Source organism: Actinoplanes sp. NPDC049668, assembly GCF_044465445.1.
In the GTDB taxonomy this organism is placed as follows: Bacteria; Actinomycetota; Actinomycetes; order Mycobacteriales; family Micromonosporaceae; genus Actinoplanes.
Window position 1 is genome coordinate 233,267 of the sequence record NZ_JBITLR010000001.1, and the last position, 55,906, is coordinate 289,172.

At 72.8% G+C, this 55,906-nt stretch carries 54 protein-coding genes (1 of these 54 only partly in view); 15 read left to right on the top strand and 39 right to left on the bottom strand.

The annotated features are described in order from the left end of the window. Positions 1–221: 221 nt before the first annotated feature. Entirely contained in the window at positions 222–881 is a 660-nt protein-coding gene (locus tag ACIBSW_RS01090) for an HAD-IA family hydrolase (protein ID WP_354719389.1), read from the top strand. A gap of 236 nt (positions 882–1,117) precedes the next feature. Here the strand turns inward: ACIBSW_RS01090 and ACIBSW_RS01095 are convergent, their stop codons facing one another. Continuing rightward, a complete protein-coding gene (locus tag ACIBSW_RS01095) occupies positions 1,118–1,660 on the bottom strand; it encodes a GNAT family N-acetyltransferase (RefSeq protein ID WP_354719391.1) in 543 nt (180 codons plus the stop codon). A 398-nt stretch (positions 1,661–2,058) separates the two neighbouring features. Then, the gene (locus ACIBSW_RS01100; RefSeq protein WP_354719393.1) at positions 2,059–2,988 is read right to left on the bottom strand and encodes an LLM class F420-dependent oxidoreductase; all 930 of its coding nucleotides are present in this window, start codon (positions 2,986–2,988) and stop codon (positions 2,059–2,061) included. Between the two features lie 83 nt (positions 2,989–3,071). Between ACIBSW_RS01100 and ACIBSW_RS01105 the strand changes: the two genes are divergently transcribed. Then, positions 3,072–3,857: an SAM-dependent chlorinase/fluorinase gene (locus ACIBSW_RS01105; RefSeq protein ID WP_354719395.1), complete on the top strand. Its 786-nt coding sequence runs from the start codon at positions 3,072–3,074 to the stop codon at positions 3,855–3,857. 23 nt (positions 3,858–3,880) lie between these two features. Here the strand turns inward: ACIBSW_RS01105 and ACIBSW_RS01110 are convergent, their stop codons facing one another. Next, on the bottom strand, positions 3,881–4,618 hold the full coding sequence (locus ACIBSW_RS01110; RefSeq protein ID WP_354719397.1) for an N-acetyltransferase: 738 nt from the start codon (positions 4,616–4,618) through the stop codon (positions 3,881–3,883). 35 nt (positions 4,619–4,653) lie between these two features. Between ACIBSW_RS01110 and ACIBSW_RS01115 the strand changes: the two genes are divergently transcribed. Beyond that, positions 4,654–5,442, top strand: coding sequence for a DNA-formamidopyrimidine glycosylase family protein (locus tag ACIBSW_RS01115; RefSeq protein ID WP_354719399.1), 789 nt, complete (start codon positions 4,654–4,656; stop codon positions 5,440–5,442). Here the strand turns inward: ACIBSW_RS01115 and ACIBSW_RS01120 are convergent. The 6 genes from ACIBSW_RS01120 to rimO form a co-directional block, all read right to left on the bottom strand. Continuing rightward, positions 5,402–6,175 carry a hypothetical protein gene (locus ACIBSW_RS01120; protein WP_354719401.1) on the bottom strand — a complete coding sequence of 258 codons (774 nt, stop codon included), beginning with the start codon at positions 6,173–6,175 and terminating at the stop codon, positions 5,402–5,404. The genes ACIBSW_RS01115 and ACIBSW_RS01120 overlap by 41 nt on opposite strands. Before the next feature lie 29 nt (positions 6,176–6,204). After that, a complete protein-coding gene (locus ACIBSW_RS01125) occupies positions 6,205–7,071 on the bottom strand; it encodes a PspA/IM30 family protein (RefSeq protein ID WP_354719403.1) in 867 nt (288 codons plus the stop codon). 218 nt (positions 7,072–7,289) lie between these two features. Further along, positions 7,290–7,706: a helix-turn-helix transcriptional regulator gene (locus ACIBSW_RS01130; protein ID WP_354719404.1), complete on the bottom strand. Its 417-nt coding sequence runs from the start codon at positions 7,704–7,706 to the stop codon at positions 7,290–7,292. A 132-nt stretch (positions 7,707–7,838) separates the two neighbouring features. Next, positions 7,839–8,333, bottom strand: coding sequence for a CinA family protein (locus ACIBSW_RS01135; RefSeq protein WP_354719406.1), 495 nt, complete (start codon positions 8,331–8,333; stop codon positions 7,839–7,841). Between the two features lie 5 nt (positions 8,334–8,338). Continuing rightward, a complete protein-coding gene (pgsA, locus tag ACIBSW_RS01140) occupies positions 8,339–8,935 on the bottom strand; it encodes a CDP-diacylglycerol--glycerol-3-phosphate 3-phosphatidyltransferase (protein ID WP_354719408.1) in 597 nt (198 codons plus the stop codon). Next, positions 8,932–10,386 (bottom strand): 30S ribosomal protein S12 methylthiotransferase RimO, encoded by a 1,455-nt coding sequence (gene rimO / locus ACIBSW_RS01145; protein ID WP_354719409.1) that lies wholly within the window; start codon positions 10,384–10,386, stop codon positions 8,932–8,934. The genes pgsA and rimO overlap by 4 nt, the downstream gene beginning before the upstream one ends. A gap of 139 nt (positions 10,387–10,525) precedes the next feature. Between rimO and ACIBSW_RS01150 the strand changes: the two genes are divergently transcribed. Next, positions 10,526–11,707: a hypothetical protein gene (locus ACIBSW_RS01150; RefSeq protein WP_354719411.1), complete on the top strand. Its 1,182-nt coding sequence runs from the start codon at positions 10,526–10,528 to the stop codon at positions 11,705–11,707. Here the strand turns inward: ACIBSW_RS01150 and ACIBSW_RS01155 are convergent. Next, positions 11,658–14,195 carry a DNA translocase FtsK 4TM domain-containing protein gene (locus ACIBSW_RS01155; protein ID WP_354719413.1) on the bottom strand — a complete coding sequence of 846 codons (2,538 nt, stop codon included), beginning with the start codon at positions 14,193–14,195 and terminating at the stop codon, positions 11,658–11,660. The genes ACIBSW_RS01150 and ACIBSW_RS01155 overlap by 50 nt on opposite strands. Before the next feature lie 88 nt (positions 14,196–14,283). On the opposite strand from ACIBSW_RS01155, the gene ACIBSW_RS01160 reads away from it, so the two are divergent. Then, positions 14,284–14,709 carry a YbjN domain-containing protein gene (locus tag ACIBSW_RS01160; RefSeq protein WP_354719415.1) on the top strand — a complete coding sequence of 142 codons (426 nt, stop codon included), beginning with the start codon at positions 14,284–14,286 and terminating at the stop codon, positions 14,707–14,709. Here ACIBSW_RS01160 and ACIBSW_RS01165 read toward each other — a convergent pair. The 6 genes from ACIBSW_RS01165 to ACIBSW_RS01190 all read right to left on the bottom strand — a co-directional run bounded on the left by ACIBSW_RS01165 (position 14,671) and on the right by ACIBSW_RS01190 (position 20,962). Continuing rightward, entirely contained in the window at positions 14,671–15,039 is a 369-nt protein-coding gene (locus ACIBSW_RS01165) for a DUF2784 domain-containing protein (RefSeq protein ID WP_354719416.1), read from the bottom strand. The genes ACIBSW_RS01160 and ACIBSW_RS01165 overlap by 39 nt on opposite strands. A 75-nt stretch (positions 15,040–15,114) precedes the next feature. Further along, positions 15,115–16,440 carry a S1 family peptidase gene (locus ACIBSW_RS01170; RefSeq protein ID WP_354719418.1) on the bottom strand — a complete coding sequence of 442 codons (1,326 nt, stop codon included), beginning with the start codon at positions 16,438–16,440 and terminating at the stop codon, positions 15,115–15,117. Between the two features lie 113 nt (positions 16,441–16,553). Next, the gene (locus tag ACIBSW_RS01175) at positions 16,554–18,242 is read right to left on the bottom strand and encodes a ribonuclease J (protein ID WP_354719419.1); all 1,689 of its coding nucleotides are present in this window, start codon (positions 18,240–18,242) and stop codon (positions 16,554–16,556) included. Positions 18,243–18,255: 13 nt separating this feature from the next. After that, on the bottom strand, positions 18,256–19,161 hold the full coding sequence (gene dapA, locus ACIBSW_RS01180) for a 4-hydroxy-tetrahydrodipicolinate synthase (RefSeq protein WP_354719420.1): 906 nt from the start codon (positions 19,159–19,161) through the stop codon (positions 18,256–18,258). A 62-nt stretch (positions 19,162–19,223) separates the two neighbouring features. Then, positions 19,224–19,724 (bottom strand): DUF2752 domain-containing protein, encoded by a 501-nt coding sequence (locus ACIBSW_RS01185; RefSeq protein WP_354719422.1) that lies wholly within the window; start codon positions 19,722–19,724, stop codon positions 19,224–19,226. A gap of 5 nt (positions 19,725–19,729) precedes the next feature. Continuing rightward, positions 19,730–20,962, bottom strand: coding sequence for a DNA glycosylase AlkZ-like family protein (locus ACIBSW_RS01190; protein ID WP_354719424.1), 1,233 nt, complete (start codon positions 20,960–20,962; stop codon positions 19,730–19,732). Between the two features lie 55 nt (positions 20,963–21,017). On the opposite strand from ACIBSW_RS01190, the gene ACIBSW_RS01195 reads away from it, so the two are divergent. Further along, positions 21,018–21,596: a GNAT family N-acetyltransferase gene (locus tag ACIBSW_RS01195; RefSeq protein WP_354719425.1), complete on the top strand. Its 579-nt coding sequence runs from the start codon at positions 21,018–21,020 to the stop codon at positions 21,594–21,596. A gap of 2 nt (positions 21,597–21,598) precedes the next feature. Then, positions 21,599–23,590 carry a glycogen debranching N-terminal domain-containing protein gene (locus ACIBSW_RS01200; protein ID WP_354719427.1) on the top strand — a complete coding sequence of 664 codons (1,992 nt, stop codon included), beginning with the start codon at positions 21,599–21,601 and terminating at the stop codon, positions 23,588–23,590. A gap of 11 nt (positions 23,591–23,601) precedes the next feature. Here ACIBSW_RS01200 and dapB read toward each other — a convergent pair whose 3' ends face one another. From dapB to ACIBSW_RS01230, 6 genes are all read right to left on the bottom strand, one after another. Continuing rightward, positions 23,602–24,306 carry a 4-hydroxy-tetrahydrodipicolinate reductase gene (dapB, locus tag ACIBSW_RS01205; protein ID WP_404799245.1) on the bottom strand — a complete coding sequence of 235 codons (705 nt, stop codon included), beginning with the start codon at positions 24,304–24,306 and terminating at the stop codon, positions 23,602–23,604. 61 nt (positions 24,307–24,367) lie between these two features. Continuing rightward, a complete protein-coding gene (locus ACIBSW_RS01210) occupies positions 24,368–25,276 on the bottom strand; it encodes a phosphatase PAP2 family protein (protein ID WP_354719562.1) in 909 nt (302 codons plus the stop codon). A gap of 86 nt (positions 25,277–25,362) precedes the next feature. Next, positions 25,363–26,700, bottom strand: coding sequence for a pitrilysin family protein (locus tag ACIBSW_RS01215; protein ID WP_354719430.1), 1,338 nt, complete (start codon positions 26,698–26,700; stop codon positions 25,363–25,365). Between the two features lie 7 nt (positions 26,701–26,707). Next, positions 26,708–29,023 carry a polyribonucleotide nucleotidyltransferase gene (locus ACIBSW_RS01220; RefSeq protein ID WP_354719432.1) on the bottom strand — a complete coding sequence of 772 codons (2,316 nt, stop codon included), beginning with the start codon at positions 29,021–29,023 and terminating at the stop codon, positions 26,708–26,710. Positions 29,024–29,215: 192 nt separating this feature from the next. After that, a complete protein-coding gene (gene rpsO, locus ACIBSW_RS01225; protein ID WP_184990233.1) occupies positions 29,216–29,485 on the bottom strand; it encodes a 30S ribosomal protein S15 in 270 nt (89 codons plus the stop codon). Positions 29,486–29,619: 134 nt separating this feature from the next. Then, a complete protein-coding gene (locus ACIBSW_RS01230; protein ID WP_354719564.1) occupies positions 29,620–30,564 on the bottom strand; it encodes a bifunctional riboflavin kinase/FAD synthetase in 945 nt (314 codons plus the stop codon). Positions 30,565–30,646: 82 nt separating this feature from the next. On the opposite strand from ACIBSW_RS01230, the gene ACIBSW_RS01235 reads away from it, so the two are divergent. Together ACIBSW_RS01235 and ACIBSW_RS01240 are read left to right on the top strand one after the other, a co-directional pair. Then, positions 30,647–33,301: a response regulator gene (locus tag ACIBSW_RS01235; RefSeq protein ID WP_354719434.1), complete on the top strand. Its 2,655-nt coding sequence runs from the start codon at positions 30,647–30,649 to the stop codon at positions 33,299–33,301. Further along, positions 33,298–33,708: a response regulator gene (locus tag ACIBSW_RS01240; RefSeq protein WP_354719436.1), complete on the top strand. Its 411-nt coding sequence runs from the start codon at positions 33,298–33,300 to the stop codon at positions 33,706–33,708. Before ACIBSW_RS01235 ends, ACIBSW_RS01240 begins: the two co-directional genes overlap by 4 nt. Before the next feature lie 6 nt (positions 33,709–33,714). Here ACIBSW_RS01240 and truB read toward each other — a convergent pair whose 3' ends face one another. Continuing rightward, positions 33,715–34,596, bottom strand: coding sequence for a tRNA pseudouridine(55) synthase TruB (truB, locus tag ACIBSW_RS01245; RefSeq protein WP_354719565.1), 882 nt, complete (start codon positions 34,594–34,596; stop codon positions 33,715–33,717). Positions 34,597–34,629: 33 nt separating this feature from the next. Then, entirely contained in the window at positions 34,630–35,025 is a 396-nt protein-coding gene (locus tag ACIBSW_RS01250; protein ID WP_354719438.1) for a hypothetical protein, read from the bottom strand. A 53-nt stretch (positions 35,026–35,078) separates the two neighbouring features. Here ACIBSW_RS01250 and ACIBSW_RS01255 point away from each other — a divergent pair, with 53 nt between their 5' ends. Beyond that, positions 35,079–35,525 carry a MarR family winged helix-turn-helix transcriptional regulator gene (locus tag ACIBSW_RS01255; protein ID WP_354719439.1) on the top strand — a complete coding sequence of 149 codons (447 nt, stop codon included), beginning with the start codon at positions 35,079–35,081 and terminating at the stop codon, positions 35,523–35,525. A 50-nt stretch (positions 35,526–35,575) separates the two neighbouring features. Here the strand turns inward: ACIBSW_RS01255 and ACIBSW_RS01260 are convergent, their stop codons facing one another. The 9 genes from ACIBSW_RS01260 to rimP form a co-directional block, all read right to left on the bottom strand. Beyond that, positions 35,576–36,895, bottom strand: coding sequence for an MATE family efflux transporter (locus tag ACIBSW_RS01260; protein WP_354719441.1), 1,320 nt, complete (start codon positions 36,893–36,895; stop codon positions 35,576–35,578). 448 nt (positions 36,896–37,343) lie between these two features. Further along, positions 37,344–38,375 carry a bifunctional oligoribonuclease/PAP phosphatase NrnA gene (locus ACIBSW_RS01265; protein WP_354719443.1) on the bottom strand — a complete coding sequence of 344 codons (1,032 nt, stop codon included), beginning with the start codon at positions 38,373–38,375 and terminating at the stop codon, positions 37,344–37,346. After that, positions 38,372–38,839 (bottom strand): 30S ribosome-binding factor RbfA, encoded by a 468-nt coding sequence (gene rbfA, locus ACIBSW_RS01270; RefSeq protein WP_354719445.1) that lies wholly within the window; start codon positions 38,837–38,839, stop codon positions 38,372–38,374. Before rbfA ends, ACIBSW_RS01265 begins: the two co-directional genes overlap by 4 nt. A 126-nt stretch (positions 38,840–38,965) precedes the next feature. Beyond that, positions 38,966–39,259, bottom strand: coding sequence for a DUF503 domain-containing protein (locus ACIBSW_RS01275; RefSeq protein WP_354719446.1), 294 nt, complete (start codon positions 39,257–39,259; stop codon positions 38,966–38,968). Positions 39,260–39,292: 33 nt separating this feature from the next. Beyond that, positions 39,293–40,318: an SAM-dependent methyltransferase gene (locus tag ACIBSW_RS01280; RefSeq protein ID WP_354719448.1), complete on the bottom strand. Its 1,026-nt coding sequence runs from the start codon at positions 40,316–40,318 to the stop codon at positions 39,293–39,295. 61 nt (positions 40,319–40,379) lie between these two features. Beyond that, positions 40,380–43,463, bottom strand: a complete 3,084-nt coding sequence (infB, locus tag ACIBSW_RS01285; RefSeq protein ID WP_354719450.1) for a translation initiation factor IF-2 — start codon at positions 43,461–43,463, stop codon at positions 40,380–40,382. 91 nt (positions 43,464–43,554) lie between these two features. After that, complete coding sequence (locus ACIBSW_RS01290; protein WP_354719452.1) at positions 43,555–43,956, bottom strand: YlxR family protein; 402 nt, start codon at positions 43,954–43,956, stop codon at positions 43,555–43,557. Continuing rightward, complete coding sequence (gene nusA / locus ACIBSW_RS01295) at positions 43,934–44,950, bottom strand: transcription termination factor NusA (RefSeq protein WP_354719454.1); 1,017 nt, start codon at positions 44,948–44,950, stop codon at positions 43,934–43,936. Before nusA ends, ACIBSW_RS01290 begins: the two co-directional genes overlap by 23 nt. After that, entirely contained in the window at positions 44,947–45,621 is a 675-nt protein-coding gene (gene rimP, locus ACIBSW_RS01300) for a ribosome maturation factor RimP (protein ID WP_354719456.1), read from the bottom strand. The genes nusA and rimP overlap by 4 nt, the downstream gene beginning before the upstream one ends. A 232-nt stretch (positions 45,622–45,853) precedes the next feature. Here rimP and ACIBSW_RS01305 point away from each other — a divergent pair, with 232 nt between their 5' ends. Genes ACIBSW_RS01305 through ACIBSW_RS01315 form a run of 3 tightly spaced genes read left to right on the top strand, consistent with a single transcriptional unit; the run spans position 45,854 to position 47,470 of the window. Beyond that, complete coding sequence (locus ACIBSW_RS01305) at positions 45,854–46,300, top strand: hypothetical protein (RefSeq protein WP_354719567.1); 447 nt, start codon at positions 45,854–45,856, stop codon at positions 46,298–46,300. Next, a complete protein-coding gene (locus tag ACIBSW_RS01310) occupies positions 46,297–46,719 on the top strand; it encodes a DUF4439 domain-containing protein (RefSeq protein WP_354719458.1) in 423 nt (140 codons plus the stop codon). The genes ACIBSW_RS01305 and ACIBSW_RS01310 overlap by 4 nt, the downstream gene beginning before the upstream one ends. Before the next feature lie 40 nt (positions 46,720–46,759). Beyond that, positions 46,760–47,470 (top strand): nucleotidyltransferase domain-containing protein, encoded by a 711-nt coding sequence (locus ACIBSW_RS01315; RefSeq protein WP_354719459.1) that lies wholly within the window; start codon positions 46,760–46,762, stop codon positions 47,468–47,470. Between the two features lie 13 nt (positions 47,471–47,483). Here ACIBSW_RS01315 and ACIBSW_RS01320 read toward each other — a convergent pair whose 3' ends face one another. Both ACIBSW_RS01320 and map read right to left on the bottom strand, forming a co-directional pair. Beyond that, the gene (locus ACIBSW_RS01320; protein WP_354719461.1) at positions 47,484–48,176 is read right to left on the bottom strand and encodes a VIT1/CCC1 transporter family protein; all 693 of its coding nucleotides are present in this window, start codon (positions 48,174–48,176) and stop codon (positions 47,484–47,486) included. Beyond that, on the bottom strand, positions 48,173–49,030 hold the full coding sequence (gene map, locus ACIBSW_RS01325; RefSeq protein WP_354719463.1) for a type I methionyl aminopeptidase: 858 nt from the start codon (positions 49,028–49,030) through the stop codon (positions 48,173–48,175). Before map ends, ACIBSW_RS01320 begins: the two co-directional genes overlap by 4 nt. A 117-nt stretch (positions 49,031–49,147) precedes the next feature. Between map and ACIBSW_RS01330 the strand changes: the two genes are divergently transcribed. Further along, on the top strand, positions 49,148–49,465 hold the full coding sequence (locus tag ACIBSW_RS01330) for an STAS domain-containing protein (RefSeq protein ID WP_354719465.1): 318 nt from the start codon (positions 49,148–49,150) through the stop codon (positions 49,463–49,465). Positions 49,466–49,474: 9 nt separating this feature from the next. Here ACIBSW_RS01330 and ACIBSW_RS01335 read toward each other — a convergent pair whose 3' ends face one another. After that, positions 49,475–53,116 (bottom strand): SpoIIE family protein phosphatase, encoded by a 3,642-nt coding sequence (locus ACIBSW_RS01335; protein ID WP_354719467.1) that lies wholly within the window; start codon positions 53,114–53,116, stop codon positions 49,475–49,477. Positions 53,117–53,202: 86 nt separating this feature from the next. Here ACIBSW_RS01335 and ACIBSW_RS01340 point away from each other — a divergent pair, with 86 nt between their 5' ends. After that, on the top strand, positions 53,203–53,775 hold the full coding sequence (locus tag ACIBSW_RS01340; RefSeq protein WP_354719469.1) for an HD domain-containing protein: 573 nt from the start codon (positions 53,203–53,205) through the stop codon (positions 53,773–53,775). 11 nt (positions 53,776–53,786) lie between these two features. On the opposite strand, the gene ACIBSW_RS01345 is transcribed toward ACIBSW_RS01340, so the two are convergent. The 3 genes from ACIBSW_RS01345 to ACIBSW_RS01355 form a co-directional block, all read right to left on the bottom strand. Continuing rightward, positions 53,787–54,548 carry a gamma-glutamyl-gamma-aminobutyrate hydrolase family protein gene (locus ACIBSW_RS01345; protein WP_354719471.1) on the bottom strand — a complete coding sequence of 254 codons (762 nt, stop codon included), beginning with the start codon at positions 54,546–54,548 and terminating at the stop codon, positions 53,787–53,789. Positions 54,549–54,607: 59 nt separating this feature from the next. Further along, positions 54,608–55,294, bottom strand: a complete 687-nt coding sequence (locus ACIBSW_RS01350; RefSeq protein WP_354719473.1) for a gamma-glutamyl-gamma-aminobutyrate hydrolase family protein — start codon at positions 55,292–55,294, stop codon at positions 54,608–54,610. Positions 55,295–55,546: 252 nt separating this feature from the next. After that, positions 55,547–55,906, bottom strand: the end of a protein-coding gene (locus ACIBSW_RS01355; RefSeq protein WP_354719474.1) for a 3-oxoacyl-ACP reductase. Its footprint extends 405 nt past the window's final position; the window shows 360 of its 765 coding nt (coding positions 406–765); its start codon lies off the right edge, out of view — the gene reads right to left on this strand; it ends in the stop codon at positions 55,547–55,549.

Below are 55,906 nucleotides of genomic sequence, written 5' to 3' on the forward strand. Positions count from 1 at the left end.
CCGCGGTGCGTAGCGGGCCGTGGGGCGTAGCGGGCCGTGGGGCGTGGCGGGCCGCGGTGCGTGGCTGTCCTCTACGCGTGGCGATCCGTGGTGCGTGGCGGTGGCGGCTTGAGGTCCGGGGTGGGGGCTGCCGGGTCGGGTTTGGTGGGGGCGGGGCCGTGTGGGTCGCTGTGCGCCGGGTGGGCGGTCGTTGGCGCGGGGGCGCACGGGATACTGCCCGCGTGGCGATCAAGGCGTTGATCTTTGACTTTGACGGCTTGCTGATGGACACGGAGAGCACGCTGCTGGAGAGCTGGCGTTGGGAGTGGCGGCGCCATGGGCTCGAGCTTGACCCGGCCGGCTTCTTCGCCGACCACGGTGGCGACGCGAACGAGCCGCGTTATGCGGCGCTTGCCGCGGCGGTCGGGGGCGTCTACGACCGTGGGGCCAGTCATGCGCTGCGGATGGCGTACCGGGCGGAATTGAATGCGGCGCTCGGGCCGGCGCCGGGCATCGTCGGGTGGTTGGACCGGGCCGGGGAGCTGGGGCTGCGGCTGGCGGTGTCGAGCAGTTCTCCGATCACCCACGTGGGTCCGATGTTGGATCAGGTGGCGCTGCGGGCGCGGTTCGAGGTGCTGGCGACCGGCGAAGAGGTGGCGGCGCACAAGCCGGATCCGGCCGTCTATCTGCTGGCGCTGGATCGGCTCGGATTGCAGGCGGAGGAGGCGGTCGCGTTCGAGGACACCGCGCACGGCGTGGCCGCGGCGCAGGCGGCCGGGCTGCGCTGTGTGGCGGTGCCGAACCCGCATGCCGACCACGCCCGCTTCGCCGCGGCGGACCTGCTCCTGTCGAGCGCCGCCGATCTGCCGCTGGACAGGGTTCTGGCCAAGCTGGACCGGTAACCGAGCGTTCCCGGCGAGCCGGTCGGGCCCGACGATCTCGAGATCGCCCTGCCGGGTGAAGTCAGTGGTGCTGACGAACTCGCCCAGCGGGCGGGGGTCCAGCGCGGCCGACCGCCGGGCACCCGGCCTGATCCTCGGCTCGGCTCGGTCTGGCCCGGCGCAGATGAACCCCGGGGATCGTGACCCGGGCGCGGGCCGAGGACCTCGCGTTCCAGGTCACGGATGCGGGTGGTCCGTCAGGACCTCGTCGCGGGCTGGACCGGGGCGTAGGGCCAGCGGAGGACGAAGATCCAGTCGAGGCCGTCCTCGCCCTGGTCGTCGAGGTGCTCGGCGCGGACCAGGCCCGCCCGGCACGCCACACGCTGGGAGGCCACATTGTCCGGGCGGACGCGGGCCACGACGGTCCACTCCGGCAGGTGCTCGCTCGCCCAGGCCACCACGGCCTGGGCCGCCTCGCTGGCCACGCCGGCTCCCCACGCCCGCGTGTCGAGGCGGTAGAACAGGTTCAGCACCTCGATCTCGCGGAAGCGGACCACCTTCACCCCAGCGAAGCCGAGGATCTTGTCCGGCTCACGGTCCCGGATCACCCAGTAGCCGAACCCGTGCCGGCGCCAGTGCTCGTCCCAGCGGCCGTACAGGTGCTCGGCGTCCTCGCGGGTGGCGACCAGGTCCGAAGGGTTGTGCAGGCATGCCTTCGGGTCATGATGGATCGCGAAGATCGTTTCGAGGTCGGCGGGAACGGGCCGACGCAAAGTCAGCCGCGCGGTGACAATCTCCACGCATCAGACTTTACGAGAGGACCCGGGTCAGTCCAGCCGCGACGTCACCCTTCCGCGCCCGGGCCGACCCCAACGCCAGGTCAGCCCTCGGACGCGAAATCATCACATCGAGGCCGGCTCGCACCGCCTGACCGCCAAGACCATCACACCCAGCAGCCACTGCCAGGCCAATGCCGCGGCGACTCCCAGCCCGGCGTTCCACCCGCGTCGCCAGCCCAGCCGCAACCGACACCAACCCGCGAGACCACCACGCCATTCAGACCAAATCGGCGAGACGATCTCGTCGGGGTCGGTGCCACGGCGACTCGCATCGTGGCTGTCGGCCCGTTTGCGGCGTCGCCACCGTCGCTGCCGGCTGACCGCGACGATCACGCCCTGGCAGTTCGGTTCGTGAGTGCTCAGGTCAGGTGCGGCGCCACCTCGGTTGCTACCAGCTCGACGTGGTGCAGGTCGTTCAGGTCCAGCAGTTGCAGGTACATCCGCGACGCTCCGGCCTCGGCGTAGCGGCCGAGGATCTCGATCGCCTGGTCGGGGGTGCCGACGACGCCGCCGTTGCCGCGCATCTCGTCCACGTCCCGGCCGATCGCGGCCGCGCGGCGGCGTACCTCGGCGTCGTCGCGGCCCACGCAGAGGACGGCCGCGGCCGAGAACGCCGGTGGTTGCGGGCGGCCGATCGCCGAGCTCGCCGCGCGGACCCGGTCGTAGCGGGCCGGCAGGTCTTCGATCTTGGCGAACGGGGCGTTGAACTCGTCCGCGAACCTGGCCGCCAGCGCGGGGGTGCGCTTCTTGCCGGAACCGCCCACGATGATCGGCGGGCGGGGCGACTGGACCGGCTTCGGCAGGGCCGGGGAGTCCACCACCTGGTAGTGCTTGCCGGTGAAGGAGTACGTCGCGCCGACCGGGGTCGTCCACAGTCCTTCGATGATCTCCAGCTGCTCCTCCAGGCGGTCGAAGCGCTCGCCGACCGGCGGGAACGGGATCGCGTACGCCTCGTGCTCGCGTTCGAACCAGCCGCCGCCCAGGCCGAGCTCCACCCGGCCGCCGCTCATCGCGTCGACCTGGGCCACGCCGATCGCAAGGGGGCCCGGGAGGCGGAACGTCGCCGAGGTCACCAGGGTGCCCAGCCGGATGGTGGACGTCTGTACCGCCAGCGCGGCGAGGGTCAGCCAGGCATCCGTCGGGCCGGGCAGGCCGTCCCGGCCCATCGCCACGTAGTGGTCGGAGCGGAAGAAGCCGTCGAAGCCGGTCTCCTCGGCGAGCTGGGCCACCCGCCGCAGGTCGTCGTAGCCGGCACCCTGCTGGGGTTCGGTGAAGATCACAAGACGCATAGATCCCACCCTGCCAGACGGCCCGCGACGCGCCCGGCCGCCTGTCGCGCACAGAGCGTTCCGGGGCAGTAACGTTGACCACCATGGGCGGCTATAAATGGATCAGCCTCACGACCGACTACGGCACATTCGACGGATTTGCCGCGGCGTGTCACGGTGCGATCGCGCGGATTGCTCCCGAGGTGCGGGTCATCGACATCACACACCACGTGCCGCCCGCCGACGTGCCGCGGGGCGCGGCGGTGCTCGCGCAGACCGCGCCGCACCTGCCGTCGTCCGTGCATGTCGGGGTCGTCGATCCGGGCGTCGGCTCGGATCGCCGGGGCATCGCGATCGGCACGCCCGGCGGCGTGCTGGTCGGGCCCGACAACGGGCTGCTGGTCTGGGCCGCGGAGGCGCTCGGCGGCATCGACCACGTGGTCGAGCTGACCAATAAGGACTGGCTGCTCGGCGACGTCTCGCGGACGTTCCACGGCCGGGACGTGTTCTCGCCGGCCGCGGCCCGCCTCGCCCTGGGGGCGCCGCTGAGCGACGCCGGGCCCGCGATCGACGCCGGCACGATCGTCCGGCTGCCCGACCCGATGGTGGCGGTCGGCGACGGGTGGCTCGAGGCGGAGGTCGTCACCGTCGACCGGTTCGGCAACGTGCAGCTCGCGGCCGGTGGCGCGATGCTCTCCGGGCTCAGTCCCGAGCTGGTGGTCGGCGGGGTGAAGGCACGCCGGGCGCAGACGTTCGCGGACGCCCAGCCGGGCGAGCTCATCGTCTACGAGGACTCGGCCCAGCGGGTGGCGATCGCCGTCAACGGCGGCCGCGCGGTCGTCGTCCTCTCGGTCCGCCCCGGCGACATCGTCCGAGTCGCCGAGCGCTGACCACCCGACGCCACCCGCGGGCGTCACAGACGGTGGTGTACCCAGACGTTCGGCTCCACGTAGACCGCGTGGTTCTGGGACACGTCGCAGTGCACCGGGCCCAGCGCGTGCGGCACCGTCACCGGCCCGGTCTCGTCGAACGGCAGGCCCGTCCACTCCCGCCACTGCGCCAGCGTCCCCGCCATCACCATGCTCGAGTGCGCCACGTTCACGATCCGGCCGCCGGCCCGCACGTGCACCCGCAGCCACGGATCCACCGGGAGGCCGTCGGCGCGGCGCTCATCCGCGTACGCGTCGATGGGTCTGCCCTGGGCGCCGGTCGGCCGGACCGGCGCGACCAGGTCCGTGAAGCCGCGGGCGGCGACGTTGGCGCGCATGGCCGCCAGCATCCGGCCGGACAGGCCGGTGCCCCGCAGGTCCGGCCGGATCATGATCTCCAGGGCGGAGACCATCGTCGGCGCGATGCCGCGGAGCCGGTCGTGTGCGGCCCGCCGGATGGCCCAGTCCCAGCCGTCCTCGGGCAGTCCGTCCTCGATCGGGTCGTCGAAGCTGACCGGGACCGAGTGCGCCTTCGCCACGGCCCTGCCGGTGTCCGCGTCGACGGCCAGCAGCTGGAACTCGGGATGGTGGTCGAACTCGTAGCCGTAGAAGAATGCGCCGGTCCGGTCCTTCGTCATGAACTCGGGCCACAGGCCGTCGAGCTCGGACCAGCGCGGGACGAAGTCGGGGCGCTCCGCCGCGGTGGCGATTTCAAGATCCATAGCCAGACAATAGGCGTGTTGGCAGGATGGGACGTATGCCCGAGGGTGACACCGTCTGGAACACGGCGCGGGTGCTGGAGCGCGCGCTGCTCGGCGACGTGCTCACCGGCTGCGAGTTCCGCGTGCCGCAGCTCGCGACGACCGACCTGACCGGGTGGACGGTCGCCGAGTCCGGCAGCCGGGGCAAGCATCTGCTGCTGCGCCTGACCGACGGCGACCGGGCCATGACGCTGCACTCGCACCTGCGGATGGACGGCGCCTGGCGGACGTACCCGGCCGGCGAGCGGTGGAGCGGGCGGCCCGCGCACCTGATCCGGGTGGTGCTGCGCACCGACCGCACGGCGGCGGTCGGCTATCACCTGCACGAGGTGGCGCTGGTCCCGACGGCGCACGAGGGCGCCCTGCTCGGCCACCTCGGGCCGGACCTGCTCGGCGCGGACTGGGACGAGGACGAGGCCGCCCGGCGGATCGCCGCGAGCCCGGACACCCCGATCGGCGAGGCGCTGCTCGATCAGCGCAACCTGGCCGGGATCGGCAACCTCTACAAGGCCGAGACCCTGTTCCTGCGCGGGCTGTGGCCGTGGACGCCGGTCTCGGCGGTGCCGGACCTGGTAGGCACGGTGCGGCTGGCGCAGAAGCTGGTCGCGTCGAACCGCGGCCGCTGGACCCAGACCACGACGGGTTCCCTGCGCCGCGGCGAGACCAGCTACGTCTACGGCCGGCGGGCGCAGCCGTGCCGGCGCTGCGGCTCGGCCATCGCGAAACAGGATCAGGAGGAGCGGGTCACCTACTGGTGCCCGCGCTGTCAACCGGAGCGGCCCTGAGCTCCGACAGGCCCTCGGCGATGCCGCGGAGGCGGTCGGCCGCCTCGACCAGGCTGGTCAGCGCCGGGTGCTGGTCCGCGACCGGGTGGCCGTCCTCGGCGACGTAGCTGGCCGCGGCCGCGACCAGCCGCTCGTACGCGCCGACACCCTCGGTGAACTGCTTCGCGAGGCTCTCGTGCGCGTGCTCGATCCCCGGCCGCTGGTCGGGCGGGCTGAGCGGGAGCGCCCGCTCCACGCTCGCCACCCGCTGGCCGAGGTCGCGCAGCCACTGCTCGGCGACCGTCGCCTCGAGCATCGCGGACTCGCCGGGGCCGGTCAGCCGGCCGGCCAGGCCGGCCAGCGTCGCGGACGCGCGGTCCAGCCGGTCCCAGGCGTGGACCACGGCGGAGCCCTTCACGGCGTAGCGGTCCTTGTGCCGGCGCATCTCCTGCAGGACCTGGCGGCCGGCCGGGAAGCGCTCGACGGCGGCCATCAGCCGCTGGCCGGGGATGCCCGGCTGGGGAGGCGGCGGCGCGGGCAGCGCGGCCAGCGCCCGGTAGTCGCCCCAGCGCCACCAGGCCAGGACCGCGGACGCCCCGGCCGAGGCCGCCCAGACCGCGTCGGCAACACCTATCCCCGCGTACGGCGTGAGGACGGCGGTGGCGGCGACCAGCCCGCCCCCGACGACGCTCCACCGCCGTGCCGAGCCGCGCAGCCGCCTGAGCCGCCGGAAGTACCGGGTCCGCTCGTCCACCGTCTGGCCCCTCCCCGCAAAACGCGTCGTCAGCCGGCGGCCGACGTGTCCCCGCGCTTGGAATTCATGCTGGCCCGGATCTCGTCGAGCCGGGCGACGCTGGCCGGGTCGGCGGCCGGGGTCGCCGGCTTGCCCTGCTCAACGGCCGGCTGCGCCGGCGTGCCGCCGAGCTTCTCGCCGGCCATGCTGGCCCGAATCTGCTCAAGACGGGATGAACCGGCCATGTCGAGGCTCGACTTCTGCACCTCGAGCATGCGGCCCTCGACGGAGTTCGACGCCAGCTCGGCGCGGCCCATCGCGTTCGCGTAGCGCTGCTCGATCTTGTCGCGCACCTCGTCCAGCGACGGGGTGTTGCCGGGCGCCGCGAGGTTCGACATCGACTCGAGCGACTTGGCCACGGTCTCCTGCATCTTGGCCTGCTCGAGCTGGCTCAGCAGGCGGGAACGCTCGGCGATGCGCTGCTGCAGCACCATCGCGTTGTTCTCCACCGCCTTGCGGGCCTGGCCGGCCGCGGAGAGCGCCTGGTCGTGCAGCGTCTTCAGGTCCTCCATCGACTGCTCGCCGGAGACCAGCTGGGTGGCGAGGGTCTGCGCGGTCGACTCGTACTTCTGCGCCTCGGACTCGTCACCGCCCGCCCGGGCCCGGTCGGCCAGCACGAGGGCCTGGCGCGCCATGCCCTGCAGCTTCTCGACCTCGGACATCTGCCGGGACAGCTTCATCTCGAGCTGCCGCTGGTTGCCGATCACGGCCGCCGCCTGCTGCACGAGGGCCTGGTGCTGCCGCTGCGCGTCCTCGATGGCCTGCTGGATCTGCACCTTGGGGTCGGCGTACTCGTCGATCTTCGCGCCGAAGAGCGCCATCATGTAACGCCAGCCCTTGACGAACGGGTTCGCCATATCCGCGGTATCCCCTCAATGTCGCTCAGTCGGACGCGCCACCGACGCGGGACCGAGGGGTCTTCACGATGGCGCGGAGTCCATCGTGTCAGCTCCATGCCACCGGCGTCACGTGACCTCGGGGGGATCTCAGGGTCTTGCGAGGGTTCCCCCGAGGTCGAGGCTACGCGCCGACAGGCGTTCCGGCGACGGCCGGAACGCCTGCGATCGGTCTGAGGTCAGGCCGCGTAGATGATGTCGCGTTCGCGCTTGCGGGTGGTGCGCAGGGTCGCCCTGAGCGGGGAGTCCTGGCGCACCGAGACGGAGACGTTTCCGTCGGTGGTGAGCTGGCGCACGGCCGGGGCGTCGGTGCCCTTGGCCGGCGGGGTCGGCTCCAGCGGGACGAGGACGCCGTCCATGCCCTCGGCGAGCGCGAGCGTGCCGCTCACCTCGCCCAGAACCTCGGAGAGGCGGGCGCCCAGGGCCTCACAGATCGCCGCGAGCAGCTCGCTGGACGCTTCCTTCTGGCCACGTTCGATTTCGGAGAGATACCCGAGGCTGACGTTGGCGGCGGTCGACACCTCACGCAGCGTGCGATGCTGACCCTGCCGGCGCGCCCGAAGTGCGTCACCGATAACCCGGCGTAGCAGGACCATGGCACCTCCTCCTGCGGCGGGGCCGCCGGCATCCGCCGGAGGCTTCCCGCAACCGTACCCGTTGCGGGCGACACCGACATCCCGCCCCGCCGAATTCCGGGACCACCCGGGGAGCAGGGTCGGTCCCCGGGGCTACTGATGCGTGGGTGTCAGCCCGCGCACCTCCTCGGCCAGCAGGCCGAGCACGGAGACCACCGTCTCGGTGCGGACGTCGTCGCGCGACCCGCTCAGCCGCAGCTCCCGCACGGCGGCGCGGCCCGGCCCCGCGACGGCGACGTAGACCAGCCCGACCGGCTTGCCGTCCTGCGGCTCGGGCCCGGCGACGCCGGTCGTGGCCAGGCCCCAGTCGGCGCCGCAGCGGGTCCGCGCGCCCTCGGCGAGCGCCTGGGCGACGTCCGGGTCGACGGGTCCACGGTCGGCGAGCAGCGCCTGCGGCACCCCGGCGAGGGAGTGTTTGAGGTCCGTGGCGTACACCACCAGCCCGCCCCGGAACACCCTGCTCACGCCGGCTATCTCGACGATGGTCGCCGCGACCAGGCCGCCGGTGAGCGACTCGGCGACGGCGAGGGTCTCGCCCCGGTCGACCAGCGCGTGCACTACCGCCGCGGCGGCCACAGCCGTCTCCAACTTCCTCACCCCTCGCGCCGGGCCCTCCGGCGCATGCGTACGGCCTGGAGCACGTAGTCGGCGCCGGTCACCACCGTCACGATAAGGGCGGCGACCATGAGGGCGGTGCCGATGGCGTCGAACGGATCGGGCACCGGCCACAGCAGCCAGGCGATCGCCGCGATCTGCAGCGCCGTCTTCAGCTTGCCGCCGCGGCTGGCCGGGATGATCCCGTACCGGATGACCCAGAACCGCAGCGCGGTGACGCCCCACTCGCGGACCAGGATCACGATGGTCACCCACCACGGCAGCTGGTCGTACGCCGACAGCAGAATCAGCGCGCTCCCGGTGAGCGTCTTGTCCGCGATCGGGTCGGCGACCTTGCCGAACGAGGTCACCAGCTCGTAGCGCCGGGCGATCCAGCCGTCGGCGAAGTCGGTTGCCGAGGCGACGCAGAAGGTCAGGCACGCCGCCATCCGCCAGCCCGGCTCGGTCATCTCGGAGATGATCACAAAGACCACGAAGAACGGGACGAGCACGATGCGGACGGCCGTCAGCAGGTTGGCCGGGTTGTAGAGCGATACCGGCCGCGGCGCGGCCACCGGTACCGGCTCGTCGGTCACGATGCGGCCGCGGCGGAGATCATCTCGACCGGCACGGCGACCAGGTCGACGCCCTCGGTGGCGGTGACCCGGGCCCGGACGAAGTCGCCGGGGCGCAGCGCGGCCAGGTCGGCGCCGTCGGCGCCGGCGACCAGCGTGGTGGAGCCGTCGACCTCGGGCGCCTGGTGCGCGGCCCGGCCCTCGATCTCGCCGCCGGCGACGGTGTCGACCAGCACCTCGACGATCGAGCCGAGCCGGTCCTCCGCGCGCTGGGCGCACAGCTCGTCGGCGAGGTCGCTGATCCGGCCGAAGCGCCGCTTGATGGTGTCCTCGCTCACCTTGCCGGTCAGGCCGGCGGCCTCGGTGCCGTCCTCGTCGCTGTAGTCGAAGACGCCGATGGCGTCGAGCCGGGCGTCGGTCAGGAACCGGACCAGCTCGTCGACGTCCTGGCGGGTCTCGCCGGGGAAGCCGACGATGAAGTTGCTCCGGGCGCCGGCCTCGGGCGCGAGCTCGCGGGCGGAGGCGAGCAGCTCCAGGAAACGGTCGGTGGAGCCGAAACGCCGCATCCGGCGCAGCACCGGCTCGCTGGAGTGCTGGAAGGAGAGGTCGTAGTAGGCGGCGACGCCCGGCGTGGTGGCGATCACCTCGACCAGGCCGGGCCGCGTCTCGGCCGGCTGCAGGTAGCTGGCCCGCACCCGCACGATGCCGTCGACGGCGGCGAGCTGCGGCAGCAGCTTCTCCAGGGCGCGGGGGTCGCCCAGGTCCTTGCCGTAGGAGGTGCTGTTCTCGCTGACCAGGACGAGCTCGCGGACGCCGGACCGGGCCAGCCACTCGGCCTCGGCCAGCAGCTCCTGCGGGTCCCGGGAGACGAACGCGCCCCGGAAGGCGGGGATGGCGCAGAACGAGCACCGCCGGTCGCAGCCGCTGGCGAGCTTGAGGCTGGCCACGGGGCCGCTGTCGAGCCTGCGGCGCAGCACCTGCCGCAGGTGCGCGGGCGTGTGCTCGTCGACGGTGGCGTGGCCGGGCACGACGACCTTGGCGGCCTGTCGCGCGACCGGGGTCAGCGGCAGCAGCTCGCGCCGGTCCCGCGGGGTGTGCGCGTCGAACCGCTCGCCCGCCAGCACCCCGTCGAGCCGGGCGGCGATGTCGGTGTAGTCGTCGAAGCCGAGCACGGCCTGCGCCTCCGGCAGGCTCTCGGCGAGCTCCTTGCCGTAGCGCTCGGCCATGCAGCCGGCGGCGACCACCTTGGCCCCGGTGTCGGCGGCGGCCAGCAGCGTCTCGATGGAGTCCTGCTTGGCCTTCTCGACGAAACCACAGGTGTTGACAAGCACCACATCTGCGCCGTCGGCGTCGGTGCTGACCTGCCAGCCCCCGGCGTCGAGCCGGGCGGCCAGCTCCTCGGAGTCGACCTCGTTACGGGCGCACCCGAGGGTCAGAAGCGCAACGCGGCGCGGAGCGGGAGTCGTGGACACTCTGCAAAGGTTACCGGGCTACCGACGGTGACCTGTCCCCCGCTCGGCCGGTATGCCATCGCGCGGTAACCCGAAGGGCGGCCCGCGTTCACCCCGGCTCGGTAGCGTCCCGGGCTCGGCTCGACATGGGGGAACGAACGTGCGCCGGGTAAAGCCCGAATGGATATTGATCGCCGTGCTCGCCGTGCTGGCGGTGGCGATCCGCTGGGTCGGCCGGCACGAGATGACCGCGGACATGCGGATCTTCTTCATCTGGTACCGCAAGCTCGACGCGGCCGGCGGCTGGTCCGGGCTGAGCCAGGAGATCGGCAACTACAACGCGCCGTTTCTCTACATCCTCGCGCTGCTGACCTATCTGCCCGGTTCGACGCTCATGAAGATCAAGATGGCCTGGGTCCTGTTCGACGTCCTGCTGGTGTACTTCGGCTACCGGATCGTGGCGCTGCGCCGGCCGGGTTGGCGCATCCCGGTGCTCGCGGCGCTGGTGCTGGCCTTCCTGCCGACCGTGGTGATCAACAGCTCGCTGTACGGGCAGTGCGACGCGATGTGGGCCGCCTTCGCGCTCGGCGGGGTCTACTACCTGCTCCGCGAGCGCCCGTGGGTGGCCGTGACCCTGTTCACGGTGGCGCTCTCGGTCAAGCCACAGGCGATCTTCATCTTCCCGCTGCCGGCCCTGCTGGTGCTGGCCGGGTCGCTGCGCTGGCGCACGCTGCTGGCCGTACCCCTGGTCTATGTCGTTCTCGATCTGCCGGCGGTCCTCGCCGGCCGCGACCCGGTCGAACTGCTCACGCTCTACAGCCCGTCCCGGCAGGCCGCGTACGTGCCGGCGCTGACCTCGAACGCCGCGAGCGTCTACGCGTTCCTGCCGGTGCACACGCGGCTGGACACTCTCAAGACCCTCGGGTACGTCTTCGCCGCGGTCCTGGTGGTCGGGGTGATCTACACGCTGATCGCCGCCCGGGTCCGCCTGGACGCCGCCCGGATCATGACCGCCGCGACGTTCTTCGTCATCCTCGTCCCGTTCCTGCTGCCGGGGATGCACGAGCGGTACTTCTTCCTGGCCGACGTGATGACCGTCGTGCTGGCGTTCTACCGGCCCCGGCTGTGGCCGGTCGCCCTGCTGGTGCAGGCCGCGTCGCTGCTGTCGTACCTGCCGTTCCTGTTCATCGGCACCGGGCACGGGCCGTTCGTCCCGCTGCCGGTGCTGGCCACCATGATGCTGGCGGCCCTGCTGATCACCGGCCACGCCCTGCTGGGCGACCTGCGCCCGGTCAGTCGACCCGCAGCGACGACAGCGCCTCTTCCAACTCGTCCGGCTTGATCAGCACGTCGCGGGCCTTGGAGCCCTCGGACGGGCCGACGATGCCGCGGCTCTCCATCAGGTCCATCAGCCGGCCCGCCTTGGCGAAGCCGACCCGCAGCTTGCGCTGCAGCATCGAGGTCGAGCCGAACTGGGAGGTGACCACCAGCTCGATCGCCTGGATGAGCACCTCGAGGTCGTCGCCGACCTCCTCGTCGATCTGCTTCTTCTTGTTCTCCGGCGGCGCGGTGACGTCCGGTCGGAACTCCGGCTCGCGCTGGTCCTTGCAGAACTTGACGACGTCGTTGATCTCTTTTTCGTCGACCCAGGCGCCCTGGAAGCGCGCCGGCTTCGAGGCGCCCATGGGCAGGAAGAGACCGTCGCCCCGGCCCAGGAGCTTCTCCGCGCCCGGCTGGTCGAGGATGACCCGGGAGTCCGCCAGCGACGACGTCGCGAACGCCAGGCGGGACGGGACGTTGGCCTTGATCAGGCCGGTCACCACGTCGACCGACGGGCGCTGGGTGGCCAGCACCAGGTGGATGCCCGCCGCGCGGGCCAGCTGGGTGATGCGGACGACCGAGTCCTCGACGTCGCGCGGCGCGACCATCATCAGGTCGGCCAGCTCGTCCACGATCACCAGCAGGTAGGGGTACGGCTTCATGACCCGGTCGACGCCGGGCGGCGCGGTGATCTCGCCGCTGCGGACCTTGCGGTTGAAGTCGTCGACGTGGCGTACCCCGTTGGCGGCGAGGTCGTCGTAGCGCATGTCCATCTCGCGGACGACCCACTCCAGCGCGTCCGCGGCCTTCTTCGCGTTGGTCACGATCGGGGTGACCAGGTGCGGGATGCCCTCGTACGCGGTCATCTCGACCCGCTTCGGGTCGACCAGCAGCAGCCGCACCTCGTCCGGGGTGGCCCGGGTCAGGATCGACACCAGCAGCGAGTTCAGGCAGGAGCTCTTGCCCGCGCCGGTCGCGCCCGCGATCAGGATGTGCGGCATCTTCGCGAGGTTGGCCACCACGTAGCGGCCCTCGATGTCCTTGCCGAGCGCCACCAGCATCGGGTGGTGGTCGGCGGTCGCGGCGTGCGAGCGCAGCACGTCGCCGAGCGACACGTTCTCCGGGTCGGTGTTGGGGATCTCCACGCCGACCGCGCTCTTGCCCGGGATCGGGCTGAGGATGCGCACGTCCGGCGACTTCACCGCGTACGCGATGTTGCGCGAGAGCTGGGTGATCCGCTCGACCTTGACGCCCGGGCCGACCTCGACCTCGTAGCGGGTGACCGTCGGGCCGCGGGTGAAGCCGGTGACCGCCGCGTCCAGGTTGAACTGGTCGAAGACGCCGGTCAGCGCCATCATGATCTCGTCGTTGGCCTTGCTGCGCGACTTCGGCGCGGCGCCCTTGCCGAGCAGGTTCGGCGGCGGCAGCCGGTAGTCGCCCTCGACCGCGGAGATGTCCAGCTGCTCGGCGCGGGTCGGCAGCGGCGAGTGCTCGGGAGGCTCGGGGGTCTTGCGGCTGGCCGGCACCTTCTTGCCGCGCGGCACCAGGACGGTGTCGTGCACGATGGGGTCCTCGGCGTCCGCGGGCTCCGGTGCCAGGCCGATGTCGGAGAGCGAGCCCTGGCGGCGGCGGGACGGCGCGCGGCGCTTGGGCGCCTCCTCGCTGCCGGCGTCGTCCAGGTCGGACAGGTCCAGTTCGGGCAGCGGCGCACGCTCGGCCGAGCGGCCGAGCAGCACGTCGACCAGCAGCATGAGCCGCTCGGGGATCCGGTTGATCGGCGTCGCGGTGATGACCAGCAGACCGAAGATCAACAGCAGGATCAGCAACGGTACGGCGACCCAGGCGGTCACCGCGCGCTCCAGCAGCGCGCCGACGCCGTAGCCGATGAGCCCGCCGGAGCGGTCCATCTCGACGTCGTCGGCGGGGCGCTGGGCCAGGTGCAGCAGGCTCGCGGTCGACACGACCAGGGCGGTCCAGCCCACCACCGACCGGCCCCGGTGCTCCGGATCGGCGGACCGGCGCATGAAGCGGACCGCGCCGTAGAGCAGCAGCAGCGGGAGCAGCACGGACAGGCCGCCGAAGAAGAGCCGCACCGCGTCGGCCAGGCGGGCGCCGACCGGCCCCGCCGAGCCGGCCCAGACCGCGACGCCGACGAGGATCGCGAGGCCGAGCATGAGCAGTCCGGCACCGTCGCGGCGGTGCTCGGGATCGATCTCCTTGGCCGTCGCCGCCTGGCGGCCGACGCCGCGGGCCACCCAGCCGACGCTGTGCGCGAGGCCCATCCAGAGGGTGCCGACGCCGCGGCCGAGACCGGCCACCAGGACCGCGGAGACGCTGGGGCGGGCTCGGGTCGCGCTCCTGGCCCGGGTGCGCGCGGCGGGCCGGGCGGCGGGCCGGCGGGCGGCCTTGCGGGCCGGCTGCCGGGCGGGCTGGCGGGCACGCGTCGTCGCGGCGCCGCGCGTGGTCGACGCGGCGCGGCCCCGGCTCGCCGGAGGAGTTCGGCCCGCCATGCCCCATACCGTAACGGCGCCGCGCCCGCGAGCCCGCGCGCCGCACCGTGACCACCTTTCGCTTTTTCCTCGTCATAGGATCAAGACCATGTCCGTTCTGCCGAAGCCGCTCAGCCAGCAGATGATCGTCGAGGTGTTGAACGCCCGCGAGTTCGCCCACTTCATCGACGACGACGGCGACGTCGGCGGCAACTGGCAGGGCTGCCTGATCTACTTCTTCCTGCTCGGCCGGGACCAGGAGGTGCTGCAGGTCCGCACGCTGACCCGGACCGTCTTCAGCACCGACGACGTGCACCGGCTGTACGCGTTCTGCAACGCCTGGAACCACGACCAGCTCTGGCCCAAGGCGTACGTGCACACGGCCGACGACGGCGCGGTGCGGGTGGTCGGCGAGGTCTCCGGCGACTGGGAGCACGGCGTGACGCCGGAGCAGCTCGACCAGATGATGATCTGCGGGATCGCGACCGGCTGCGAGCTAGCCGACGCGGTCGCGGCGCTTTCGCCGGAGCAGTAGGAACCCGGCCCACGAGGACAGGACGATCACGGCGACCACGAGCTGGGCCGCCCACTCGTAGCCGTGCGGGTAGAAGACGCCCTCGGCGTGGTTGTCCAGGAACCCGCCGTTGAGCGGCGCGAGGCCGGCGCCCTCCCGACCACGGTCCTCGAGCCAGGTCAGCGGGCAGGTCAGCCCGGCGACGACGATCACCAGCAGCCAGCCGGCGCAGATCGCCTGCAGCCAGATCAGCCGGGGCCGGCGCCAGGCGAGGAAGCCGCCGAAGATGCCGAAGGCCAGGAACGCGAAGTGCGCGCACACGGCGGCGGCGATCAGTACCCGGTATCCCACGGGCTAACGGTATTCGAGACGCAGCGCTGCCCGCGCAGGACGGAGGATGGCCCGCGCGGGCAGCACGTCTTCGCGTCAGCCGCGGTGGTGGCCGCGGCGGTGGTGCCCGCCGCGCTGCTGCTGCTGACCGGCGTCGTCGTCGCCCGGCGGCTCGTCCGCCTCGGCGGGCGGCGCCGTGGTGGCCTCGGCCGGCGGCGCGGCGGCGGCGGCACCTGCACCCGCGGCCCCGCCCGTGGTGAGCAGGGTGAGGTTGTTCGTCTCCAGGATCTCGGTGAGCGGCTGGAAGAACGTCTCGCCGCCGACGGTGCAGTCGCCCGAGCCGCCGGAGGTCACGCCCTGCGCCTGGTCGCCCGAGAGCCACGGGCCGCCGGAGTCGCCGCCCTCGGCGCAGACGTCCGTGCGGGTCAGGCCGGTGACGGCGCCCTCCGGGTAGTTCACCGTCTGGTTCTTCGCCAGGATCGTGCCGCAGAACGTGCCGGTGGTGGAGCCGGAGCGGCAGACCGCGGCGCCGACCGGCGCCTCCGTGCTGCCGCCGACCGGCAGCGCGTTGCCGTCGAAGTCGTTGACGAACGGCTGCAGCGTCACGCCGGCGTTGGTCTGCACCACGCCCATGTCGGCGGTGCCGGGGAAGACCGACGCGACGACCTCGCCCTGGTCCAGGTTCTCCCGGTCGGTGGTCTGGGTGCCCTCGGCGCCGCAGTGCCCGGCGGTGACGAAGCCGCCCTCGACCGCGAACCCGATGGAGCAGCGGGCCTGGCCGCCGCCGATGTTGACGAAGTACGGCTCGGCGCCGATGACGTCCGCGAGCGTCCGCGGCGACCGCTTGGTGACGACGACCTTCACCGCGTCGCGCGCGATGCCGGCGTCCTCGGCGAGCTCGCGCGCGTGGTCGATGTCGCCCGGCAGCGCCTGCACCACGACCTTGTTGGCCGCGACGTCGACGTACCAGCCGGGCAGGTCGCGGTCGGCCCGGGTGGCCTCGCCGTCCAGCGCCTGCTTCGCCTGGTCCAGCTCGGCCACGCTGCGCTCGACCAGGCGCGGCACGGCACCGGCCGCGCGTACCCGGCCGGCCAGGCCGGCGTCGGTGATGCCGATGTTCAGCGTGGTGCCGTCCCGGCCGAGCCAGGAGCCGCCGTAAGCGTCTCCGGCGGCGCTGCGCAGCTGGGCGGCGACGCCGCTGGCCCACGCGGCCCGCTGCACCCGCGCCGCGGCCGCCTCGGTGCTCACACCGAGGTCCCGCTTCATCGCGGCGAGCAGCTGTGGGGCTACCGCGTTGGTCGCCTGCGGCGCGGAGCGGCGCGACGGCGTGTTGGTACCCGCCATCGACGGCAGGGTGAATGCCACCGCCGCGCCCGCTGCCGTCACCGTCGCCGCGATCGCGACGACCGTTCTCCGCTGCATCCGAAACTCCCCTCGCATCGAGTGCCGTGGGGGCGGCACCGTGCCCTCAGATACGCAGGGAGGTCTCGGCCGGATCAAAAAATCCGGTATTCACAGAAAACAATGCCTCCGGGTTACACCTCGACCACGGTAGGCACGATCATCGGGCGCCGCCGGTACGCGTCGTTCACCCAGCGCCCGACCGTGCGCCGCACCACCTGTTGCAGCTGGTGGGTGTCGGTGATGCCGTCCTCCGCCGAGCGGTGCAGCGCCGCGGTGAGCAGCGGGATGACCGGGTTGAACGCCTCCGGGTCCTCAGAGAAGCCCTTCGCCGACACGCTCGGCTCGCCGACCACCTTGCCGGTCACCGAGTCGATCACCACGGTGGCGGAGATGAAGCCGCCGTCGCCCAGGATCCGCCGCTCGGTGAGCAGCGACTCGCTGACGTCGCCGACGGCGAGGCCGTCCACGTACACGTAGCGGTTCCTGACCCGGCCCACGTGCCGGGCGTGGCCCTCGACGAGGTCGACGACGTCGCCGTCCTCGCAGAGCACCACCCGGTCCGGCGCGACGCCGGACTCGATGCCGAGCTGTGCGTGCGCCCGCAGGTGCCGCCACTCGCCGTGCACCGGCATCAGGTTGCTCGGGCGCACGACGTTGAGCAGGTAGAGCAGCTCACCGGCCGGGGCGTGCCCGGAGACGTGCACCTTGGCGGTGTCCTTGTGCACGACCGTCGCGCCCGCCCGGGCCAGCTGGTTGATCACCCGGTAGACCGAGGTCTCGTTGCCGGGCACCAGCGAGCTGGCCAGCACGACGGTGTCGCCGGACTCGATGGTGATGTGCCGGTGGTCGCCGGTCGACATGCGACCGAGCGCGCTCATCGGCTCGCCCTGCGAACCGGTCGACATGAAGACGATCTCGTCGTGCGGCATCGAGGCGGCCTCGTCGAGGCTGACCAGCAGCCCGTCCGGGATGCGCAGCAGGCCGAGATCGCGGGCGATGCCCATGTTTCGCACCATCGAGCGCCCGATCAGCGCCACCTTGCGCTCGTACTCATACGCCGCATCCAGCACCTGCTGGACTCGGTGCACGTGCGAGGCGAAGCTGGCCACGATGATCCGGCCGCGGGCCTTCGCGAAGATTCCGCCGATCACCGGGCCGATGTCGCGCTCGGGCGTCACGAAGCCGGGGACCTCGGCATTGGTCGAGTCGGAGAGCAGCAGGTCGACGCCCTCGGCGCCGAGCCGGGCGAAGCCGGCCAGGTCGGTGATGCGCCCGTCCAGCGGCACCTGGTCCATCTTGAAGTCGCCGGTGTGCAGCACCAGGCCCGCCGGGGTGCGCACGGCGACGGCCAGCGCGTCCGGGATGGAGTGGTTGACCGCGAAGAACTCGCACTCGAACGGGCCCAGCCGCTCGACCTGTCCCTCCCGGACGGTCAGCGTGTACGGGTCCAGCCGCCGCTCGGCCAGCTTCGCCTCGACCAGCGCGAGGGTGAACTCGGAGCCGACCAGCGGGATGTCGGGCTTGAGCGCGAGCAGGTAGGGCACCGCGCCGATGTGGTCCTCGTGCCCGTGGGTGAGCACGATCGCCTGCACGTCGGCGAGCCGGTCCCGGATCGGCGTGAAGTCGGGCAGGATCAGATCGACGCCGGGCTGCTCCACATCAGGGAAGAGCACTCCGCAGTCGATGACGAGAAGCTTGCCGTCGTACTCGTAGACGGTCATGTTGCGGCCGATGGCACCGAGCCCTCCCAGCGGAGTGACGCGCAGGGCGCCCTCCGGCAGCGGGGGTGGCGGTTCCAGTTCGACGTGTGCCTGGCTCAAATGCGAGGCCTCTCTAATTGGTGCCGAGGGGCTGTCCCGCCGCGGCGGCGTCCTCGTGCAGTTGGTTCGTTTCGGCCTCGGTGGCGTCGACCAGCGGCGAGCGCACGGGGCCGGCGGGCAGCCCGAGGGCGCGCAGGCCGGCCTTCACGAGGATGGTGCCCTGTGTCCGGAAGATGCCGGTGAACAGCGGCAGCAGCTGCCGGTGCAGCGCGAGCGCCCCGGCGTTGTCCCCGCGCTCGTACGCCTCGATCATGGCCTTGGTCCTCGGGCCGATGAAGTGGGTCGAGGTGCCGACCACGCCGACCGCGCCGATCGACAGCAGCGGCAGGATGGCGGCGTCCTCGCCCGAGTAATACGCGAGATCGGTACGCCGCAGCACGTCGGCGCTCCCGGCGAAGTCGCCCTTGGCGTCCTTCACCGCGACGATGTTGGGGTGCTCGGCGAGGCGGACCAGCGTCTCGGTGGCGATCGGCACGCCGGAGCGGTGTGGGATGTCGTAGAGCATGACCGGCAGGCCGACGGCGTCGGCGACGGTCGTGAAGTGCCTGATCAGGCCCGCCTGCGGCGGCTTGTTGTAGTACGGCGTCACGACCAGCAGGCCGTGCGCGCCCGCCTTCTCGGCCGCGCGGGCCAGCTCGACCGTGTGCGCGGTGTTGTTGGTGCCGACCCCCGCGACGATCCGGGCCCGGTCGCCGACGGCCTCGACGACGACGCGGAGCAGGGTCTCCTTCTCGGCGTCGGTCGTGGTCGGCGACTCGCCGCCGGTCCCGCTGATCACCAGCGCGTCGTGACCCTGCTCGTCCACCAGCCAGGTTGCCAGCCTCGCCGCGCCCTCGACGTCGAGGGAGCCGTCCGCGTGGAACGGGGTCACCATGGCCGAGAGCAGCCTGCCGAAGGGCCGCGGGTGGTCGTGCGTCATACCGACAACTTATCGGACGGCCGGAGTGCTTACCCCGTCGCCGGTGTGCGGCCGCCCCGGGCTCAGACGTAGAAGGCGGTGAAGGGCGCCCAGGGCAGGTTGCGCAGGAGGCTGAATATGCCCCAGGCGGCGATGAACGTGCCGATCACCCCGGGACTGAGCCTGAGCTGCGGGACCTTCCAGCCGAAGAGCCGGCGCCCGGCCCAGGCGAAGTACATGTAGAGGAGGAAGGGGACGGCGAAGACGAACAGCGCGTGGTGCCGGGCGGCCGCCGGGACGTCGCCATGAAGCAGGTACCAGGCGGCCCGGGTCCCGCCGCAGCCCGGGCAGATGAAGCCCGTCGCGTACTTGAGCAGGCAGCTGGGTGCCGCGCCGGCGTTCGCCTCGGTGGGGCTGGTGACGAACGTGTAGCCGACCGCGCCGGCCATGCAGACCAGCATCGCGGCCGGGGCGACCCAGACCGGCGAATCGCGCCACCTGCGCTGGATGAAGCGGGTCACGCGGTCCTGCTGCGGCTCCTCGAACTGCGGGTGCGGCGGGTGGCCCGTGACCGTGCTGCTCATGGCCGTCACGGTACACCGGCGGAGGCAACCTTCAGCGCGGCCGTCAGCGGGCCCGCGAGGTCGCCGCGGTCCGGCGCCGCGATCGAGTCGAGGCCCAGCCAGCCGGCCAGCCGGCGCAGCTCGGCCGCCAGCGCGGTGGCCGTCTCCTCCTGGTCGGCGGCGGGCTCGATCCAGGCCGCCGGGATGCGCAGCACGCCGGCCTTGCGGTCGGCCTTGAGGTCGACCCGGGCGGCGAAGGCGTCGCCGAGCAGGAACGGGAGCACGTAGTAGCCGTAAAGCCGCTGCTCGGCCGGCACGTAGATCTCGATCCGGTACTTCATGTCGAAGAGCCGCTCGGTGCGGGCGCGCTCCCAGATCAGCGGGTCGAACGGGCTGACCAGCGTCGCGGCGCTCACCCGGCGCGGCAGCCGCGCCTCGTGGTGCAGGTAGGCCGGGCCCTTCCAGCCCCGCACGGTGACCGGCAACAGCACCCGGTCCTCGATCAGCTCGGCGACGGCCTGCTTGAAGCCGGCGGCCGGCAGCCGGAAGTAGTCGCGCAGCTCCGGCTCGGCGGCGACGCCGAGCGAGCGGGCCGCGAGCCCGACCAGCGCCCGGAACGCGTCCCGCGGATCCGGGGTCGGCGCCTCGATCACCTGCCGGGGCAGCACCCGCTCGGTCAGGTCGTAGCGGCGGGCGAACGAGGTGGTGCGGTCGGCCGCGGTCACCTCGCCGCTGTAGAAGAGGTATTCGAGGGCGACCTTGGCGGCCGACCAGTTCCAGCCCCAGTTGTCCTTTTTCCGGGGCACGTCGTGCTCGATCTCGGCGGCGGTCAGCGGGCCCCGGTCGGTCACCTCGTCGCGCACCCAGGCGACGAGGTCGGGCTGCTCGTCGATGATGCGCCGGATGCTGCCCCACGCGTAGGTGCGCGCGTTGTGCATGCGCCAGCGGAAGAGCGGCTGGAGCTCGACGTTGATCAGCGAGGCCTCGTGGCCCCAGAACTCGAACAGCGCGCGCGGATCGCGGTAGGCGGCCCGGTCGAGCAGCGCCGGCGGGTAGGGCCCGAGCCGGCTGTAGAGCGGCATGAAGTGCGCCCGCTGCAGCACGTTGACCGAGTCCATCTGGATCAGGTGCAGGCGGCGCAGCACCCGGCGCAGGTGGCGCATGTCGGTGGCGCCGCCCGGCGCGGGATCGGCGAAACCCTGCGCGGCCAGCGTGACGCGCCGGGCCTGCGCGACGGAGAGACTCTCAGGTACTGCCACGGCCAGCACGCTAGCCCAGGGGTCCGACAAAGTCCGCGTCTGTAGGCTGCCGTGCATGGCACTCGGCTTCGTCCGTCCGGCCCGTCCCGAGGACGCCGGAGAGATCGCCCGCATCCAGCTCTCGACCTGGCGGACCGCGTACCGGCGGATGTTCCCGCCGCACGTGCTGGCCAATCTCGACGAGGGCTACCTGGCGCGGGGCTGGACCGAGGCGATCACCGCCGCGCCCTCGCCGCGGCACCGGGTCCTCATCGCGGTCGAGCAGGGCGAGAGCGCGTCCCATGTGGTCGGCTTCGTGGCCGCCGGACCGGCCGACGAGGCGGCGCTGGCCCCCGAGGAACCCGCGCTGGCCGACGACGTCGCGGCGATCACGGACCTGCTGGTCGAGCCGCGCTGGGGCCGGCGCGGGCACGGCAGCCGGCTGCTCGCGGCCACCGTCGACCTGTGGCGCGAGGACGGCTTCAAGGCCGCCGTGGCCTGGGCTTACGACGCGGACGACGTGATGCGCAAGTTCCTCGGCTCGACCGGCTGGGAGCCCGACGGCGCCGCCCGCGCGCTCGACGTCGACGACATGCTGGTCCCCCAACTGCGCCTGCACGTCTCCCTCGACCAGCAGCAGCCGCCGCCGGACTGACTGTGAGCAGCGCCCAGCCGCCGACGCTCGACCTCGTCGTCACGCTCGCCGCGCCGACCTTCGCGCTGGCGGACACCGACGGGCAGATCCCCGCGGGCGGCGCGCAGGGCGTCTTCCACGCCGACGCGCGGGTGCTCTCCGAGGCGGTCCTGCGCCTGGACGGCGGCGAGGCCGAGCCGATCGGCCACGCGGACGAGGGTTCCGGCATCGCACACTTCGACTCGCTGGCCGGCCCGGCCATCCGGATCCGGCGGACCCGCGCGGTCTCCGCGGGCCGGGTCACCGAAACGATCACCCTCGGCTCGGGCGCGCCGGACCCGGTCGGCATCGCGGTCACCCTCGACCTCGCGGTGGACCTCGCGCCCATCGAGGTGGTCCGGGCCGGCGGCCGCGGCACGCCGGTGGCCGCCCGCCGCGCCGCGGACGGCACCCTGCTCTTCCGGCGCGACGGCATCACCGTCACGGTCGCCGCCGACCGGGCCGACACCGACGACCGCGGGCGGCTGGCCTGGGCGGTCACCCTCGAGCCGGGCGCGGACACGACCCTGACCTGCACGGTACGGGTGGACGACCCGACCGCCGCCGTGCACGCACCCGCCCGTACCCAGGACCGGCCCGCCGCCGTGGCGCGCTGCGGCGACCGCCGCCTGGACCGCCTCCTCGCCCGCTCGATCGACGACCTGCGCGCCCTGCGGCTGGCCGACGGCGACGACGTCTACCTCGGCGCCGGCGCGCCGTGGTACCTGACCCTGTTCGGCCGCGACAGCATCTGGGCGGCCCGGATGCTGCTGCCGCTGGGCACCCGCCTCGCCGCCGGGACGCTGCGGGTGCTCGCCCGCCGGCAGGGCACCCGGGTGGACCCGGTCACCGGCGAGGCGCCCGGCAAGATCATGCACGAGCTGCGCCGGCCGGAGTCCGCCCTCTCCGGCGGCGGCCCGCGCCTGCCCGCGGCCTACTACGGCACCGTCGACGCCACCCCGCTCTGGATCAGCCTGCTGCACGACGCCTGGCGCTGGGGCCTGCCCGAGCGCGAGGTCGGCGCCCTGCTGCCGCACCTCGAGGCCGCGCTCGGCTGGCTGGCCCGGCACGCCGACCCGGACGGCGACGGCTTCCTGGAATACCTCGACGTCAGCGGCCGCGGCCTGGCCAACCAGGGCTGGAAGGACTCCGTCGACGCGGTCCGTTTTCACGACGGCCGACTCGCCGAGCCGCCCATCGCGCTGGCCGAGGTGCAGGGCTACGCCTACCGCGCGGCCCTGGACGGCGCCGCGCTGCTGGACGCGTTCGGGCGCCCCGGCGGCAACGGCTGGCGCGGGTACGCCGCCGCGCTGGCGGAGCGGTTCCGCGCCAGGTTCTGGGTTCCCGCCGGCCACCCGGCGCTGGCCCTGGACCGCGACAAGCGGCCGGTCGACTCGCTGACCAGCAACATCGGCCACCTGCTCGGCACCGGAATGCTGACCACGGACGAGGAGCGGGCGGTCGCCGCCGCGCTGGGCGGCGAGCCGATGTCCGGCGGGTACGGGCTGCGCACGATGTCCGCGTACGACGGCGGCTTCGACCCGCTGTCGTACCACTGCGGTTCGGTCTGGGCGCACGACACCGCGATCGTGGCGGACGGGCTGGCCCGCGCGGGCTACCCGGCCGAGGCTGCGCGGCTGATCGACGGGCTGCTGGCGGCCGGGGAGGCGTTCGGCCACCGGCTGCCCGAGCTGCACGGCGGCAACCCGCGCTCGGCGCGGGATCGCCCGGAGCCCTATCCCACCGCGTGCCAGCCGCAGGCCTGGTCGGCGGCGGCCGCGGTGCTGATGCTGCGGACGGCGATCGGCCTGGAGCCCGACGTGCCGGGCGGCACCGTGCGGCTGCGGCCGCTCGCCGGCCTGCCGTTCGGGCCGTTGCGGGTCGACGGCCTGGAGATCGCCGGACGGCCGGTCGCCGTCACCGTCGACGGATCCGCCTCGATCGAGGGCCTGCCGGCCGGACTGACGGCGTCGTGACCCTGCGCGGATCAGTCGAGCAGCGAGTCGAGGCCGATCGTGAGTCCCGGGCGCTTCTCGATCGAGCGGACGGCCAGCAGGACGCCCGGCATGAAGGACGCGCGATCCAGGCTGTCGTGCCGGATGGTGAGCGTCTCGCCCTGGGTGCCGAAGAGCACCTCCTGGTGGGCGACCAGGCCCGCGGCCCGAACGGAGTGGATCCGCACGCCGTCGATCTCCGCGCCGCGCGCACCGGCGACCTCGTCCTCGGTCGCGTCCGGCATCGGGCCGCAGCCGGCCTCGGCCCGGGCCGCGGCGATCAGCCGCGCGGTGTGCGTGGCGGTGCCGCTCGGCGCGTCCAGCTTGCGCGGGTGGTGCTGCTCGATGATCTCGACCGACTCGAAGTAGCGGGCCGCCTTCGCCGCGAACTGCATCATCAGCACCGCGCCGATGCCGAAGTTCGGGGCGATCAGCACGCCGACCCCGGGCTTGTGTGACAGCCAGGACCGGACCCGGTCGAGGCGCTGCTCGGTGAAGCCGCTGGTGCCGACGACCACGCTGATGCCCTGGTCGACGGCCCAGTGCAGGTTGTCCATGACCACGTCGGGGGTGGTGAAGTCGACGAGCACCTGCGCGCCCGCGTCCGCGGCGTTGAACAGCCAGTCGCCCTGGTCGACCATCGCCACCAGCTCGAGGTCGGGGGCGGCGTCGACGGCCTTGCACACCTCGAGGCCCATGCGGCCCCGGGCGCCGAGCACGCCGACGCGGATCGGTTCTACGTCTGTCACGACCGACAACTTAACGTACCGGCCCGGTGCCCGAGGCGCTGACCGCGTGCCTCGCCCGCCACCAGCGCTCGGCGAATCCGACGACCAGGAAGACCCCGCCGACGTACGCCCAGCCGACCAGCACGTCGATCACGTAGTGCTCGCCGGAGTAGACCAGCGTGAACGTCATGGCCAGCGGATATGCCAGCAGCAGCGGCCACCAGCGCTTCGCGACCATCGGCAGGAAGAAGACCACCGCCATCAGCGCGTACGCGGTGTGCAGCGACGGCATGGCCGCGACCGGATTGGAGGCCTCGACCTGCAGGGCGTTGAGGGTGTTGCCGGCGCTGTGCAGCCCGATCGCGTTCCATCCGTTGGTGGAGATGCGCTCGACGTGCTCGGGCAGGAAGCCGTACTTGTTCGCCCACCACGGCGGCGCGGCCGGGTAGAGGAAGTAAGTGATCAGCCCGGCCACGCTGAGGGTGAACCAGCGCCGCATGAAGCGGCCCCACTGCTCGCGGTGCCGCAGCCAGAGGATCACGCCGATGGTCGGCACCGCGAGGAAGTGCGAGACGTAGACCAGGGAGACGACCACCTCCCACCACTGCACCGCGTTCGGCTGGTAGAGGTGCTGCTGCAGCCAGACCGTCGGCACCTCGCCGCCGGTGAACCAGCCGAACATCCACTCATCGGCGTGGATGAGCTCGGTGACGTGCGGAGCGAACAGGTCGTCGGCGTAGCCGCGGGAGACGTTGTAGACGACCAGCAGCAGCGAGATCGGCAGCCAGTCGCGCAGGAACAGCAGGTGCCGCTGCCACGGCAGGTCGCTGCGCCAGGCGATGGTGGCCAGCCACAGCCAGCCGAACGCGATCAGCGGGTCGCTGGTCGGCACGCCGATGAAGTACGTGCCGACCGCGAACGCCGCCGCCCAGATCAGCATGCCGATGATCCGGCGCCGGCGCGGTGTCGGCGTCGTTGCGGTTTCCTGAACGGGCGGTGGGCTGAGGATGGTCACGGCGTCCCAGGTTAGCGAGGGTTGGCGAAGGCGGACTCGTCGAACGGACCGACGACGGCGAGGGACATCGGGCGCTTCAGCAGGTCGGCCGCGAGCAGGTTCACCTCGTCGAGGGTGACCTCGTCGACCCGGGCCAGCAACTCGTCGACGCCCATCAGGTCGCCGTGCAGCAGCTCGGACTTGGCCAGCCGGCTCATCCGCGAGCCGGTGTCCTCCAGGCCGAGCACGTACGAGCCCTTCACCATGCCCTTGCCGCGGGCCAGCTCGTCGGCCGTGATGCCCTCGGCCGCGACCACCGCCAGCTCGGCGCGGATCAGGGCCAGCACCTCCTCGGACTTGCCGGGGGCGCAGCCCGCGTAGACCGCGAACAGGCCGGCGTCGGCGTACTGGCTGCCGTACGAATAGACCGAGTACGCCAGGCCGCGCTTCTCCCGGATCTCCTGGAACAGCCGGCTCGACATGCCGCCGCCGAGCACGTTGTTGAGCACGCCCAGCGCGAAGCGCCGCTCGTCGCCCCGGTTGATGCCCGGGCAGCCGAGCACGAGGTGCGCCTGCTCCGTGTCGCGGTGCCGCACCACCGTGGCCGGCTTCCGCGGCTTCGGCGCGCCGCCCGAGCCCCGCTTCGGCGCGGGCTCCGCCAGCCCTTCGGTGAACGGGCTGCCGGCCAGTCCCGCCCGGACCAGCCGGACGACGCGGGCGTGGTCCAGGTTGCCCGCGGCGGTGATGACGATCTGCGGCGCCTTGTAGCGGGCGCGGTAGAAGCGGTTGATCTGGGTGCGGGTCATCGGGGAGATGGTCTCCGCCGTACCGGAGATCAGCCGGCCCAGCGGGGTCTCCGCGCCGAAGACGGCCTCGGTGAAGAGGTCGTGCACCTCGTCGCCGGGCTCGTCGTCGTGCATGGCGATCTCTTCGAGGATCACCCCGCGCTCGGTCTCGACGTCCTCCGGATCGAGGATCGAGGACGAGACGGCGTCGCAGAGCACGTCGACGGCGAGCGGCAGGTCGACGTCGAGCACCCGCGCGTAGAAGCAGGTGTACTCCTTCGTGGTGAAGGCGTTGGTCTCGCCGCCGACGGCCTCGATCTCCGCGGAGATCTGCAGGGCCGTGCGCTTCTCGGTGCCCTTGAAGAGCAGGTGCTCGAGGAAGTGCGAGGCGCCCGACATCGCCGGGGTCTCGTCGCGCGAGCCGACGCCGACCCAGACGCCGAGGGCGGCGCTACGGGTGGTCGGGATCGACTCGGTGAGGATGCGCAGACCGCTGGGCAGCACGGTGCGGCGCACGCCGCCCTGCAGGGTCCGGGTGACAACGCGGGCCGGCCTCTCGGCCGGCCCGCGGGAACTCGCTGTCATACGTTAATCAGCTGCGGTCGCCGCTGGGACGCTGCCGGCGACGGCGGGGCTCGCCGCCACCCTCGCCACGGGGACCGCGGTCCTCGCGCGCCGGGCGGCCGCCGTTGTCCGCGGCGTCGGCCGGGGCGGCCGGGGCCTCCTCGCCCTCGGGGCGGACCTTGTCCAGGTAGATCTTGCCGCGGTTGTCGATGTCCGCGATCTGGACCTCGACCTTGTCGCCGACGTTGAGGAAGTCCTCGACCTTGTCGACGCGCTTGCCGTCGCCCACCTTGGAGATGTGCAGCAGGCCGTCGCGGCCCGGCAGCAGCGAGATGAACGCGCCGAACGCGGCCGTCTTCACCACCGTGCCGAGGAACTTGTCGCCGGCCTTCGGCATCGTCGGGTTGGCGATGGCGTTGATCCGCTCCACCGCGGCCTCGGCCGCCGGGCCGTTGGTCGCGCCGACGTAGATCGTGCCGTCGTCCTCGATCGAGATGTCCGCGCCGGTCTCGTCCTGGATCGCGTTGATCGTCTGACCCTTGGGGCCGATGACCATGCCGATCTTGTCGACCGGGATCTTCACGCTGGTGACCCGCGGCGCGTACTCGGACATCTCGGCCGGGCTGTTGATGGCCTGGTCCATGACGGCGAGGATGGTCGCGCGGGCCTCGTGCGCCTGCTGCAGGGCGGCGGCCAGCACGTCCGACGGGATGCCGTCGAGCTTGGTGTCGAGCTGCAGCGCGGTGACGAACTCCGGGGTACCGGCGACCTTGAAGTCCATGTCACCGAACGCGTCCTCGGCTCCGAGGATGTCGGTCAGGGTCACGTACTCGGTCTTGCCGTCGACCTCGTCGGAGATGAGGCCCATGGCGATGCCGGCGACGTGCGCCTTCAGCGGCACACCGGCGCTGAGCAGGGCCAGCGTCGAGGCGCAGACCGAGCCCATCGAGGTCGAGCCGTTGGAGCTCAGGGCCTCGGAGACCTGGCGGATCGCGTACGGGAACTCCTCGCGCGTCGGCAGCACCGGCACGAGGGCCCGCTCGGCCAGCGCGCCGTGACCGATCTCGCGGCGCTTCGGCGAACCCACCCGGCCGGTCTCACCGGTCGAGTACGGCGGGAAGTTGTAGTTGTGCATGTAGCGCTTGGACTTGTCCGGCGACAGCGTGTCCAGCGACTGCTCCAGCCGCAGCATGTTCAGCGTGGTGACGCCCAGGATCTGGGTCTCGCCGCGCTCGAACAGCGCCGAGCCGTGCACCCGGGGCAGGATGCCGACCTCGGCGGACAGCGGCCGGATGTCACGCGGGCCGCGCCCGTCCATCCGGACCTGCTCGCGGAGCACGCGGTTGCGCACCTCGGACTTGGTGACCGAGCGGAACGCGGCGCTGATCTCCTTCTCGCGACCCTCGAACTGCGGGCCGACGGCCTCGACGACCTTGGCCTTGATGCGGTCCAGGGCCTCCTCGCGGTCGGCCTTCAGGACGATCTTCAGCGCCTCGGCCAGCTCGCCCTTGGCGGCCTCGGAGACGGCGCCGTAGACGTCGTCCTGGTAGTCCAGGAAGACCGGGAACTCCTGCACCGGCTTCGCGGCGACCTCGGCCAGCTCGCTCTGCGCGCGGCACAGCTCGCGGATGGCCGACTTGGCGGCCTCGATGCCGCTGGCGACGACCTCTTCGGTCGGCTTCGGCGCGCCGGACGCGATCAGGGTCAGCGCGTGCGGGGTGGCCTCGGCCTCGACCATCATGATCGCGACCTCACCGTCAGCCAGCGTACGGCCGGCGACGATCATGTCGAAGGTGGCCCGGGCCAGCTCCTCCAGCGTGGGGAAGTTGACCCACTGGCCCTCGACGTGCGCGACGCGCGTCGAGCCGACCGGTCCGCTGAACGGCAGGCCGGAGAGCTTGGTCGACATCGAGGCGCCGTTCATGGCGACGACGTCGTAGGGGTGCTGCGGGTCGAGCGCGAGGACGGTCTCGACGACCTGGACCTCGTTGCGCAGGCCCTTGGTGAACGACGGGCGCAGCGGCCGGTCGATCAGGCGGCAGGTGAGGATCGCGTCCTCGCTCGGGCGGCCCTCGCGGCGGAAGAACGAGCCGGGGATCCGGCCGACGGCGTACATCCGCTCCTCGACGTCGACGGTCAGCGGGAAGAAGTCGAAGTGCTCCTTCGGCTGCTTGCCGGCCGTGGTCGCGGAGAGAACTGTGGTCTCGCCCAGCTGGACGATGACCGAGCCGGCGGCCTGGCGGGCCAGCTTGCCGGTGGAGAACGTGATCTCCCGCGTGCCGAACGAGCCGTTGTCGATGACGGCGGTGCGAGATTCGGTGCCGAGAGCTTTCTGGTCTGTCATGTGGTGCGGTACTCCTTCGTCGAGGACCCGGCGGTTCACACAGCGCGGAAGGGGCTGGCCGGTCTTCGATCGAAGTGCCCGAGATTGACTGGCTCGGGAACCACTACCGAGGACCGGGGCCGGTGGCCTGGTGCCGCGCGGGTCCGTGGGTGTAACTCGGGGGAGCGGCCAGGCGGCCACTCCCCCGTCAAATCAGCGGCGCAGGCCGAGACGCTCGATCAGCGTCCGGTAGCGCGCGATGTCCTTCTTCTGGACGTAGTTGAGCAGGCGGCGGCGACGGCCGACCAGCAGCAGCAGACCACGACGGCTGTGGTGGTCGTGCTTGTGCGCCTTGAGGTGCTCAGTGAGGTCGGCGATCCGCTTGGTGAGCATCGCGACCTGCACCTCGGGCGAACCGGTGTCGCCCTCGACGGTCGCGTACTCGGTCATGATCTTGGTCTTGGTCTCTTGATCGAGCGCCATGTTCTCCGTGATTCTGTGTTGCCGGTGAATTCGGTGCCCCGCATCGCGGAGCCAAGCTCGCGGCCCGCGGCGTCGGGCAGGCAGGCGAGTCCGGTCGTCGGATGTGCCGACGTCCCGGCAAGCTTATCAGCAGCTTAGATTTCGGGTCGGGCGAGCACGCTCCGCGTCTGCTCGACGTCCTCGCGGATCTGCGCGACCAGCGGCTCGATGCCCGGGTAGACCCGCTGTTCCCGCAGGTGGGCAACGAAGTCGAGGCTGACGCGCTCGCCGTACAGGTCGCCGGCGAAGTCGAGGACGTATGCCTCGACCCGGCGCTCGCGGCCGGAGAACGTCGGGTTCGTGCCGACCGAGACCGAGGCGGGCAGCGGGCCGCCGTTCCGGCCGCCGCGGATCAGCCGCGCCGCGTAGACGCCGTCGGACGGTATGGCCGCGTACCGGTGGCACATGAGGTTGGCCGTCGGAAAGCCGATCTCGCGGCCACGCTGGTCGCCCCGGACGATGACGCCGCCCAGGCGGTGCGGCCGGCCGAGCGCGGCGGCCGCGGCCGCGACGTCCCCGGCGTCGACACAGCTGCGGATGTACGTGGAGGAGAAGACCAGCCCGTCCTGCGCCACCAGGGGCGCCTCCTCGACGGTGAAGCCGAAGGTACGCCCGAGGCTGGTGAGCATGGCCAGGTCGCCGGCCGCCCGGTGGCCGAAGCGGAAGTTGTCGCCCTCGACCACGACGGCCGCGTGCAGCGCCTCGACCAGCACGTCGTGCACGAAGGCCTCGGCACTGAGCTGGGAGAACGCCGGGGTGAACGGGACGACGCAGAGCGCGTCGACGCCGAGCTGCTCGATCAGCTCGGCCTTGCGCACCGGCTCGGTCAGCACGGCCGGGTGTGAGCCGGGCCGCACGACCTCGGCCGGGTGCGGGTCGAAGGTCACGACGACCGAGTGCAGGCCGAGGTCGCGGGCCCGCTTCACGGCGTGCCCGATGATCGCCTGGTGGCCGCGGTGCACGCCGTCGAAGACGCCGATCGTCACCACCGACCGGCCGAATCCGCCCGGCACCGCCTCGTAGCCCCGCCACCGCTGCATTCCGCCGCCTCCCCTGGCCCAGATCTCGCGGGTAAGCGTATCGGTCACCCAAGGTGCCTGAAACGCTACAGTTGATGCCGATATGAGCATCGACTGGAGTCCCCTAGTCCTGCTCGCGGCCGAGTTCATGTTCGCCGTGCTGTTCGCGCGCGCCCTGAGTGGCTACCTCCGCCGCCGCGACCCGCTGCAACGCGACGTCACCCTGGTCTTCGCGCCCTTCGCGGTGCTGTTCGTCACCGACGTGATCCGGCGGGTCATCGGCGGGATGCTGCCGTACTGGCTCGGCGTGATCGCCCTGCTGGCCCTCCTGATCCAGCCGTACCTCACGGTCCGGCTGGCCGCCCGCCTGCGCACGGTGCCCTGGTGGCTGCACCTGACCGTGCTGGCCACCTTCGTCGTCACCGCCGCGCCGCTCGCGTTCGCCGACCGGCCGCGCCCGCCCGAGGCCTGGGCGCTGGCCATGACCGGCTTCGTCGCCGCCGAGATCGTCGCCGGCTGGCTGCTCCTCGGCAAGGCGCGGACCCGCTCCGGCGCGAACCGGGCCCGGCTGATGATCGCCGCCTTCGCCACCTTCGCCATCGGCGCGATGATCGTGCTGTTCGGCATCGGCTCGCTCGACGGCGCCGACTCCGGGTTCCGGACCGCGAGCCGGGTGGTCGCGCTGGTCAGCGCCGCCGGCTACCTGATCGCGTTCCTGCCGCCGCGCTGGCTGCGCCGAGCCTTCTCCGCCTCGGCCGCCCAGTCGGTGACCGAGCGCCTGCTGCGCACGCCGGTGGAGTCGCCCGAGCAGGTGTGGCAGACCTACGCCGAGATCATGCTGGTGCAGACCGGCGCCGACGCGGTCACGGTGCTCATGCCGTGCGCAGACGGCCGGCTCGCGCCCGCCGCGTACTCCGGCCCGCCGACCGCGGCACCCTACGAGCTCGCCTACGAGGAGATCGCGGCGCTCGTCCGCGACGGGCAGCCGGCCCGGCTGCGGGAGGGCGGTCCGGCGCTGGTCGCCCACTACGGCGACGACCTCGGCGACGACTTCGTGACCGTGCTGAGCATGCCGGTGCCGCCGGACGCCGAGGGCGCGGTGCTGCTCTTCAACCGGCACCGCAGCCTGTTCCGGGACGACGACCTGCGGCTGCTGGCCGCGCTGGGCGGCCAGGCCGGCATCATCGCGGAGCGGCAGGCCGTCACGTCGGCGCACCGGCGCATGGCCGCCGAGCTGAGCGCCTCCGTCGAGGCGCTCACCCGGGCCAGCCAGGCGAAGAGCCTGTTCCTGGCGAACATGAGCCACGAGTTGCGCACCCCGCTCAACGCCATCATCGGCTTCAGCGACCTCATGCGCCTCGAGGAGCCGGACGGCGACCGCCGCCGGGTGCCGGCCGACTGGATCGAGCACGTGCACAGCAGCGGCCGGCACCTGCTCGGCCTCATCAACGACATCCTGGACCTCGCCAAGATCGAGGCGGGCCGGCTGGACCTGCGGCTCGCGCCGCTGCGGGTCGACACCGCGGTCGTCGACCTGCTGACCGGGCTCTCGCCGCTGCTCAAATCCAAGCGCCTGACGGTCACCACGAAGCTGCCCGAGGTCACCGTGCTGGCCGACCGGGTCCGCTTCCGGCAGATCGTGGAGAACCTGCTCTCCAACGCGATCAAATTCACCCCGGAGGGCGGGTCGATCTTCGTCTCGGCGGCCGCGGCGGCCGACGACTTCGTCGACATCACGGTGGCCGACACCGGGGTGGGCATCGACCAGGCCGACCACCACCGGGTCTTCGAGGAGTTTCAGCAGGTCGGCGACCCGGAACGGCATCGCGCCGGCACCGGCCTCGGGCTGGCGTTGACCAAGCGGCTGGTCACCGCGCACGGCGGCGAGATCGCCCTGGAATCGGCGCCCGGCGAGGGCAGCGCCTTCACCGTACGGCTGCCGGCCGCGGCGATCCTCAGCTTCGAGGAGGGGCCGGCCGCGGGCGCCCGGGTGCTGCTGGTCGAGGACGACCCGCAGTCGGCGGAGCTGCTCAGCACCCAGCTGGTCGGCGCGGGCTACCACGTCGACGTCGCCGGCACCGGCGAGGCCGGGCTCACCGCGGCCGGCGCACACCCGCCCGACGCGATCGTGCTCGACGTCCACCTGCCGGGCATCGACGGCTTCGAGGTCATCCGCCGGCTCAAGGCGGATCCGCGGCTGGCGCCCATCCCGGTCTTCTTCGCCACCATCATCGACGAGCGCCAGGCCGGGCTGGCGCTGGGCGCGCACGACTACTTCGTCAAGCCGGTCGACCAGGCCGCCCTGCTGGGCGCCCTGGCCAAGGTGACCGCGCACCGGCCGACGCCCCGGGTGCTGGTCGTCGACCACGACGACGAGGTGCGGCAGGCGATCGAGCAGGGCCTGCGCGCGGGCGGGGCCGACGTGGTCGCGGTCGCCGACGGCCGCAACGGGCTGGCGCTGAGCCGCGAGGGCCACTTCGACCTGATCGTCTGCGACATGCAGTCGCCGGAGGTGGACGGCTTCAACCTGCTGGCCGCCATCGAGCAGGACCCCGCCACCCGGCACACCCCGGTGCTCGGGCTGACCGCGGCGGCCGGCGGCGTACGCGCGCCGGGCGACGCCGGCGCGCTGGTCGCGACGGCGATGGCCGGTGGCGTGGTGGCGACCGCGATGGCCGGCGGCGCCGGTTGGGAGACCCTGGCGCCGCTGCTCTGCGGCTCCGCGAAGGCCGTGAACGACGAGGAGGAGATCCCGTGACGGCAGCGAATGCGCGCATCCTGCTGGTCGAGGACGAGGAGCTGAACAGGACCCTGGTGAAGGCGGTGCTCTCCCGGGCCGGGATCGCCGCGGTCCGCGACGCCGAGGTGGTCGACGCGTCCTCGATCGCCGCCGCGCGCGAACAGCTCGGCGCCGAGGACATCGACCTGATCCTGCTCGACATGAACCTGCCGGACGGCAACGGGCTGACCCTGGCCAGCGAGCTGGCGGCGGGCACGGTGGCGGTGGGCCGCCCCCGGCCGACGGTGGTCGCGGTCACCGCGAGCGTGCTGCCGCAGGACCGGGCGGCGGCGCTGCAGGCCGGGTGCGACGGCTTCCTGGACAAGCCGTACGCGGCCGCGGACCTGGTGGCGACGGTCGCCGAACACCTGTCCCGGCGTACCTGACGGCCGCTACGCGGGCGCGAGCACGATCTCGGCGCGGGCCTTGCCGTCTCGCTCCGAGACGATGGCGAGCACGTCGCCGGCGGCGTCGAAGACCGCGTAGGGCCCCTCGATGCCGACCGGCTCGAGCGGGCCGCCGTGGCTGAGCACCCGAGCCTCCTCCGCGTCCGCCGCGCGCTGCGGAAAGGCCCGCCGGGCCGCGTCGGCCATGGGCAGGCCGATCACGTCGGGGGCGCGCTCCTCCAGCTCCGGCAGGGTGGCCGCCTCGGCGAGCGACAGGCCGCCCACGGCCGTACGCCGCAGCGCGGTGAGGTGGCCGCCGACGCCGAGCGCGCGGCCGAGGTCCCGGGCGATGGCCCGGATGTAGGTGCCGCTCGAGCAGGTCACGTCGATGTCGACGTCGACGAGGTCGCCCGCCCGCCGGATGTCGAGCACGTCGAGCCGCGACACGGTGACCCGGCGCGCGGCCAGCTCGACCTCCTCGCCGTCGCGGACCCGCTTGTAGGCCCGCTGCCCGTTGACCTTGATGGCGCTGACCGCGCTGGGTACCTGATCGATCTCGCCCGTCTGCGCGGCGAGACCGGCCCGGATCCCGTCGTCGGTGACCCCGGCGGCCGGCACGGTCGCGGTCACGTCGCCCTCGGCGTCGTCGGTGACGGTCGACTGCCCGAGCCGGATCGTGGCGGTGTAGCTCTTGCTCGAACCGATCACGTACGTGAGCAGCCGGGTCGCCCGGTTGACGCCGATGATGAGCACCCCGGTGGCCATCGGGTCGAGCGTGCCGCCGTGCCCGACCCGCCGGGTCCTGGCCAGCCGCCGCACCCGCGCGACGACGTCGTGGGAGGTCATCCCGGCCGGCTTGTCCACAACGATGAGCCCGTCGACGTTCACACGCACCACCCAACCAGACCGGCCGGTGCGGGATCAGGCCGGGGCGAGGTTGCCGGCCACCCGCTCGAGCAGGCCGATCAGGGTGACGTACTCCTGCTCGGCGAGGCCGTCGGTCACCCGGGCCCGGGCGGCGTACACCCGCTGCGCGATCCGGTCGTGCGCGGCCCGGCCGGGCCCGGTGAGGGTCAGCGACCCGGGCTCAGCGCCGGCCGCCCAGCCTCGGCCGATCAGATCGTCGACCTCCGGGCACACCGAGTCCGCGAACGGCGCCAGGGCCTCGTCGAGCCCCGCCCGGGTGGCCGGTCCCTGCTCGATGGTGTGCAGGACCTGCCAGTGCCGCCGGGTCAGGCCGTCCTCGGCTAGCAGGCGGCCGAGGTCGGCCTCGATGCGGCGGTCGATCTCTTTGATCCAGTATCCGAGCGGGCGCATCCCGCCACCTCCCCTTTAGATGTCTTTTTACATGTAGTTGTAAGATAACATGCATGGACGAGCTGGCGGAGATCGAGCGGGCCATGATCACCATTCGCCGCAGCCAGAGCCGCCGGGCGTTGAGCCGCGTCGGCACGGCCGGCGATTCCGCGGTCTTCGGGGTGCTGGACGCGATCGAGGAGGCGGGCGGCCCCTGTTCCGTCGGCGAGGTGGCCGCGGCGCTCGGCGTCGACCAGCCCCGGGCCAGCCGACTGGTGGCCCGCGCGGTCGCGGACGGCCTGATCGTGCGGCAGGCGGATCAGCAGGACGGCCGGCGGACGCTGCTCGCCCTCACGGCCCGGGCGCACGCGCACCTGGCCGGGGCGCACGCGTCCCGGCAGGCGGTCTTCGCCCGCGCCATGGCCGACTGGCCGGACCAGGACCGGGCGGCGTTCGCCCGCCTGCTCGGCTCCTTCACTGCCTCACTCGGCGCACTCACCTCGCCCAGCCCGGGCCGCTGACCCGCGCCCGCCCGGGCCCGCCACGGCGGGACGGCCAGGCCGCGGGACGGTCAGCGGGTGGCGCCGAGGACGGCCCAGCGGGAGCCGCGCCAGCGGATCAGGATGAAGACGAGCCTGATCAGCATGAACAGTGCCAGGCCGAACCAGACGCCGGCCAGGCCTCGGTCCAGCGCGTAGGCCAGCCAGATCGCCGGGAGGAAGCCGAACAGGGCCGCGGCCAGCGTCATCGTGCGCAGGAACGCCACGTCGCCCGCGCCGATCAGCACGCCGTCCAGCGCGTAGACCACTCCCGCGAAGGGCAGCATGCCGACGAACCACGGCCAGACGATCGCCGCCTGCGCCAGCACCGCCGGGTCGCCGGTGAACAGGCTTGGCACCACGTCCGCACCCGCCGCCGCCAGCGCGGCGAAGGCCAGGCCCGCCACCGCGCCGACCCAGGTCACCCGGCGGGCGACCGCCCGGGCGCCGGACCCGTCGCCCGCGCCGAGCGCGGCGCCGACCAGCGACTGGGCCGCGATCGCCACCGCGTCCAGCGCCAGGGCACAGAAGAACCAGAGCTGAAGGCCGATCTGGTGCGCGCCGACCGCCGCGACCCCGAAGCGGGCCGCCACCGCCGTGGCCGACAGCCAGCAGGCCTGGAACGCCGCACCGCGGATCAGCAGGTCCCGGCCCAGCACCAGCTGGCGCACGATGATCGCCGGGCTGGGCCGCAGCGGCGCACGCTGGCGGAGCAGCGCCCAGAGGAAGAGGCCGCCGGAGAGCGACTGCGCCACCACGTTCGCGACCGCCGAGCCGATCAGGCCCCACCCGGCGGTGTAGACCAGCAGCGGGCAGAGCACGGCGGAGAGCACGTTCGCGCCGAGCACGAAGATCAGCGGGCGCCGGGTGTCCTGCACCCCGCGCATCCAGCCGTTGCCGGCCGCCGCGAGCAGCAGGCCCGGCGCGCCGAGGGCCGCGATGCGCAGCCAGCCGGCGGCGGCCTCGGCGGTCGCCGGATCGCCGGCCAGCGCCCGGGCGAGCGGGTCCGCGAAGAGCTGCGCGAGCAGTACCAGCAGCACGCCGACGGCCAGGGCCAGCCAGGAGGCCTGCGCGCCCTCGGCGACGGCGGCGGCCCGGTCCCCCGCACCGAAGCGACGGGCGGCCCGGCCGGTGGTGCCGTAGGCCATCAGCGTGCCGAACCAGACGGCGACCGACATCACGGTGCCGCCGACGGCGACCGCGGCCAGCGGCACGGGGCCGAGATGGCCGACCACCGCGGTGTCGACCAGCACATACAGCGGCTCGGCGGCCAGCACGACCAGCGCCGGCAGGGCGAGGGCGGCGATCCGCCGCGTCAGCGTGCGCTCGTCAACAGCGGCGGCCGGGCTCATGACTCCACATGATGCCCGCCGAGCCGTAAGGAGCGCAATACGCTCGGAGACTTACCTACTGGCGCGTGTCCATGGACGTCTGCAGCGCGCGGCGGGCCTGCTCACGGGCGTCGTCGGACGGCTGGGGCTTGGGCTTGGGCATGGCGGCCATGATCGTGGTCCTTCCACGGCGGGACGGGTGCACGGCACCCACTGATCGATCGAGCGGGGCGTCGCGGTAGGCCGGCCCGGGATCACCGGACGAGCAGCGAGGCGACGCGCCCCGGGCGGATGCGCCCGGGTGGCTCGAGGCAGCTGCGGCGTGCGGTGGTAGCGCCCGTGCAGAAACCAAATCACCGTTCAAACAAACTATCGTTCAGTCCCGCTTTTTGCGATGAGCATCCCGCCGTACGGGACACGAACGAATGACAAAAGGCCGACCCACGGGGTCGGCCTTTTGGGGGAAAAGCTACTTAATGAGACTATTGTCCAGTTTGTCGCAAATGCCGGACACGATCTCGGCGGGCGTGCCGTGGCCCGTGAAGCCCGCGGCCAGCCGGTGCCCGCCGCCGCCCAGCGCGACCGCGACGGCGCTCACGTCGACCGCGCCCTTGCTGCGCATCGACACCGCCCAGACCCCGGCGCCCAGCTGCTTGACCACGACGGAGACGTCGACCTCGGCCACGCACCGGACCGGGTCGATGAGGGCGTCCAGCACATACGGCCGCTGTTCGTGCCGCTCGAGGTCCTCCAGCGTCGCGTAGGTCCACACCAGGCCGTGCCCGGCCGCCGCCGCCGGATCGAGCCGCGCGCGGCTCAGCACGTCGGCGAAGAGCTTCATCGCGCCGAACGGCCGACTGTCGAAGATGCGCCGGGAGATCTCGCCCGGCCGCAGCCCGGTCGCGATCAGCCGGGCGGCCATCTCGTGCACCTGCGGCGTGGTCATGTCGAAGCGGAACGAGCCGGTGTCGGTCGCCAGGGCGACGTACAGGCACTCCGCGATCTCCACGTCCAGCGGCACGTCGAGGCGGTCGAGCAGCTCCTCGACGACAACGGAGGTGGCGGCCGCGGCGGCGTCGACCAGGTTGACGGAGCCGAAGCCCGCGTTCGAGGCGTGGTGGTCGAGCACGACCGTGGCCCGGGCCGTCGTCAGCCGGTCGGCTAGCCCGCCGAGCCGGGACTCGGCGGCCACGTCGAAGACCAGCACCAGGTCGGGATCCGGCCACGCCTGCGCCTCCGGCACCAGCAGGTCGAGGCCCGGCAGCGCGGTGAACGGCTCCGGTATCTCGAACTCACCGGGGAAGGTCGCCTGCAGCCGGGCCACGCCGAGCCGGCGCAGCCCCAGCGCGAAGCCGAGCATGCTGCCCAGCGCGTCGCCGTCCGGGTTGACGTGGCAGATCAGCAGGACCCGACCGGTCGGGGCCAGCTCGCGGATCGTCGTGACGGCCGCCGACCATTCGGCGGCCGTCGGCTTGACCGAAGCGGCGACCGCCTCGGTCACCCCTGATCCTCGCGGGCGCCGACCCGCTCGTCGGCCTCCTCGAGGTCCTCCTCGTCGACCTTGTACGGGTCCGGGTCGCCGGCGTACTTCTTGCCGGCGGCGAGCCGCTGCACCTCCTCGTCCCGGTGCCGCGCCGCGGCCAGCAGATCGTCGATCTCCTTGGCGTGGTCCAGGACGTTGTCCAGCACGAACGTCAGGCTCGGCGAGTGCCGCAGGCCCAGCGCGTGGCCGACCCGGGTGCGGAGCATGCCCTTGGCGCTCTCCAGCGCCGCCGCGGTGGCGGCCTGCTCGGTCTGGTCACCGAGCACGGTGTAGTACACGTGCGCGTCGCGGAGGTCGCCCGTGATCCGGGCGTCGGTGATCGTCACCATACCGAGCCGGGGATCCTTGATCTCGCGCACCAGCGATGCCACCAGCTCGCGGATTCGCTCCGCGTGCCGACGCGTCTTGGCCGGATCCGACATATCGCCCACCTCCGACAATCTTGCCTGCGGGTCGAACCACCCCGCCCAACGCCTGAAGCCTACCCATGACGTCCCGGCACCGAACGTCCCGGCCGTCCGTCGCCGCCCGCACCCGACCGGCCCGGATCAATCGTCGTCGCCGTGTAGCCGGCGCTTCACGGAGAGGAGTTCGATCTCCGGACGCCCGGCCACCTGGTTCTCACAGGTGTCGATCACCGCACGCGCCTGGTGCGCCTCGGCGGCGACGGCGGCGACCCCGATCTGCGCCCGCCCGTGCAGATCGTGCGCGCCGACCTCGGCGACGCTGACCTCGTACCGGCGCAGCATGGCGATGATCGGTCGAACATAGGAGCGCTTCTGCTTGAGCGAGTGCGAGTCACCGGGCAGGAGCAGGTCGAAGAGCGCGGTTTCGGTATACATCAGCGAGCAGGGTACGCCCGCCGCCAGCCGAGGTCAGCCGCTTTTCCGGGCCACCACGACGTCGCGCTCGATGCCCTGGTCGACCCGGTGGCTCAGGTCCTCGTGGGCGACGAGCTCGAGGCCGTTGGCGAGCAGGATGTCCTCGGCGAGCTCCCGCTTGGCCACCTTCAGGTTCCAGGACAGCCCGATGGCGCCGCCGGGGCGCAGCAGCGCCAGCCACTGCGGCACGGCCCGCTCCAGCAGGTCCAGCGGCCGGCGGGACATCCCGCCCTCGTCGTCGTAGCTGCCGTGCGCGACGCCGTACGGCAGGTCCGCGACCAGCACGTCGACGGTGTTGGCCCGGATCAGGCCGTCCAGCGCCGTGGTGTCCGCGTTGAGCACCGTCAGCCGCTGCACCACGCCGGCCTTGTGATCCTCCTTGCTGGCCGCCATCGTGATCTCCAGGCGGCGGGCGGCGCGGCGGCCCTGGCGGCGGACCGGCACCAGCTCGGCGGTGTGCTTGAGGCGCTTGCGCTTCAGCCAGGTCTGCAGGAACAGCTTGTACGCCTCGACGTCCTTGCCGTCGATCTCCACGCCGACGGCGTCGTAGCCGTACATGAGGGCCTGGTTGAGCGTGGTGCCGCGGCCCGCCAGCGGATCGCCGACGACGAGGTGGCCGTCGAGCATCCGCGACGCGGACCTCGAGGCCAGCAGCGTGAGGTTGAGCAGCAGCTTGGTGAACTGCTCGTTGGTCTTGCCGGCGTACTTCGGAATGGTGATCAGGTCGCTGTCGTAGCGGGCCAGCGGCGTCAGCTCGACCGGGCGCAGCAGGTCGTCGCCGACGCGCTCGAAGAGGGCGTAGGCCGCCGACATGTTCGACAGGTAGGCGACGTCGCGCGGCTGCAGGTCGGCGTCGAAGGTCAGGTACTCCACCCCGCCGATCGCCGCGGCGCCGACCTCGGTGACGTCCGCGGAGAGCACCGGCCGGAACGCGGCCAGCTCGGCCCGGGAGAGGCGGCCGGCCTGGTCGGCGTACACGCGGTTGGCGGAGGGCGCGAGCAGCATGGCGTAGCTAGACATTCCAGTAGTAAAGACAACGGCCCCCGGCGCCGTAGCGCCGGGGGCCGTCAGCCGGGGTTTGTTACGCCCGCGGCTTCTCACGCATCTCGAAGGTCTCGATCACGTCGCCGGCCTGCGGCGTGCCGAAACCGGTCAGGGTGAGACCACACTCGAAGCCCTCGCGGACCTCGGTGGCGTCGTCCTTGAACCGCTTCAGCGAGCTGATCGTGACGTTTTCCGCCACCACGGTGCCGTCGCGCAGGATGCGCGCCTTGGCGTTGCGGCGGATGAGACCGGAGCGGACCAGACAGCCGGCGATGAGACCGATCTTGGACGAGCGGAACACCTCGCGGATCTCCGCGGTGCCCAGCTCGACCTCCTCGAACTCCGGCTTGAGCAGGCCCTTGAGCGCCGCCTCGATCTCCTCGATGGCCTGGTAGATCACGCTGTAGTAGCGGATCTCCACGCCGGCGCGGTCGGCCATCTCCTTGACCTTGTTGCTGGCCCGGACATTGAAGCCGATGATCGTTGCGGTCTGGTCGGAGGAAGCCGACGCCAGGTTGACGTCGCTCTCGGTGATCGCACCGACGCCGCGGTGGATGACCTTGAGCTGCACCTCGTCCGGAATCTCGATCTTGAACAGCGCGTCCTCGAGCGCCTCGACCGAACCCGAACCGTCGCCCTTGAGCACCAGGGTGAGCGAGGTCTTCTCGCCCTCCTTGAGCTGCTCCATGAGCGTCTCGAGGGTTGCCTTGCCCTTCGAGTTGGCGAAGCTCGCCGCGCGACGGCGTGCCTGCCGCTGCTCGGCGATCTGCCGGACCGTGCGGTCGTCCTCGGCCGCCAGGAACGTGTCGCCGGCGCCAGGCACCGACGTCAGGCCCAGGACCAGGACCGGACGGGCCGGACCCGCCTCGCTGACCTGGTTGCCGTTCTCGTCGAGCATGGCGCGGACGCGGCCGTGCGCGCCGCCCGCCACGATCGAGTCGCCGGCCCGCAGCGTGCCCTTCTGGACCAGAACCGTGGCAACCGCGCCCCGGCCCTTGTCGAGGTGGGCCTCGACCGCGACGCCCTGTGCCGGCCCGTCGATCGGAGCGGTGAGCTCCAGCGACGCGTCGGCGGTCAGCAGCACGGCGCCGAGCAGGTCCTCGATGCCGATACCGGGCTTGGCGGCCACGTTCACGAACATCGTGTCGCCGCCGTACTCCTCGGCGAGCAGGCCGTAGTCGGTCAGCTGCTGGCGGACCTTGTCCGGGTTGGCGTCCGGCTTGTCCACCTTGTTGACCGCGACCACGATCGGCACGTCGGCCGCCTTGGCGTGGTTGAGCGCCTCGACCGTCTGCGGCATGACGCCGTCGTCGGCCGCGACCACGAGGATCACGATGTCCGTCACCTGGGCACCACGGGCACGCATGGCGGTGAACGCCTCGTGGCCCGGGGTGTCGATGAAGGTGATCGCCCGATCCTCGCCCTGGTGCGGGACGGTGACCTGGTAGGCGCCGATGTGCTGGGTGATGCCACCCGCCTCGCCGGCGACCACGTTGGTCTTGCGGATCGCGTCGAGCAGCTTCGTCTTACCGTGGTCGACGTGACCCATGACGGTCACGACCGGCGGACGGGTGACGAGGCGGTCCTCGGCGATCTCGGCGTCGAGGTCGATGTTGAACCGCGACAGGAGCTCGCGGTCCTCGTCCTCGGGGCTGACGATCTGCACGTCGAAGCCCAGGTGCTCGCCGAGCAGCAGCAGCGTGTCGTCGGAGCACGACTGCGTCGCCGTCACCATCTCGCCCAGGTTGAACATCTCCTGGACCAGCGAACCCGGGTTGGCGTTGATCTTGTCGGCGAAGTCGGAGAGGGACGCACCACGCGACAGCCGGACCTCCTGGCCCTGGCCGCGGGGCGCACCCGACGACATCTGCGGAGCCGACAGGTTGTCGAACTCCTGACGCCGCTGCTTCTTCGACTTGCGGCCACGCGTCGGCCGGCCGCCGGGACGCCCGAAGGCACCCGCCGCACCGCCGCCGCGACCGCGACCGCCGCCACCCGGACGACCGGGAGCACCGGCACCGACCGGGCCGCCGCCACCGGGGCGGAAGCCGCCACCGGCGCCGCCGCCACCGCCGCCGGGGCCACCGCGGTAACCGCCGCCACCGCCGGCGCCACCGCCACCGGGACCGCCACGGTAACCGCCGCCACCGCCGGCGCCACCCGCGCCACCGGGGCGGAAACCGCCACCGGCGCCACCGGGACCGCCACGACCGCCACCGGGACCGCCGGGACGGCCTGCGCCGCCGCCGGGGCCGCCACGACCGCCGCCGGGACCGGCGGGGCGCTGTGCGGGCATGGACGCGGGGCTGGGACGCGGCGGCATCGAGGCAGGGCTCGGCCGCGGCGGCATGCCGGGCTGGTTGGGCCGGGGCATCGCCGACGGGGTCGGACGCTGCGCGCCACCGGAGACGCCGAACGGGTTGTTGCCGGGGCTACGGGCCGGCGGGCGCGGCGCGCCACCCGGTCCGGGCCGGCCGGTCGTGGGCGCGCCCGGGGTTCCGGGACGCGTTGCCGCGGGCGAACCGGGACGCGGCGGAACCGTGCCCGGGCCCGGGGGCCGCGGACGGGAGGTCCCGTCGGCCGGAGGCTGCTGCGCCCGGCGCTCGGTGTCGCGCTGGCGTGCGGCCTGTGCCGCCTTGACGGCGGCCTCCTGCTCGGCCTTCAGCGCCGAGGCGCGCGCCTCTGCGGCCGCCACCTCGATGTCATGGGCACTCGCCGGCTTGGCGACCGGACCGGGCGTGGGGCCCGGACGGCCGGGTACCGGCGGCTTGGGCCGAACCATCGAGCCGGGTGACGGCGCCGGGGACGTGGGTGCGCTGGTGGGCGCCCCCTCGGCCGGGGCGGCGGCGGGCCGGCGCGGCGGCTGCGGCCGCGCGGTCGATGGGGTGGCCCGGGGGGCGCTGGGCGCGCTCGGGGCACTCGGCGCGGCAGCTGCGGGTGCCGCCGGGGCGCCACCGCCCTGCGCGTCGAGGGCACCACGGAGCCGCCGGGCCACCGGGGCCTCGACCGTGCTGGATGCGGATTTGACGAACTCGCCCATCTCTTTGAGCTTGGCGAGAACGGTCTTGCTGTCGACCCCGAGCTCTTTGGCGAGCTCGTGAACGCGGGCCTTGCCTGGCACTGCACTCCTCACTTCGAGGTCGTGCGAGCAGCGCCCGCCGACCTCACTCGTGCACTAGAAGCCTGGTCATTTCAGGGACTTCATCGTGTGCTCATCTGGGTCGTCCTACCTTGCTGGACATGGATGGGGCACTTACCGCTCCATCATCGGTTGTTCCACACGGAATGGAGACCGCGCGGATGTGTTCGGCAAGCAATCCGGTGTCAGCAACACCGGTGAGTCGCAGCGCGCGCCCGAAGGCACGGCGCCGCTCCGCCTGCGCGAAGCAGGCCGGATCAGGATGCAGATGCGCTCCCCGACCCGGCAGTCGGCGGTTCGGATCGGGCTGGAGCCGGAGGTGACCCTCCGCCCCGACCGCGACGAACCGCAGTAAATCGGAGGCCGGCACGCGTGAGCGACACCCAACACAGGTTCGTGTCGGACCGGCCACCCGAAAGTCTACCCCCCGTACCGGACGCTCGCGTATCCGGTCAGCTTCCGGTCTCTGCGGCATCGCGCTCCACGGCCGGGTCCGGGTCGTTGTCCGGGCGGATGTCGATGCGCCAGCCGGTCAGCCGCGCGGCCAGCCGGGCGTTCTGCCCCTCCCGGCCGATCGCCAGGGAGAGCTGGAAGTCCGGAACGGTCACCCGGGCGGTCCGCGTGGCCGCGTCGACCACCTCCACCCGCAGCGCCTTGGCCGGCGAGAGGGCGTTGCCGACGAAGTGCGCCGGGTTCTCCGAGTAGTCGATGATGTCGATCTTCTCACCGTGCAACTCGCTCATGACGGCCCGGACGCGCTGGCCCATCGGCCCGATGCAGGCGCCCTTGGCGTTGACGCCGCTCACCCGCGAATGCACCGCGATCTTCGTACGGTGACCTGCCTCACGTGCGATCGCGGCGATCTCCACCGTGCCGTCGGCGATCTCCGGAACCTCGAGGGCGAAGAGCTTCTTCACCAGCGCCGGGTGGGTGCGCGACAGGGTGATCTGCGGTCCGCGGAAACCCTTCGCGACGTGAACCACCACACAGCGGATCCGGGCACCGTGCTCGTACGTCTCGCCCGGCACCTGCTCGGCCTGCGGCAGGACCGCCTCGAGCTTGCCCAGGTCGACGATGACGATGCCCTTCTCGGCGCGGGCCGCGTCGGCCTGCACGATGCCGGTGACCAGGTCACCGTCCCGGCCCGCGTACTCGCCGAAGTGGACCTCGTCGGTGGCCTCGCGCAGCCGCTGCAAGATGACCTGCTTGGCGGTCATCGCGGCGATGCGGCCGAAGTCGTGCGGTGTGTCGTCCCACTCACGCACGACCGTGCCGTCGGCGTCCAGCTCCTGCGCGAAGACCTGGGCGGCGCCGTTCTTGCGGTCGATCTCCACCCGGGCGTGGCCCTCGGCCCCGTCCGTGTGCCGGTACGCGGTCAGCAGCGCTGTCTCGATCGCCGCGAGGATCGTCTCGAACGGGATCTCCCGCTCGCGCTCCAGGGCGCGCAGCGCCGCGAGGTCGATGTTCATCTCTCCTCGCCCTCCCCATTCTCGTCGTCGTCTTCATCTTCATCTTCGTCACCGGGCTCGTCGTCATCCGGCTCTTCCTCGTCCGGGAAGACGGCCTCGTCCAGCCGCTTGAACTCGATCTGTACCCGGCCGGGCCCGAGGTCGGCGAACGGGATCTCGCTGGTCTTGCCGTCGACGTCCAGCACTACGCCGGTCTCGTCGGCGGCCGTCACGCGCCCGGTCAGCGACTTGCCCGCGACGGTGACCGTCACCAGCCGGGTCACGTTGCGGCGCCAGTGCCGGGGCTGGGTCAGCGGCCGATCGACGCCGGGCGAGCCGACCTCCAGCTGGTACTCGCCGGCCAGCACCTCGCCGCCGGCCTCCTCGGCCGCGTCGAGCGCCTGGGAGATCCCCCGGGACACCGTGGCCACGTCGTCCAGGCCGATGCCGCCGTCGGCGTCGACCAGGACGCGGACCACGTGCCGCCGGCCCGCGCGGGACAGGCTGACGTCCTCGAGGTCGAAACCCGCGGCGGCGACGACCGGCTCGATCACCGCGCGCACGCGGGAACCCGCGGCCGCCAGGTCGATGCGCGGCGCGGCGGGGGTCCGCTGCTCCGCAACGGCATCGCGGCCACGGCCGCCACTGCGACGGTTGGCCGCCCGGGCACCGCCGCGATCACGCTGCGTCATCGGGCCCAACCCTTCTGCTCGAATTCGGCGGGCGGAGAGGGCTCCGCACGCCGATCGCCGGGAACACCGGGATGCCACCGGGGCGAAATCCCCGGCGGCTGACGCAGAGCGTAACGCGCCGCTGGCTCCGCCCGGCCGCCGCCGCACCGAATCCGCGCCATGCGCAGGTCAGCGGCGTGGGCGCCGGGCCGTGGCCGCGATGGTGTTGACTTACCGCGTGAAAAGACGTCAGCTGATCCGCCTGGCGGCCGGCACGGCACTGAGCGCTACGACGCTGACCGGCTGCGGGCTCCTCGGGAACGACCCGGAGCCCGTCCCGCCGCCCGACGCGCTGCAGCCGGTGCTGGACGAGGCGCTTCAGCTCGCGGCGGCCTACGACCGGGCGGTGCTGGCCGAGCCCGGGCTCGCCAAGCGGCTGCAGCCGCTGGCCGAGGACCACCGGACACACGCCGCCGAGCTGGCCCGGGTGATCGGCGTGACGCTGCCCTCGGGCGCGCCGGCGTCGAGCGCGCCGGCGGCGGGTGGCGACGCGGCCGACTCGGTGGCGACCCTGCGCAAGGCCGAGCTGGCGGCGCTTAAGACCGCGTCGACGGCCTGCCGGACCGCACCGGCCGACCGCGCCGGCCTCACCGGCTCGATCGCCGCCGCCCGCGCTACGCACGCGGAGGCGCTGCGATGACTGAACAGCTGTCGGCCGCGCTGGCGGCGGAGGAGGCGGCGATCTACGCGTACGGGATGGTCGGGGTGCAGCTGACCGGCGAGGGTGACCTGGCCGAGGCCCGCGCGGCCGAGGCGGCGCACCGGGCCCGGCGGGACGCGCTGATCAGCCGCATGTCGGCGTTGAAGGCCAGCGCCGCGCCCGCGCCCGCCGGCTACGAGCTGCCGTTCGAGGTCACCGACCGGGCCGCCGCGCTGAAGCTGGCCATCCAGGTCGAGGACGGCGTCGCGCAGGCGTGGCGCGCGGTGCTGCCGGCCAGCGAGGGCGCCGACCGGGCGGCCGCGCTGAACGCATTGATCGATTCCGCGGTCCGCGCCACCCGGTGGCGGCGCCTCGCCGAGGTCACGCCGGCGACGATGGCCTGGCCGGGAAAGGCCTGAGAAGCTTTCACACTTCGGGTTCTTGCCCGAGAATGACGCAGTGTCGCAGGACGAGTACGACCTGGCCAACCCCCGCTGGCACCTGGCCATCCGGCTCCGTGACGTGATACTGCGCCGCTGGTCGGCCGACGTGCGCGCCATCGGCGTGCACGGATCGATGGCGCACGGCGACGATTCCGACAGCAGCGACCTCAATCTGCAGGTCGTGACGTACAAGCCGAACGCCGGGCCGCACGCCACCCTGCGCCGGGTCGACGGCATCCTGGTCGAGCTCAGCGTCGGCAGCGCCGACGACGGCATGCGCCGGGCCACCGAGCTGACCCCGCGCTGGCCGCTGGAGGCGGACCGCTACCTGACCACCCGCGGCCTGCACGACCCGCGCGGCTGGTTCGGCGCCCAGCGCGACGCGCACCTGGCCCGGCTCGCCGAGACCCGGCCGGCCGAGTTCTCCGGGCTCGCCCGGCGCAACTGGTGCGTCGCCTCGGCCGCGCACGCCCGGGCGGTGCGGCTGGCCGAGTGGTACGACACCGACGCCGCCCTGGTCCTGCTGGCCGAGGCGCGGCTGCACGCCGCCATGGTCGCCGGCCTGCTCAGCCGTACGTACTTCCGCAACCGGGCCGATGCGGTCAAGCGCACCGGCCTCGCCGGCGCGGACGCCACCGAGCTGGCCGCGGTCCTGCACACCCAGGCCGACGAGCTGACCGCCCGGGGCCGCCCGGTCGACGGCCCGCTCGGTGCCCTCTTCGAATGACACCCGCCGGGCGTCAGGCGACGCCGACCCCGATCAGCGCACCGACCGCATAGGTCGCGCCGGCCGCCGCGGCGCCGAGCATCAGCTGCCAGAGACCGCCGCGCCACCAGGCGCGGCCGGTGAAGCGCGCGAACACGACCCCGGCCGCGAACAGGCCGGCGCCGCCGGCCAGCAGGGCGGCGGCCAGGCTGTCGAAGCCCAGCAGGTACGGCAGCAGCGGCACCACGGCGCCGATCGCGAAGCACCCGAAGGAGGACGTCGCGGCCGTCAACGGGCGCGGCAGCTCGTCCGGGACGACACCGAGCTCCTCCTGCGCGTGCACCCGCAGCGCCTGCTCCGGGTTCGCCTTCAGGACGTCGGCCACCTGGCGGGCGAGCGGCTCGGGCAGCCCTCGGGCGGTCCACATGCCGACCAGCTCGTCGGCCTCGCCGTCCGGGTTGACCCGCAGCTCGTGCCGCTCCTTGTCCAGCTCCGCCGCGACCTGGTCGTTCTGGGTGCGGACGCTGGTGTACTCGCCGATGCCCATCGAGATCGCGCCGGCCACCAGGCCGGCCACGCCGGTGAGGACCAGCGCCTGCCGGCCGACGCCGCCACCGCCGACGCCGGCGATCAGGGCGATGTTGGTGACCAGGCCGTCCATCGCGCCGAAGGTGGCCGCGCGCAGCCAGCCGCCGGAGACGTCCGCGTGGTGCTCCGGCGCCGTCACGGCAGGGTCAGGATCTCGTAACCCTCCTCCGTGACCACCAGCGTGTGCTCGAACTGCGCGGTCCACTTGCGATCCTTGGTGACGACCGTCCAGCCGTCGTCCCAGGTCTCGTACTCGTGGGTGCCGAGGGTGATCATCGGTTCGATGGTGAAGGTCATGCCGGGCTCCATCACCACGTCGAGCCGCGGGTTGTCGTAGTGCGGGATGTACAGCCCGCTGTGGAACGTCTCGCCGATGCCGTGGCCGGTGAAGTCGCGGACCACGCCGTAGCCGAAGCGGCGCGCGTACGCCTCGATGACCCGGCCGATCGCGTTGATCTGCCGCCCGGGCGCGACCGCCCGGATGCCGCGCATCATCGCCTCGTGGGTGCGCTCGACCAGCAGCCGGGCCTCCTCGCTGACGTCGCCGACGCAGAAGGTCGCGTCGGTGTCGCCGTGCACCCCGTCGATGTACGCCGTCACGTCGACGTTGACGATGTCGCCGTCCTCGAGCACCGTCGAGTCGGGGATGCCGTGGCAGATGACCTCGTTGAGCGAGGTGCAGCACGACTTGGGGAAGCCCTTGTAGCCCAGCGTCGACGGGTACGCCCGGTGGTCGCAGAGGAACTCGTGCACCACCTTGTCGATCTCGTCGGTCGTCACGCCCGGCTTGCAGTGCTCACCGGCGAGCTGGGTCGCCTGCGCGGCGATCCGCCCGGCGACGCGCATCCGCTCGATGATCTCGGGGGTCTGCACGTGCGAGCCGCGCCACTGCGCCGGTCGCTTCTTCCCGACGTACTCCGGGCGGGTGATCTGCGGCGGCACCGCCCGCCACGGCGACTGCTTTCCCGGCACGAGAGGGGCGCGAACGGTCATCGGCCCACTTTATCGCCGCCCGCACCCGGCGCCCCCGCGGCGGGGCGCAGATAACAGCTCGGTCGCCCCCGATGACCGGTTGTTGCCGCCCCTGGGCCGCTGTGTAATCGTGTCAGCGTGGATCAAGATGGCGCCGAGACGGTCTTCTCGGTCAGCACCTCGACGAACGGCGCCCGGGCCACCGTCGTGGTCAGTGGCGAGGTCGACATGTCCACGGCCGACGCCATGTTCCAGGCGGCGACCGGTGGCGTCACCGGCGGCGTCACCCTCGACCTGCGCGCCGTCACCTTCTTCGACTCCGCCGCGATCCACGCGCTGATCCTGCTCGCGGAGCGCTACCCGGGCGCCCTCGAGGTGATCCCGTCGCCGCAGGTGCACCGGGTGCTCGACATCTCCGGCCTGGCCGGCCAGCCCTGGCTGCGCACGGGCGACTGAGGCGAGCGGTCAGTCCCGGCTGACCGGCCGCCGCAGGGTCACGGCCGTGCCGCCCTCCGAGCGGTCGACCGACAGCTCCGCCAGCGCGCCGATCAGCGCCAGCCCCCGCCCGCGGAAGCCGGCCGCGGTGGCCGGGCGCCAGCTGCCGGTGTCCCGCACGGTCGCCGTCACCGCGTCGTCGCCGACGGACACCTCCACTGTGATCACCGGCTCGACGGGATCGACGGGGTGCTCGATCGCGTTCGCCGCCGCCTCCGAGACCGCGACGGTCAGATCGAAGACGTCGTTCTCGGGCACGCCGTTCGCGGTCAGGAACTCCTCGAGCCGGTGCCGCAGCACGCGCAGCCGGGTCGGATCGGCGCGCAGCCGCAGCACGAACTCGCGCGGCTCGGTGGCCTGCAGCACCAGCAGCGCGATGTCGTCGCGGCGGGTCTGCTGCGCGGCGCCGGCCAGCAGGCTGTCCAGCAGGTCCTCGACGTGCTCGGCCGGCTTGCCCAGCTCGGTACGCAGCTCCGCCAGGCCCGCGTCGATGCCCCGGCGCCGGTCCTCGATCAGGCCGTCGGTGTAGAGCAGCAGCCGCTGCCCGGGCGCCAGCTCCGACTCGCAGGTGGGGTAGCTGACGTCGCCGAGCGCACCGATCGGCGGCCCGAGCGCCTTGGAGTAGAGCAGCTCGCCCTCCTCGCCGGGCGCGGCGACCATCGGCGACGGGTGCCCGGCCGAGGAGTAGTGCAGCCGCCGGGTGCGCGGGTCGAAGCGGACGCAGACGACGGTCGCGAACTGGCGCCCGCCGAGGTTGTCCACCAGCCGGTTGAGCCGGCTCAGCGACTCGCCGCAGTCGAAACCCTCCAGGATGTACGCCCGCAGCGCGTTCCGGAGCTGGCCCATGCCGGCCGCGGCCTGCACGCCCTTGCCGACCACGTCCCCGATCACCAGGAAGAGCGAGTCGTCCGGCGCCAGGAAGACGTCGTACCAGTCGCCGCCGACCTCGGCCTCGGAGCTGCCGGGCAGATAGCGGCTGCCCACGATCGCGCCGGGCACCCGCGGCAGCGAGTGCGGCAGCAGGCTGTGCTGCAGGGTGCTGGCGATGCGGTGCTCCGCCTCGTAGAGCCGGGCGTTCTCCAGCCGCAGGCCGACCAGGCGAGCGAGCTGGGTCAGCAGCACCGGCTCGGGCGGGCCGTCCGCGCCGGACCAGACGCTCAGCTCGCCGAGCGTCGCACCGGACGTGTCCGGCAGCGGCAGGACGACGACCGCGGCGTCCGCGGCGGCGGCACCGCCGTCCACCTCGGCCCGGGCGCCCGGAGCGGTGACCACCACACGACCCGCCGAGGTCATCGCCTGCACGTGCCGGGCCGCGACGTCGAGCACCTCGGCCGTCGTGCGGACCGTGTTGACCGCCGCGGCCGCGTCGACCAGCCCGCGAAGCCGGCTGATGATCTGCCGACGGGCCTGCCCCAGCTCGAGGTTGGCCCGGACCCGCGCGGTCAAGTCGCGCACCGAGAACGGCTTGACCAGGTAGTCGTCCGCGCCGGCCGAGAGACCCTCCACCGAGGATTCCTCGCCGGCCCGGGCGGAGAGCACCACGATCGGCACGTCCCGGGTGCGCTCGTTGGCCCGCAGCGCCTTGATCAGGCCGAAGCCGTCCAGCCGCGGCATCATCACGTCCGTCAGGACCAGGTCGAAGTGCTCCGCCCGGGTCCGTTCCAGCGCGTCGACGCCGTCCACCGCGGCCGTGACGTCCCAGTGCGGCCGCAGCAGCCGGGCGACGTGATCACGCAGGTCGGCGTTGTCGTCGACGAGCAGCACCCGGCCACGGCGGGCGTCCTGCACCTCGCCCGGCACGGCCGGCGCGGGCGGCGTCTCGTCCAGCCACCAGTGCGCCTCCTCGACGTAGAGGCGGGCCTGCTCGTCCGGCACGGCCGTGGTGCGCTCGTCGATGACCCGGTCGGCGGGCAGGTGCGCCGTCCCGAGCGGGATCGTGACCGTGAAGGTGCTGCCGACGCCCGGCTCGCTGCGCGCGGTCGCGGTGCCGTCGTGCAGCTCGGCCAGCTCGCGGACCAGGGCCAGGCCGATGCCCGTGCCCTCGTGGCTGCGCGACCAGGCGCCGGTGACCCGGTGGAAGCGGTCGAACAGCAGCCGCTGCTCGGCGGCGGAGATGCCGACGCCGGTGTCGGTGACGTCGAGCACGGCGTGGCCGTCGCGCACGGCGAGGCGGACCGAGATGACGCCGGCGGGCGTGAACTTCACCGCGTTCGAGAGCAGGTTGAAGACGATCTTCTCCCACATCTCGCGATCGACGTACACCGGCTCGGGCAGCGGCGGGCAGTCGACGTCGAGCCGCAGCCCGGCCCGCTCGGCCGCGGAGCGGAACGTGCTGGCCAGCCTGGCGGTGTAGTCGGCCAGGTCGGTCGGCCGGTACGCGGCCCGGAGCCGGCCGGACTCCAGCCGGGAGAAGTCGAGCACGGTGTTGACCAGCTTGAGCAGCCGCAGGCCGTTGCGCTGCATCGGCAGCAGGCGCTCCCGCTGGTCCTCGGTGAGGCCGGTGCCGGCGAGCAGCTCCTCGAGCGGGCCGAGGATCAGGGTCAACGGCGTGCGGAACTCGTGGCTCACGTTCGAGAAGAAGTTCGTCTTCGCCGCGTCCAGGGCGGCCAGCTCCGCGGCCCGCCGGCGTTCCTGCTCGTACGCACGCAGGTTGGCGACCGCGCGGGAGATCTGTGCGGTGGCCAGGTCGAGGAAGTCCCGGTAGCCGCGGTCCATCGCCAGGTAGCGGCTGACGCCGACGACCAGCGCCCCGACGTCGCTGGTTCCGGCGCCGACCGGCAGCACGAGCGCCTGCGGCGCGGCGGACGCGGGCGGCGGGTCGGCCGCGGCGGCGACCGGCAGGGTGCCCGGCTGGTGTGAGCGCATGACCGCCTCGACGACCCGCCGTGCCTCGGCACCGATCGGCCAGGCCGCGGTCGGTGGCAGGCCGCAGACCCCGGCCAGGGTCAGCTCGCCGCCGTCGCCGGGATCGTCGAGGTAGAGGGCGGCGAACGGCACGTCCGCCTCGTTCTCGCCGAGTACCTGCGCGACCTGGGTGCCCAGCGCGGCCTGGTCGGGCGAGTCGGCCAGGCGGGAGCCGAGTGCGCTGAGCGTACGCACGCGCCGGTCGGCCAGCACCCGGCGAGTGGTGTCGCTGACGATGCAGAAGACGCCGCCGACGCTGCCGTCGGCGAGCCGGATCGGGTCGTAGGAGACGTCGAAGTACGTCTCCTCGAGGAAGCCGTAGCGCTCGAGCATGAACGGGTGGTCGGCGGCGTAGAACGACTCGTCGCGGGCCACCACGTCGTGGAAGAGCTCCTGCAGCAGCGACCAGGTCTCGGCCCACATCTCCCGCCCCGGGCGGCCCAGGTGGCCGGGATGCTTGCTGCCCATGGTGGGCAGATAGGCGTCGTTGTAGAGCCCGCAGTACTCCGGGCCCCAGAAGAGCACGATCTGCGCCTTGGAGGCGAGCATCCGGCAGACGGCGTCGGCCAGCTCGGGGGGCCAGCCGGCCGGCTCGCCGAGCGGCGTCGACGCCCAGTCCAGCTCGAGCATGCGGCCGCCCATCTCGCCGCCGCGCTCGAACGCCGCCCGCAACCGCTCCGGCTGGGCGCCGTCGGCGCTCGCCCGCATGCATCCTCCCGCGGCTGGATCGGCGTCAAGTCCTGGCACGGTAACACCGACAGGCCGGACTTTTCAGCCGTGGCTAGCCTTGCGCCGTGGCATCCCGGTTGCTTGATCTCGCCCTGACCGAGTCGTCGCTGCGCCCGCTGCCCGGGCCGGCCGCCGAGCTGCTGCGTGCGCTGGCCGCCCCGCCGCGGCTGGGCGCACACCTGCGGATCGTGCACGACGTGGCGTGGTCGCTCACGGACGCCCTCGGCCGCAGCCGGCCGGACCTGGATTTCGACACCACGGCGGTGCTGTTCGGCGCCGCGACGCACGACATCGGCAAGGTCGTGCACGTCGAGGAGCTGTCCGGGCCCGGCCACGCGCACGAGGAGGCGGGCCGCGACCTGCTCCTGCGGTACGGCGTGCCGGCGCACCTCGCGCGCTTCGCCGGCAGCCACGCCTCCTGGGACGACCCGCACGTCACCCTCGACGAGCTGCTGGTGAGCCTCGCGGACAAGGTGTGGCGGGCGGCCCGGGTGGAGGACCTGGAGCAGCTGGTGTGCGCCCGGCTGGGCGGGGCGCCGTGGGAGGCGTTCCTGGAGCTGGACGACGTGCTCCGGCGGCTCGCGGCGGGCGCGGACGCCCGGCTCGCCTTCCAGGTGTCGTACCCGATAGCGGCCTGATCCCGAACCGGTCAGGCCGCGATCGCGGTCCCGGCCCCGGTCCCGCTCAAGCCGGCCCGGCCGGCCGCGGCCTCGGCCAGGGCCGCGAAGACGCGCAGGTCGGCGGTGCGCTCGGGGTGCCACTGCACGCCGAGGGCGAAGTACCGGTCGCGGTGTTCGATGATCTCCACGACCCGGTCGTCCGGGCACCGGCCGACCACGGTGAAGCCGCCCGGGTCGTCCACGGCCTGGTGGTGGAACGAGTTCACGGTCAGCCGCGCGCCGAGCAGCGCACGGGCGGCCGAGCCGGGCCGGAGCACCACGTCGTGGCGCCCGAAGTCCGAGGCGTCGGCGGCGAGCGGGTCGGTGCCCGGCGCGGCCCGGTGCCGCTCGTGGCCGACCAGGTCGGGCAGGTGCTGGTGCAGGGAGCCGCCGGTGGCCACGGCCATCACCTGCAGGCCCCGGCAGACGCCGAGCACGGGCAGGTCGGCGTCGAGCGCGGCGCGCATCAGCATCAGCTCGGAGGCGTCGCGGACCGGGTCGGACTCGGTGGCGGGGTGCGGCTCGGCGCCCCAGTTGGCCGGGTCGACGTCGCCGCCGCCGGCGAAGACGATGCCGTCGAGCGACTCGAGCACGTCGGTGCCGGGATCGTCAGGCGTGATCAGGACCGCGCGGCCGCCGGTGGCGTGTACCGCCTTGACGTAGGACATCGGCAGCATCCCGACCAGCTGGTCGTGGGCGCCGTACGTCGCCTGCTGGGCGTACGCGGTCAATCCGATCAGGGGCCTGCGCATCTTCCTGTGATCCTCCTCTGCCTGCTAAAACCTGCGTATCGGCCGTCCCCGGCCGTTCCTTAGCCCCCGGCGGCGGCCACCAGGGCGCCGAACAGCCGTTTGTCGCGCGTCACCTCCGGGTGCCACTGCACGCCCAGCACGAAGCTCCGCGACGGATCCTCGACCGCCTCCGGGGTGCCGTCCTCGGCCCGGCCGGTGATCGTCAGCGAGCCCGGATCGTCGACGCCCTGGTGGTGGAAGCAGTGCACCCGGGTGTCCTCGCCCATCAGGCCGGCGATCCGGCTGCCCTCGGTGAACCGGGCCTCGTGCATCCCGTAGACGCCCGGCGCGGGGCGGTGCCGCTCGTGCCCGAGCACGTCCGGCAGGTGCTGGTGCAGCGTGCCGCCCGCGGCGACCGTCAGCAGCTGCATGCCCCGGCAGACCCCGAGGATGGGCAGGTCGCGGTCCAGCGCGGCGCGGGCGAGCAGCAGCTCACCCGCGTCCCGTTCCGGCCGGGAGATGGTCTGCGGGCCCGGCTCGGCGCCGTACAGCTCGGGGGCGAGGTCGGCGCCGCCGCTGAGCACCAGCCCGTCGAGCACCCGCAGCACGTCGGCGTCGAGGTCGTCGGGCGGGAGCAGGACGGCCCGGCCGCCGGCCTGGGTCACGGCGGCGTCATAGTCGTGCGGCACCAGGGTGGTGGGCAGCTCATGCCAGACGCCCCAGGTAGCGGGCTCCACATAGGTGGTGATGCCGATGACGGGTCGCATGTTTCCACGGTATCCAGGTCCGGTTATGGATCAGGTCGCCCGAGTGGATGACCCGGGCGCCGGACCGGCCGCGACTGCGCCCCGCTCGGGTACCGGGTGCACGGCGCCCGTCCCGGAGGACGAACGCCGCGACCGGGCCCTCCGACCGCCAGTGCAGCGATTGCAGCGTGCATAGGCGGAGATACGGCCCCTACGCCCGGGTATCAGCCGGGCGTACCGGGTGCGTTCCCCGTGTCGCCGCCCGCTAAACCGTTACAGCGGTGTCACATAGGCGCCGGTGATGCCGCCGTCGACGACGAACTGCGAGGCGGTCATGAAGGACGCGTCGTCGCTGGCCAGGAACGCCACCGCCGCCGCGATCTCCGCGGGCTCCGCGAACCGGCCCATCGGCACGTGCACCAGGCGCCGCGCCGCGCGCTCGGGGTCCTTGGCGAAGAGCTCCATCAGCAGCGGCGTCGCGACCGGGCCGGGGCAGAGCGCGTTGATCCGGATGCCCTCCCGGGCGAACTGCACGCCCAGCTCCCGGGTCATCGCGAGCACCCCGCCCTTGCTGGCCGTGTACGCGATCTGCGACGTCGCCGCGCCGAGCAGCGCCACGAACGACGCGGTGTT

What these genes read in the sequence shown, in the direction of transcription:
- ACIBSW_RS01290 (WP_354719452.1), bottom strand. Translation starts at nt 43,956, where the DNA reads ATGCCGCAGAGACCGGAAGCTGACCGGATACGCGAGCGTCCGGTACGG.
- ACIBSW_RS01115 (WP_354719399.1), top strand. Translation starts at nt 4,654, where the DNA reads ATGCCCGAGGGTGACACCGTCTGGAACACGGCGCGGGTGCTGGAGCGC.
- rbfA (WP_354719445.1), bottom strand. Translation starts at nt 38,839, where the DNA reads ATGTCGGATCCGGCCAAGACGCGTCGGCACGCGGAGCGAATCCGCGAG.
- dapA (WP_354719420.1), bottom strand. Translation starts at nt 19,161, where the DNA reads ATGACGCACGACCACCCGCGGCCCTTCGGCAGGCTGCTCTCGGCCATG.
- ACIBSW_RS01125 (WP_354719403.1), bottom strand. Translation starts at nt 7,071, where the DNA reads ATGGCGAACCCGTTCGTCAAGGGCTGGCGTTACATGATGGCGCTCTTC.
- map (WP_354719463.1), bottom strand. Translation starts at nt 49,030, where the DNA reads ATGACCGTTCGCGCCCCTCTCGTGCCGGGAAAGCAGTCGCCGTGGCGG.
- ACIBSW_RS01235 (WP_354719434.1), top strand. Translation starts at nt 30,647, where the DNA reads ATGAGCATCGACTGGAGTCCCCTAGTCCTGCTCGCGGCCGAGTTCATG.
- ACIBSW_RS01335 (WP_354719467.1), bottom strand. Translation starts at nt 53,116, where the DNA reads ATGCGGGCGAGCGCCGACGGCGCCCAGCCGGAGCGGTTGCGGGCGGCG.
- ACIBSW_RS01220 (WP_354719432.1), bottom strand. Translation starts at nt 29,023, where the DNA reads ATGACAGACCAGAAAGCTCTCGGCACCGAATCTCGCACCGCCGTCATC.
- ACIBSW_RS01310 (WP_354719458.1), top strand. Translation starts at nt 46,297, where the DNA reads ATGACTGAACAGCTGTCGGCCGCGCTGGCGGCGGAGGAGGCGGCGATC.
- ACIBSW_RS01100 (WP_354719393.1), bottom strand. Translation starts at nt 2,988, where the DNA reads ATGCGTCTTGTGATCTTCACCGAACCCCAGCAGGGTGCCGGCTACGAC.
- ACIBSW_RS01160 (WP_354719415.1), top strand. Translation starts at nt 14,284, where the DNA reads ATGTCCGTTCTGCCGAAGCCGCTCAGCCAGCAGATGATCGTCGAGGTG.
- ACIBSW_RS01275 (WP_354719446.1), bottom strand. Translation starts at nt 39,259, where the DNA reads ATGTATACCGAAACCGCGCTCTTCGACCTGCTCCTGCCCGGTGACTCG.
- ACIBSW_RS01170 (WP_354719418.1), bottom strand. Translation starts at nt 16,440, where the DNA reads ATGCAGCGGAGAACGGTCGTCGCGATCGCGGCGACGGTGACGGCAGCG.
- rimP (WP_354719456.1), bottom strand. Translation starts at nt 45,621, where the DNA reads ATGACGCAGCGTGATCGCGGCGGTGCCCGGGCGGCCAACCGTCGCAGT.
- ACIBSW_RS01185 (WP_354719422.1), bottom strand. Translation starts at nt 19,724, where the DNA reads ATGAGCAGCACGGTCACGGGCCACCCGCCGCACCCGCAGTTCGAGGAG.
- ACIBSW_RS01250 (WP_354719438.1), bottom strand. Translation starts at nt 35,025, where the DNA reads ATGCGCCCGCTCGGATACTGGATCAAAGAGATCGACCGCCGCATCGAG.
- ACIBSW_RS01280 (WP_354719448.1), bottom strand. Translation starts at nt 40,318, where the DNA reads ATGTCTAGCTACGCCATGCTGCTCGCGCCCTCCGCCAACCGCGTGTAC.
- ACIBSW_RS01130 (WP_354719404.1), bottom strand. Translation starts at nt 7,706, where the DNA reads ATGGTCCTGCTACGCCGGGTTATCGGTGACGCACTTCGGGCGCGCCGG.
- dapB (WP_404799245.1), bottom strand. Translation starts at nt 24,306, where the DNA reads ATGGGCCTCGAGGTGTGCAAGGCCGTCGACGCCGCCCCCGACCTCGAG.
- ACIBSW_RS01105 (WP_354719395.1), top strand. Translation starts at nt 3,072, where the DNA reads ATGGGCGGCTATAAATGGATCAGCCTCACGACCGACTACGGCACATTC.
- ACIBSW_RS01155 (WP_354719413.1), bottom strand. Translation starts at nt 14,195, where the DNA reads ATGGCGGGCCGAACTCCTCCGGCGAGCCGGGGCCGCGCCGCGTCGACC.
- ACIBSW_RS01110 (WP_354719397.1), bottom strand. Translation starts at nt 4,618, where the DNA reads ATGGATCTTGAAATCGCCACCGCGGCGGAGCGCCCCGACTTCGTCCCG.
- ACIBSW_RS01230 (WP_354719564.1), bottom strand. Translation starts at nt 30,564, where the DNA reads ATGCAGCGGTGGCGGGGCTACGAGGCGGTGCCGGGCGGATTCGGCCGG.
- nusA (WP_354719454.1), bottom strand. Translation starts at nt 44,950, where the DNA reads ATGAACATCGACCTCGCGGCGCTGCGCGCCCTGGAGCGCGAGCGGGAG.
- rpsO (WP_184990233.1), bottom strand. Translation starts at nt 29,485, where the DNA reads ATGGCGCTCGATCAAGAGACCAAGACCAAGATCATGACCGAGTACGCG.
- ACIBSW_RS01345 (WP_354719471.1), bottom strand. Translation starts at nt 54,548, where the DNA reads ATGCGCAGGCCCCTGATCGGATTGACCGCGTACGCCCAGCAGGCGACG.
- ACIBSW_RS01255 (WP_354719439.1), top strand. Translation starts at nt 35,079, where the DNA reads ATGGACGAGCTGGCGGAGATCGAGCGGGCCATGATCACCATTCGCCGC.
- ACIBSW_RS01210 (WP_354719562.1), bottom strand. Translation starts at nt 25,276, where the DNA reads ATGCTGATCTGGGCGGCGGCGTTCGCGGTCGGCACGTACTTCATCGGC.
- ACIBSW_RS01260 (WP_354719441.1), bottom strand. Translation starts at nt 36,895, where the DNA reads ATGAGCCCGGCCGCCGCTGTTGACGAGCGCACGCTGACGCGGCGGATC.
- ACIBSW_RS01215 (WP_354719430.1), bottom strand. Translation starts at nt 26,700, where the DNA reads ATGACAGCGAGTTCCCGCGGGCCGGCCGAGAGGCCGGCCCGCGTTGTC.
- ACIBSW_RS01195 (WP_354719425.1), top strand. Translation starts at nt 21,018, where the DNA reads ATGGCACTCGGCTTCGTCCGTCCGGCCCGTCCCGAGGACGCCGGAGAG.
- ACIBSW_RS01350 (WP_354719473.1), bottom strand. Translation starts at nt 55,294, where the DNA reads ATGCGACCCGTCATCGGCATCACCACCTATGTGGAGCCCGCTACCTGG.